At 54.9% G+C, this 57531-nt stretch carries 55 protein-coding genes and 5 pseudogenes (1 of these 60 only partly in view); 35 read left to right on the forward strand and 25 right to left on the reverse strand.

All coding sequences use genetic code 11. The features are described from left to right. Positions 1-204 carry the 5' portion of a TlpA disulfide reductase family protein gene (locus tag D3M70_RS19275; protein ID WP_120127278.1) on the reverse strand. The gene continues 264 nt to the left of window position 1, outside the view, so 204 of the gene's 468 nt are visible here — the first part of the coding sequence; it begins with the start codon at positions 202-204; the stop codon falls past the left edge of the window. Between the two features lie 101 nt (positions 205-305). Between D3M70_RS19275 and arsC the strand changes: the two genes are divergently transcribed. From arsC to D3M70_RS19320, 8 genes and pseudogenes are all read left to right on the forward strand, one after another. Next, positions 306-659 (forward strand): arsenate reductase (glutaredoxin), encoded by a 354-nt coding sequence (gene arsC / locus D3M70_RS19280; RefSeq protein WP_120127279.1) that lies wholly within the window; start codon positions 306-308, stop codon positions 657-659. After that, on the forward strand, positions 656-1261 hold the full coding sequence (wrbA, locus tag D3M70_RS19285) for an NAD(P)H:quinone oxidoreductase (RefSeq protein ID WP_120127280.1): 606 nt from the start codon (positions 656-658) through the stop codon (positions 1259-1261). The genes arsC and wrbA overlap by 4 nt, the downstream gene beginning before the upstream one ends. Beyond that, positions 1254-1673: a DUF2069 domain-containing protein gene (locus tag D3M70_RS19290; RefSeq protein ID WP_120127281.1), complete on the forward strand. Its 420-nt coding sequence runs from the start codon at positions 1254-1256 to the stop codon at positions 1671-1673. Before wrbA ends, D3M70_RS19290 begins: the two co-directional genes overlap by 8 nt. A gap of 118 nt (positions 1674-1791) precedes the next feature. Further along, positions 1792-2283: pseudogene (locus tag D3M70_RS19295) on the forward strand (DNA-3-methyladenine glycosylase I); the annotation flags it as partial. A gap of 502 nt (positions 2284-2785) precedes the next feature. Beyond that, positions 2786-3991, forward strand: coding sequence for a site-specific integrase (locus D3M70_RS31750; protein ID WP_133306494.1), 1206 nt, complete (start codon positions 2786-2788; stop codon positions 3989-3991). Beyond that, positions 3978-5516, forward strand: coding sequence for a site-specific integrase (locus D3M70_RS19305; protein WP_120127284.1), 1539 nt, complete (start codon positions 3978-3980; stop codon positions 5514-5516). The genes D3M70_RS31750 and D3M70_RS19305 overlap by 14 nt, the downstream gene beginning before the upstream one ends. Continuing rightward, a complete protein-coding gene (locus D3M70_RS31755) occupies positions 5497-8427 on the forward strand; it encodes a hypothetical protein (protein ID WP_133306495.1) in 2931 nt (976 codons plus the stop codon). The genes D3M70_RS19305 and D3M70_RS31755 overlap by 20 nt, the downstream gene beginning before the upstream one ends. 1 nt (position 8428) lies before the next feature. Continuing rightward, positions 8429-8815 (forward strand): hypothetical protein, encoded by a 387-nt coding sequence (locus D3M70_RS19320; RefSeq protein ID WP_120127287.1) that lies wholly within the window; start codon positions 8429-8431, stop codon positions 8813-8815. Positions 8816-9009: 194 nt separating this feature from the next. Here the strand turns inward: D3M70_RS19320 and D3M70_RS19325 are convergent, their stop codons facing one another. Continuing rightward, positions 9010-9261, reverse strand: a complete 252-nt coding sequence (locus D3M70_RS19325; RefSeq protein WP_120127288.1) for a helix-turn-helix domain-containing protein — start codon at positions 9259-9261, stop codon at positions 9010-9012. 166 nt (positions 9262-9427) lie between these two features. Between D3M70_RS19325 and D3M70_RS19330 the strand changes: the two genes are divergently transcribed. The 7 genes from D3M70_RS19330 (at position 9428) to D3M70_RS19355 (ending at position 13816) form a co-directional block, all read left to right on the forward strand. Next, entirely contained in the window at positions 9428-9892 is a 465-nt protein-coding gene (locus tag D3M70_RS19330) for a hypothetical protein (RefSeq protein ID WP_120127289.1), read from the forward strand. A gap of 238 nt (positions 9893-10130) precedes the next feature. Next, a complete protein-coding gene (locus D3M70_RS34275; RefSeq protein ID WP_120127290.1) occupies positions 10131-10553 on the forward strand; it encodes a hypothetical protein in 423 nt (140 codons plus the stop codon). Between the two features lie 173 nt (positions 10554-10726). Then, positions 10727-11116, forward strand: a complete 390-nt coding sequence (locus D3M70_RS33970) for a BPSL0761 family protein (RefSeq protein ID WP_305955094.1) — start codon at positions 10727-10729, stop codon at positions 11114-11116. Continuing rightward, positions 11110-11355, forward strand: a complete 246-nt coding sequence (locus D3M70_RS34280) for an antitoxin Xre/MbcA/ParS toxin-binding domain-containing protein (protein WP_375232997.1) — start codon at positions 11110-11112, stop codon at positions 11353-11355. The genes D3M70_RS33970 and D3M70_RS34280 overlap by 7 nt, the downstream gene beginning before the upstream one ends. 188 nt (positions 11356-11543) lie before the next feature. Further along, on the forward strand, positions 11544-12725 hold the full coding sequence (locus D3M70_RS19345) for a Fic family protein (protein WP_120127291.1): 1182 nt from the start codon (positions 11544-11546) through the stop codon (positions 12723-12725). 642 nt (positions 12726-13367) lie between these two features. Next, positions 13368-13562, forward strand: coding sequence for a hypothetical protein (locus D3M70_RS19350; RefSeq protein ID WP_120127292.1), 195 nt, complete (start codon positions 13368-13370; stop codon positions 13560-13562). Positions 13563-13585: 23 nt separating this feature from the next. Further along, complete coding sequence (locus D3M70_RS19355) at positions 13586-13816, forward strand: AbrB/MazE/SpoVT family DNA-binding domain-containing protein (RefSeq protein WP_120127293.1); 231 nt, start codon at positions 13586-13588, stop codon at positions 13814-13816. Positions 13817-14850: 1034 nt separating this feature from the next. Here the strand turns inward: D3M70_RS19355 and D3M70_RS33400 are convergent. From D3M70_RS33400 to D3M70_RS19400, 8 genes and pseudogenes are all read right to left on the reverse strand, one after another. Continuing rightward, a complete protein-coding gene (locus D3M70_RS33400; RefSeq protein ID WP_256659932.1) occupies positions 14851-15069 on the reverse strand; it encodes a DUF1289 domain-containing protein in 219 nt (72 codons plus the stop codon). Between the two features lie 252 nt (positions 15070-15321). After that, positions 15322-15737 (reverse strand): annotated as a pseudogene (locus tag D3M70_RS19370) (ATP-binding protein); the annotation flags it as partial. 1 nt (position 15738) lies between these two features. Further along, a pseudogene (locus D3M70_RS33405) lies at positions 15739-15952 on the reverse strand (ATP-binding protein); the annotation flags it as partial. Beyond that, the gene (gene istA / locus D3M70_RS19375) at positions 15930-17429 is read right to left on the reverse strand and encodes an IS21 family transposase (protein ID WP_165869852.1); all 1500 of its coding nucleotides are present in this window, start codon (positions 17427-17429) and stop codon (positions 15930-15932) included. The pseudogene D3M70_RS33405 and the gene istA, both read right to left, overlap by 23 nt. 527 nt (positions 17430-17956) lie before the next feature. Then, positions 17957-19537, reverse strand: a complete 1581-nt coding sequence (locus tag D3M70_RS19385; RefSeq protein ID WP_120127296.1) for a GMC family oxidoreductase — start codon at positions 19535-19537, stop codon at positions 17957-17959. A 9-nt stretch (positions 19538-19546) separates the two neighbouring features. Then, positions 19547-20350 (reverse strand): ABC transporter ATP-binding protein, encoded by an 804-nt coding sequence (locus D3M70_RS19390; protein WP_120127297.1) that lies wholly within the window; start codon positions 20348-20350, stop codon positions 19547-19549. Further along, positions 20347-21252, reverse strand: a complete 906-nt coding sequence (locus D3M70_RS19395; RefSeq protein ID WP_120127298.1) for an ABC transporter permease — start codon at positions 21250-21252, stop codon at positions 20347-20349. Before D3M70_RS19395 ends, D3M70_RS19390 begins: the two co-directional genes overlap by 4 nt. Next, the gene (locus tag D3M70_RS19400; protein ID WP_120127299.1) at positions 21249-22259 is read right to left on the reverse strand and encodes an ABC transporter substrate-binding protein; all 1011 of its coding nucleotides are present in this window, start codon (positions 22257-22259) and stop codon (positions 21249-21251) included. Before D3M70_RS19400 ends, D3M70_RS19395 begins: the two co-directional genes overlap by 4 nt. A 380-nt stretch (positions 22260-22639) precedes the next feature. On the opposite strand from D3M70_RS19400, the gene D3M70_RS19405 reads away from it, so the two are divergent. Next, positions 22640-24103, forward strand: a complete 1464-nt coding sequence (locus D3M70_RS19405) for an aldehyde dehydrogenase family protein (RefSeq protein WP_120127300.1) — start codon at positions 22640-22642, stop codon at positions 24101-24103. A 56-nt stretch (positions 24104-24159) separates the two neighbouring features. Here D3M70_RS19405 and D3M70_RS19410 read toward each other — a convergent pair whose 3' ends face one another. From D3M70_RS19410 to D3M70_RS19440, 6 genes are all read right to left on the reverse strand, one after another. Beyond that, complete coding sequence (locus D3M70_RS19410; RefSeq protein WP_256659922.1) at positions 24160-25767, reverse strand: gamma-glutamyltransferase family protein; 1608 nt, start codon at positions 25765-25767, stop codon at positions 24160-24162. Then, complete coding sequence (locus D3M70_RS19415; RefSeq protein WP_120127301.1) at positions 25751-26986, reverse strand: amidase; 1236 nt, start codon at positions 26984-26986, stop codon at positions 25751-25753. The genes D3M70_RS19410 and D3M70_RS19415 overlap by 17 nt, the downstream gene beginning before the upstream one ends. After that, complete coding sequence (hpxZ, locus tag D3M70_RS19425) at positions 26983-28563, reverse strand: oxalurate catabolism protein HpxZ (RefSeq protein WP_218568435.1); 1581 nt, start codon at positions 28561-28563, stop codon at positions 26983-26985. Before hpxZ ends, D3M70_RS19415 begins: the two co-directional genes overlap by 4 nt. A 3-nt stretch (positions 28564-28566) precedes the next feature. After that, positions 28567-29832 carry an amidohydrolase/deacetylase family metallohydrolase gene (locus D3M70_RS19430; protein WP_120127391.1) on the reverse strand — a complete coding sequence of 422 codons (1266 nt, stop codon included), beginning with the start codon at positions 29830-29832 and terminating at the stop codon, positions 28567-28569. A 327-nt stretch (positions 29833-30159) separates the two neighbouring features. Next, positions 30160-31125, reverse strand: a complete 966-nt coding sequence (locus tag D3M70_RS19435) for a PDR/VanB family oxidoreductase (protein ID WP_120127302.1) — start codon at positions 31123-31125, stop codon at positions 30160-30162. Continuing rightward, positions 31112-32263 (reverse strand): aromatic ring-hydroxylating dioxygenase subunit alpha, encoded by a 1152-nt coding sequence (locus D3M70_RS19440; RefSeq protein WP_218568436.1) that lies wholly within the window; start codon positions 32261-32263, stop codon positions 31112-31114. Before D3M70_RS19440 ends, D3M70_RS19435 begins: the two co-directional genes overlap by 14 nt. Before the next feature lie 371 nt (positions 32264-32634). On the opposite strand from D3M70_RS19440, the gene D3M70_RS19445 reads away from it, so the two are divergent. Next, the gene (locus D3M70_RS19445) at positions 32635-33150 is read left to right on the forward strand and encodes a MarR family winged helix-turn-helix transcriptional regulator (protein ID WP_120127304.1); all 516 of its coding nucleotides are present in this window, start codon (positions 32635-32637) and stop codon (positions 33148-33150) included. A gap of 55 nt (positions 33151-33205) precedes the next feature. On the opposite strand, the gene D3M70_RS19450 is transcribed toward D3M70_RS19445, so the two are convergent. From D3M70_RS19450 to D3M70_RS19465, 4 genes are read right to left on the reverse strand one after another with little or no spacing between them, the layout of a single operon-like run. After that, a complete protein-coding gene (locus tag D3M70_RS19450; protein ID WP_120127305.1) occupies positions 33206-34018 on the reverse strand; it encodes an amino acid ABC transporter ATP-binding protein in 813 nt (270 codons plus the stop codon). Then, complete coding sequence (locus D3M70_RS19455) at positions 34015-34674, reverse strand: amino acid ABC transporter permease (protein ID WP_120127306.1); 660 nt, start codon at positions 34672-34674, stop codon at positions 34015-34017. The genes D3M70_RS19450 and D3M70_RS19455 overlap by 4 nt, the downstream gene beginning before the upstream one ends. Continuing rightward, the gene (locus D3M70_RS19460; protein ID WP_120127307.1) at positions 34671-35318 is read right to left on the reverse strand and encodes an amino acid ABC transporter permease; all 648 of its coding nucleotides are present in this window, start codon (positions 35316-35318) and stop codon (positions 34671-34673) included. The genes D3M70_RS19455 and D3M70_RS19460 overlap by 4 nt, the downstream gene beginning before the upstream one ends. A 9-nt stretch (positions 35319-35327) precedes the next feature. Next, positions 35328-36185, reverse strand: a complete 858-nt coding sequence (locus tag D3M70_RS19465; RefSeq protein ID WP_120127308.1) for a transporter substrate-binding domain-containing protein — start codon at positions 36183-36185, stop codon at positions 35328-35330. A 799-nt stretch (positions 36186-36984) separates the two neighbouring features. On the opposite strand from D3M70_RS19465, the gene D3M70_RS19470 reads away from it, so the two are divergent. Together D3M70_RS19470 and D3M70_RS19475 are read left to right on the forward strand one after the other, a co-directional pair. Further along, on the forward strand, positions 36985-37437 hold the full coding sequence (locus tag D3M70_RS19470; protein ID WP_120127309.1) for a hypothetical protein: 453 nt from the start codon (positions 36985-36987) through the stop codon (positions 37435-37437). Beyond that, positions 37427-38515 (forward strand): ImmA/IrrE family metallo-endopeptidase, encoded by a 1089-nt coding sequence (locus D3M70_RS19475; protein ID WP_120127310.1) that lies wholly within the window; start codon positions 37427-37429, stop codon positions 38513-38515. The genes D3M70_RS19470 and D3M70_RS19475 overlap by 11 nt, the downstream gene beginning before the upstream one ends. Here the strand turns inward: D3M70_RS19475 and D3M70_RS19480 are convergent, their stop codons facing one another. From D3M70_RS19480 to D3M70_RS19495, 4 genes are read right to left on the reverse strand one after another with little or no spacing between them, the layout of a single operon-like run. Further along, positions 38516-39451, reverse strand: coding sequence for a hypothetical protein (locus D3M70_RS19480; RefSeq protein ID WP_120127311.1), 936 nt, complete (start codon positions 39449-39451; stop codon positions 38516-38518). Continuing rightward, positions 39448-40332, reverse strand: a complete 885-nt coding sequence (locus D3M70_RS19485; protein WP_218568437.1) for a hypothetical protein — start codon at positions 40330-40332, stop codon at positions 39448-39450. The genes D3M70_RS19480 and D3M70_RS19485 overlap by 4 nt, the downstream gene beginning before the upstream one ends. Then, positions 40304-41242 (reverse strand): thymidylate synthase, encoded by a 939-nt coding sequence (locus tag D3M70_RS19490; protein ID WP_120127312.1) that lies wholly within the window; start codon positions 41240-41242, stop codon positions 40304-40306. The genes D3M70_RS19485 and D3M70_RS19490 overlap by 29 nt, the downstream gene beginning before the upstream one ends. 25 nt (positions 41243-41267) lie before the next feature. Then, positions 41268-41570 carry a DUF4031 domain-containing protein gene (locus D3M70_RS19495; protein WP_120127313.1) on the reverse strand — a complete coding sequence of 101 codons (303 nt, stop codon included), beginning with the start codon at positions 41568-41570 and terminating at the stop codon, positions 41268-41270. A gap of 205 nt (positions 41571-41775) precedes the next feature. Between D3M70_RS19495 and D3M70_RS19500 the strand changes: the two genes are divergently transcribed. The 16 genes and pseudogenes from D3M70_RS19500 (at position 41776) to D3M70_RS19570 (ending at position 56254) form a co-directional block, all read left to right on the forward strand. Further along, entirely contained in the window at positions 41776-42756 is a 981-nt protein-coding gene (locus tag D3M70_RS19500; protein ID WP_120127314.1) for an IS5-like element ISPa41 family transposase, read from the forward strand. Positions 42757-43124: 368 nt separating this feature from the next. After that, positions 43125-43304 (forward strand): annotated as a pseudogene (locus tag D3M70_RS19505) (DNA-3-methyladenine glycosylase I); the annotation flags it as partial. Positions 43305-43406: 102 nt separating this feature from the next. Further along, on the forward strand, positions 43407-44081 hold the full coding sequence (locus tag D3M70_RS19510) for a GntR family transcriptional regulator (RefSeq protein WP_120127393.1): 675 nt from the start codon (positions 43407-43409) through the stop codon (positions 44079-44081). Positions 44082-44297: 216 nt separating this feature from the next. Further along, the gene (locus D3M70_RS19515) at positions 44298-45248 is read left to right on the forward strand and encodes a 4-hydroxyproline epimerase (protein WP_120127315.1); all 951 of its coding nucleotides are present in this window, start codon (positions 44298-44300) and stop codon (positions 45246-45248) included. Further along, positions 45245-46381 (forward strand): FAD-binding oxidoreductase, encoded by a 1137-nt coding sequence (locus D3M70_RS19520; RefSeq protein ID WP_305955095.1) that lies wholly within the window; start codon positions 45245-45247, stop codon positions 46379-46381. Before D3M70_RS19515 ends, D3M70_RS19520 begins: the two co-directional genes overlap by 4 nt. Next, positions 46374-46610 (forward strand): (2Fe-2S)-binding protein, encoded by a 237-nt coding sequence (locus D3M70_RS19525; protein WP_120127316.1) that lies wholly within the window; start codon positions 46374-46376, stop codon positions 46608-46610. The genes D3M70_RS19520 and D3M70_RS19525 overlap by 8 nt, the downstream gene beginning before the upstream one ends. Next, positions 46607-47872 (forward strand): FAD/NAD(P)-binding oxidoreductase, encoded by a 1266-nt coding sequence (locus tag D3M70_RS19530; protein WP_120127317.1) that lies wholly within the window; start codon positions 46607-46609, stop codon positions 47870-47872. The genes D3M70_RS19525 and D3M70_RS19530 overlap by 4 nt, the downstream gene beginning before the upstream one ends. A 254-nt stretch (positions 47873-48126) precedes the next feature. Next, positions 48127-48870 (forward strand): AraC family transcriptional regulator, encoded by a 744-nt coding sequence (locus D3M70_RS19535; protein WP_120127318.1) that lies wholly within the window; start codon positions 48127-48129, stop codon positions 48868-48870. A 331-nt stretch (positions 48871-49201) separates the two neighbouring features. Further along, positions 49202-50020: a transporter substrate-binding domain-containing protein gene (locus D3M70_RS19540; protein ID WP_120127319.1), complete on the forward strand. Its 819-nt coding sequence runs from the start codon at positions 49202-49204 to the stop codon at positions 50018-50020. Positions 50021-50267: 247 nt separating this feature from the next. Next, a complete protein-coding gene (locus tag D3M70_RS19545) occupies positions 50268-52037 on the forward strand; it encodes an aconitase X (RefSeq protein ID WP_120127320.1) in 1770 nt (589 codons plus the stop codon). Further along, positions 52030-52695, forward strand: a complete 666-nt coding sequence (locus D3M70_RS19550) for an amino acid ABC transporter permease (RefSeq protein WP_120127321.1) — start codon at positions 52030-52032, stop codon at positions 52693-52695. Before D3M70_RS19545 ends, D3M70_RS19550 begins: the two co-directional genes overlap by 8 nt. 11 nt (positions 52696-52706) lie before the next feature. Beyond that, positions 52707-53357: an amino acid ABC transporter permease gene (locus D3M70_RS19555; protein ID WP_120127322.1), complete on the forward strand. Its 651-nt coding sequence runs from the start codon at positions 52707-52709 to the stop codon at positions 53355-53357. Beyond that, a partial coding sequence (locus tag D3M70_RS19560) for an amino acid ABC transporter ATP-binding protein (protein WP_256659923.1) occupies positions 53350-53904 on the forward strand: 555 nt, incomplete at its 3' end. The genes D3M70_RS19555 and D3M70_RS19560, both read left to right, overlap by 8 nt. A 1-nt stretch (position 53905) precedes the next feature. Beyond that, positions 53906-54028, forward strand: a pseudogene (gene glnQ, locus D3M70_RS33410) (glutamine ABC transporter ATP-binding protein GlnQ); the annotation flags it as partial. Between the two features lie 175 nt (positions 54029-54203). Continuing rightward, positions 54204-55241 (forward strand): proline racemase family protein, encoded by a 1038-nt coding sequence (locus tag D3M70_RS19565; RefSeq protein WP_120127323.1) that lies wholly within the window; start codon positions 54204-54206, stop codon positions 55239-55241. Positions 55242-55336: 95 nt separating this feature from the next. Further along, positions 55337-56254, forward strand: coding sequence for a dihydrodipicolinate synthase family protein (locus D3M70_RS19570; RefSeq protein WP_120127324.1), 918 nt, complete (start codon positions 55337-55339; stop codon positions 56252-56254). Between the two features lie 122 nt (positions 56255-56376). Here the strand turns inward: D3M70_RS19570 and ttcA are convergent, their stop codons facing one another. Further along, positions 56377-57201: a tRNA 2-thiocytidine(32) synthetase TtcA gene (ttcA, locus tag D3M70_RS19575; protein ID WP_120127325.1), complete on the reverse strand. Its 825-nt coding sequence runs from the start codon at positions 57199-57201 to the stop codon at positions 56377-56379. Positions 57202-57531: the final 330 nt, after the last annotated feature.

Below are 57531 nucleotides of genomic sequence, written 5' to 3' on the forward strand. Positions count from 1 at the left end.
CTGATCGGACAGCTTGTTCAGTTCCGGAATTTCAGTACGGCACGGGCCGCACCATTCGGCCCAGTAGTTGACCACCAGCCAGTGTTGGTCGACCCGGTCACTGGCGACCTTCTGCCCGTTCTGGTCAGTCCCCAGATCCACGCCACACCCGCCGAGCAACACACTACCGATAAGCACTACCGCTGCTGCCAACCGCCTTGCCATGATGCTTGTTCCTTCTAGAGATACAAGAAACAGCCCTGATGTTCGACTGCCTCGTCACCTATGTAGAATAGCCGCCACCTCACGCAAGATGCGACCTGCAAATGACCGATCTGACGCTTTATCACAACCCGCGCTGCTCCAAGTCCCGTGGCGCGCTGGAATTGCTTGAAGCCCGTGGCCTGACGCCGACCGTCGTCCGCTATCTCGAAACCCCGCCGGATGCGGCCCAATTGCGCGACCTGCTGAGCAAACTCGGCATCGGTGCCCGCAGCCTGCTGCGCACCGGTGAAGACGAATACAAAGCGTTGAACCTGGCCGATGCCAGCCTGAGCGATGAGCAACTGATCGCCGCCATGGCAGAACACCCCAAACTGATCGAGCGCCCGATCCTCATCGCGGGCGACAAAGCCGTGATCGGTCGCCCACCCGAGAAAATCCTGGAGATCCTGCCGTGAGCACGCCGTACATTCTGGTTCTGTTCTACAGCCGCAATGGCTCAACCAGCGAAATGGCCCGCCAGATCGCGCGCGGCATCGAGATGGGCGGCATGGAAGCGCGTTTGCGCACTGTGCCGGCGATCTCCACCGAGTGTGAAGCGGTGGCCCCGAGCATCCCGGAAGCCGGCGCGCTGTATGCCACCCTCGATGATCTGAAGAACTGCTCGGGTCTGGCGCTGGGCAGTCCGACCCGGTTTGGCAACATGGCCGCGCCGCTCAAATACTTCCTCGACGGCACCAGTAACCTGTGGCTGACCGGTGCGCTGGTGGGTAAACCCGCCAGCGTGTTCACCTCCACCGCGAGCCTGCACGGCGGTCAGGAAACCACCCTGATGTCGATGCTGCTGCCGCTGTTGCACCACGGCATGTTGGTCACCGGACTGCCTTACAGCGAAGCGGCACTGATCGAAACCAGCGGCGGCGGGACGCCCTATGGCGCCAGTCACCACGCCGGTGCCGATGGCAAACGCCCGCTGGATCAGCACGAAACCACCCTGTGCCGCGCGCTGGGTCAACGCCTGGCGAAAACCGCCTTGCTGCTGGAGCCTTCGCGTGGCTAGAAAGCCCAAGGCACTGCCCGCGCTCGAATGGCTGGAACCTCGCGTCCGCTGGAGCCGTGTGGCGGCCTTGTTGTGCTTTTTCGGGCTGGTCGCGTTGCTCGTCGTTTACTACCTGATCTTCGCCGACCTGCACGGCGCGCGGCCCTGGGTGATCCTTTCGATTGAACTGGTGCCGCTGCTGGTGCTCTCACCGGGGATGATCATCGGCAGCGCTCGCGGGCATTCGTGGACCTGTTTCGTGGTCAACCTGTACTTCATCAAAGGCGCGCTGGCGGCCTACGACCCCAGCCGCTCGCTGTTCGGCGTGCTGGAGATGCTCGCCAGTCTGGCGGTGTTCACCAGCGCGCTGCTGTATGTGCGCTGGCGGTATCAACTCAACCGCAAATCATTTGAAACGGCGCAGCCTCTGTAGCAGCACGGCCGGGCGGCGTTCCGTTTGCCGGCGGTGGCGTATTTGAGATCGCCACCGCCGGCAAGCCGGACTGCTACAGGGGGCAAGTGGCGCCTATGAATTCTGTTTTGGAGAGGGCATGCAAGACTACAAATGGCTCAATGAATACTGTCTCAACCGCTTTGGTTCCGCCGCCGCCCTCGAGGCGCACCTGCCGACTCCCGCAACGCCCAGACAACTCAAGGCCATCAGCGACGACCGCTACCTGTCGACCCTCGCGCTGCGGGTGTTCCGCGCGGGCTTGAAGCACAGCCTGGTAGACGCCAAATGGCCGGCCTTCGAGCAGGTTTTCTTTGGCTTCGATCCTGAAAAAGTGGTGCTGATGGGCGCCGATCACCTGGAGCGTCTGATGCAGGATGCGCGGATCATTCGCCATCTGGGCAAACTCAAGAGCGTCCCGCGCAACGCGCAGTTGATCCTCGACATCGCCCACGAGCACGGCAGCTTCGGCAACTTCATCGCCGAGTGGCCGGTGACCGACATCGTCGGTTTGTGGCGCTATCTGTTCAAACACGGCAACCAGATGGGCGGTCTGTCGGCCCCGCGCTTCCTGCGCATGGTCGGCAAGGAGTTATCCGAATATAGGCTGATATGTTGACTCGGAACGGCTGGAGCGCCGTATTCAACGGCTCGCCATATTTTTCGTCAACATAATCAAAATCCACCGCAGTCAACATAGTTTATTATTATTAATCTAATGATTTGTTGACTAGCTGCCCGCGTTATCTGCTTTATGGGAAACTGTTGACGAAACCCCTCAAGCGTGCATAATTCACAGCCTGTGGCAAACCCAGCGATGGTTTGTCCGGTCTATCGGACTAGAACAGACTGTTGCTAAGCAGTACGTTGAGCCTCTCAACGCAGCACAGATGATCAGCGATGACTTTGATTATTCTTTATCAAGGTAAAGCTGGTATGACGTGCACTACACATTCCTATTCCTTCCATTTAAGCTACTTCCCTGGTTGGCTAATCGTTAGATTCAGTCTCGCTTCTGGAACGACACCTGATACTTACCTTGTAGATAATCACATATACGAACCATCTCCCAAGATACCGGGAGAAATAGTGTCGTGAACGTAAGAAAATTTAAATCCCGTGAAGGCACACTAAGCGTACTGATATTTAATAATAACGAACCCGAATACTGGGCAAGCTCCTGGCTAATCAACCACAAACAACATTCAACCGCGAAAACCAGAGAACTTTATGCACACGATTTATGTGCAGCACTTTTATTTCTGCATCACAAAAAACCCAATTACATCAGCCAATTTAAATCTGGGACATTCCTAAGCAAAGGCGATATTGTCAGACTCAAAACTTATCTTTCGGAGCCTATCACCTTTATAAAAAAGAGAATTGACGGACTCGGTATATTAAAGCCTCAAAAGGTTTGCAATACCACGTTTTCTCGGAGATGCAGAGTAGCGAGCGAATATTTATACGATCTCGCACGAGAGCTTTCCAATAGCGCCGAAAATTCATTTAGAGGCCTACAGACATTCAAAGAAATACTTGACGATCTATTAAACATTCCAAACTCAAATAATGGAACCTGCGCGACGCCGTGGAGCATTGACGATTATTTAAACATGAACAATAAGATCAAGTCCCGAGCTCGCAAAAATAGGTTCTTAACGCATAGAGATCTGGTGATTCTAAACCTACTGCGGGAATTAGGCATTCGACACGGTGAACTTTTAGGAATTACTACGGATGCGTTTGAACGTAAAGCCCAAGGTTTCGTTACCGTAAAAATTAGAGACAACCCCGATCCAAGCACCGATACCAGATCAAATTTGGCTACAGTAAAAACAGGAAATCGGGAACTAAAGATTTCGGACCAGACTTGGACTTTAGTTGAACGATACATCAAGACAAGAGCCAACAATCTAAAAGTAAACAAGCATAACTTTCTAATCATTGGACAGTCCGGCAAGCCGTTGTCCAACGATGCTGTCAACAACCTCTTCAACTCACTTAGCAAGTGTCTCGAAAAAAAAATTACGCCGCATAGCTTTAGACACTCTTGGGCGTGCAATTTTATTTTAGAGGAATATGAGAAAGCATCGAAAGCGACCGGCCCTCGAAAGGAACGAATAATATCAGCAGCGCTTAGCACGCTACGAGCACATATGGGGTGGAGCCTTAAATCAAAAATGCCCGAATACTATGGAAACTACGCTTTCCAAAAACTTGGCAACGACAGACTTATATACGAAGACGAATGGCTCACACAATATATTTTAGAAGGAGAGCCAGATGAGACCAAATAAAGTCGAACCTGCCCTAGACTTCTCGGACGATATAATTGAAGCATTCCACCAGAAAAATGGACTACACTTCATTATTGGGGATGAATTCTCCATTGAACATGAATCCCTGGATCGTGCTTACCACGTAGACTTCAAAGCAATGCTGTCTTGCATTGATAACAAGATAGTTAACTCCTTTCGCTACACACTTGCATCATGCATATCAGCGTGCTACGCCATATCTACTATCGCAACCTATTGCGAAAAACTTAAAGAGCTAGCGCGATTAATAGAAAACAACCTCCGCACCAACAGCCACCCTATCTATTATCTCAATGAATGCGAGGAAGTATGGAAGGAATTTGCATCCTGGTTACGCAAGAATGGGAATATGAAGTCATTCCTATGTAAATGCAACACAGAAGACGGCCTGCTCTGGGAAGATGAATATGGCTTGGTGATTGATAGTATCACTATGCCTTCTAGTAGGGGAAAGCAATCTGCGCGCGCATCCGACCCCGTGATGGGGGCTCTTACGAGCAATGAAATACGTGACTTAACTTATGCTATTTGCAACGCCTACAAAGAAGGACTGATCCATCTAGAACACTTAGCCACTTTCTTCCTGGCACTAGTGCTTGGATACCGTAAAAGCCAGATATTAAATATCAAAGTCGAAGACTTAACGTATAGCAACATCCAAAAAGGATGGCTCCTTAAAATTGAAGTGATAAAGCAAAAACTCAAAAGCAAGGCAACTTACCTTACCGTCAAGCTACCACCTTTAGTGAACTCCTTGCTTGATCATCTTGTGCCCATTTGCAAAGAAAGAAATAAGACGTTTTTGATCCACAAATCAACCGGCGGACCCGGGTTGATCATATCTAACGCAGATATTAAAGCGCTGCCTAACAAAAGGTGCAACGCGAGCGTAATCATGGAGCGATTGGAAATTGCAGCATACCAACAAGGTGTCAGAACATCGCGAGTAGCTGGTGGGAAGATTAACCTGAACTTCATCAGATTCAAACATACTTTATTGACACGCGCAGCAGTGCACGGCGCAACCGCTCACGAACTAATGTATCTAGGCCTCCACAGTACTTTGGAGTCTGCGCAGTCCTACATAGATTCGACACCGGAGGCTCAGATTAGGATCAAGGAAGAACTAGGACCAGCACTATCCTCAATCGCTAATTTATTTCTAGGCTCACCGTTTGAAGGTGGCTATGAGCGAGCGATTAAGGAGATGCCTGGTTCGATAAAGCGTCACTACGGTATAGCTGAGGCAAAACCAATAGGGGTTTGCGGCTCAACCAGTAACTGTACTGACCATGCACCAATTGCATGCTTGCTATGCCCAAGCTTCCAGCCATTTCGCGATGCTCCTTTTGGAGAATACAAAGCGTATCTCGCCCATGAAAGGGATAGTCAACCCGACGTAAAAGTTAAAAGCATCATAATAGAGTACATCGCCGCTTGCGACACATGGATAGACAAACTCAATCTTACACCTGGTAACAGTAATGGCACTGACTCCATCTGAAATAAGATTTGAAAAATTCAGGAAAGTTTATACACCTCTGTTTGCTGACTACCTGCATCCCGATGGGGATAATGACTTATCAGTCGTATATAAACTACCAAACATTATGATGTTCAAGGGCAATCCATTATCGAATGGACATGCGCTGCGTTCCTATGGCGATAAAAACCACCCAGTACTTAATGCAATTCTAATCGATCAAGATTGGATCAGCTTCATGAAACTAGCCAATTTGGCACGATCCCTTGAAGGTAAAAAATACAGCAAAGACATACCAACCGCTTTTTATTACTTAGTGACGGCGATGCCATCTTTCAAAAAGCCATGGAACTTAGTAAATTCGGATTTCATTCGAGCTTCCAACACACCAAACTTATCGACCGGAAAACTGCATAGAATTGGTGCAGGGCTAGTCAGTATCGGCAAGCTTATCAACAAACACAAACTTTCGAATGAAAAAATTAAATATGTCAAAAATCCGCATAAACGACCTCCCCGCAGGGATGATTCTTTTCTCCCTAATTTAGAGGCTTGTGAAGTTGTAGCCGGTATCTTCAGGTCACCCATCAATGGATTTGAGATATTAGCTTCATCGGCATTTGCCCTGTTAAACTATGCTCCATCTAGGAGCTCGGAGATTATTACATTAGAAACAACCTGCATATCGACGAATGATGGATTCGGGCTTCGGTTCCCCCAGCCGGCAAAGAAAGGGCAACCAGTCGTTAAACGCTCCGCGTGCCCAGAGTTTGAACAAGTAGTTCGCGACAGCGTTGGAAAACTTGAGGAGCTTGGTCGCGAAGCACGGCTAGCATCAGACTGGTATAAAAATAACCCTGACTCTTTATATATTCCATACCACTTGCTACATCTAGCAGATAAAGCACAGTATACCCCAGAGGAAGCTTTAGATATCATTGGATACGAACGGAACGACTCAACTTACCACGCACCGTGTCATCATAACAGGCCGAATTCACCGCAGGCCTGGTTAATGCCTCCAAATCTTCCGTCATATTTTGAAGAAAGATTTTTGTTCAAACGAGGTAAAGATCGAAAAATCTTGGTCGAGAGCGAGGCTGTTATAACAAAACAAAACTTGCTAGCATGGGTCAAATCTAAATTATCCTCTACCTTCCCGTATGTTGACGGAACATCAGGGGTCTTGTTCAGCAAATGCCTATTTGTATATCCATTTTCCTCATGCACGCCTACTACAAAAATCTACTGGAAGTGCGACTATGTTCCTTTATTCTTTTGCACCAACAAATTACAAATGTGGTTATCACGGCTGCTTTTTAAAGGACGTGGCCGGCCAGACTTAGCACTACAGACTCATGCTATGCGCCATCTGCTTAATACGCTTGCTCAAACCAAGCATATTGATCAACGTATAATCGCCATGTGGTCTGGACGCAAGTCCGTCGAGCAGAATGCGGATTACGACCACCGCGAGCCATTCGAAAAGATTCAAACAGTCGATGTTGATTCGATTAGTAACCGTTTCGAATTTGGCGGATTTCTTGATGAGCTTTATGAAGAGGAATACAAATCGGAAGGCGTCTCTACCGAAGCGTTTTTTAGGAATATTGTAGGATCTCTTCATGTGACAGAGTTGGGATTCTGTCGTCACGACTATAGCTCAGGCCCTTGCCCCAACGTTTTCCAATGTGTGGACTGCACTGAGCACTGCTTCAAAAAAGGTGATGAACGTTCAATAATGGCGGCGCAACGCATGATTGATAAACTGACACCGGTGTTAGACGCTGCCCAGCTAGCAATGCTTAAAGGGGAACCTGGTGCCAAAGAGTTTTTCGAATCCCACAGGCATAAAATCGAAAGATACCAAAAGCAAATAGATTTAAGTTGTTCAGAGGACATTCCTAATGATGCTCTCTGTTCGCTGACTCCTCGCGAACCCGCTGATAACATTGTCTCAAAAGCATTGAAATCACGTGATGATTATTCCATCATGTTAAATGCCGTCGGTTATGGCACAGGACGTATCTTGAGGGTAGCATCCAACAGCGTCGATCCCAACACAGTAAAAAAGTTTGAACTTCTAATGAGCTCTTGGTCAGTTGGCAATGGACTTCCGACGTGGGAAAATATCACTACTACATTGGAACTCACTCACGGGGTCAGACTTACAAGATCCTACATACTTCAAAACCCTTCCCTTTATGAAACTTTTGATAAGCATGCAAATAGGTTACTGACAATAAAATTTTTGAAGCGAGACAGCTCACTTCGTTGGTATTGGAATATAGAGCAAGCTACCAAAGAGGTCTTTGAGAACTGGAATTTTAGTGTAATGGGCTGCCCAAACCATGAAAACATTGCGAGTCAGATAAGTCTTGAACTTCCCTTCATGCAGACATCCGCGGTGGCTTTAGAGAAAAACCGTCGAGTGTCAGAAATGCTCCGCGCCAAAAAGAAAGAGCTACACGATATAGGATGGATTTATTGTTCAAGCGGTGGTTTCGTGTTATCGCAGCGGAAAACCACTCCTAATGGCACTGAGGGCATGAATATCCATGAATGCTTCACCCAGCTTACTGAGCAGTGGCAGATTTCAGATGGACTTCCTACTTACGAGAATATCACTAAAACGTTTGAGGCCACCACCGGCTTTCACATAACCAAGGCTCATATACTCTCTGACTCCAAACTCAAATCTGAATTTTACTCTCTGCTTGCACGAGCAGTAGCGACGGGCTACATCAAAAATATTCAGGGTAGATCACCGTCATGGGATTTCCCCACCATCATCAACTCAATAGTATCGAGCAATTCAACATCTGACTTACCAGAAGTTACATTCAAAAAGCTTCTGTTGGAGTTTCCTAAGATACATTTATCATATTTGGCATTTACGCGATTCTATAATGAAATAAAGAAGGATCACTGAGATGATACGTCGAGCAATCACCGACCACGACATTGCTGCATTCCTTGAGATTCTTAGGAATTGGGACGCTAGGAACAATGGCCCCTTAACATGGAAGACCTTTATCGAAGCTATCAATATAAAAATCACATACCGCTACGATCGAACTGCTTTATACAAAACCCATCGAGGCATCATTCATAAAGAATTTGAAGCAGCCAAATTAAGAGTAAAAGGAGGCTCTGAAAACTTGGGGAGTAGTATGTCTCGGCAAATGTTGCTGCTTGCCTACCAAAAGCAGAAAAAAGAAATAGACAAGCTAACCTTAACCAATAATAACTTATTAATACTTCATGAGCAGTATTTAAAACTACTATTTGAACATGACATCACACCCCGATTTCATTGAGCAATCCAGGGGCGTGACAGGAGGAGATGATACATCTCCCTCTCACTGCTGAGACGTCATGGTGTATGCATCGGCGTACGGAGATACTCATAACAGACAGACTAGGCTTACTCAAACAGCCTTAAACCGCTGTTATCATGCGAGTGCTTACCAGAGCTACACCCTTGGGCAAAGGCTATCGCAATGACTACCAGCTAAATAGGGGGATCAGCGGGCGCTGCCCCCTGGACCGCTGCGAGAGTCTCGGAGAGCAGATCCATCGGCGAACGCTCAAGTGCATTCGAAAGACTGATCAGCGTGGAAAGGGTTGGCTCGTGATGCCCCCTCTCCATGAGACTTATGTAGTTGCGCTGAAGCTCCGCAGCAAAGGCGAGACCCTCTTGGGTGAATCCGGCCTCCAAGCGTGTTCGACGCAAGACCTTCCCAAATGCCTCTGCAGTGTCCACAAATTCATCCAAAAATGAAGACTTTGGAATACGGAGGCTTTTACGTCTTCACAGTATACTGGTAATATCTTCAAGTCCCGTCGTGCGATCGGCAAATGCCTCGGAACGCAGCCACAGGAGATGCAATCGCTACGATGAGTAGGCAGCGTCATGGATTGTGTTCCGGATGAATCTACTACAAGAGGCGCTGAAATTGTTTCTAACCGACCCTCGTGAGGAAATCCTCAGCGACCATGAGAAGGTGTATCGACCGCTGTATGCCTGGCCTCGGATTGATACGAGCGAAACATACTATATAGCTTTTGTAGTTGATAAAAATGTAAGTATTTGCCCTTCTAGCGTCCTTTTCTCAACACAAGAGTCGCTAATCGAATACATTTCGGCCTGCCAAGAAATTGAGAGCCTGACTCTCCAGGAACTCATTGTCGTGATGCCCCCTCACCAGTACAACGGTGAACGCTGGATGAGCACTACTATCATAGAGCTATCTGCATCCTTTGACACCAGCGGGAATCTCCAATTTATTCAATATCAAACAGCCATCGGCGAGTTTGCAGAGTACCTTGCTGAACCTAAATATGAAGACCTATGCAAAACTATCTACACTGCAGAATCTGGTACAAAATCTTGACGTAATAGTCGAAATCATGAGCGAGGCAGTGACCCTTTACTAGACTTGCTGATGACGCTGTACTGAATCGCAACCACTAGCTACGCGATCTATACAACCTCCCGCCGCACGTAATGTAATTTTACAGAAAGTATTACTGGCGGTGCCGACTGATTTGGGAATGGCTTAGCAATTGATATACGTACTTGACCAGGCAGGACGGACAATCTCCACCAGAACGCACTGTGAATTGGAGGGGATGGGGTTTCTCGTGACCATTACCTCAACCCTGACGGGAATGCGCGATCGCGCAGCTATGGTCAGCTGTGCGTACGAGCTACAGCACTTCTTGAACATCGCCACAGATGTGGAGATCAGTGGAGTACAGATGATGTGCCCACCGACCCTGTCGCGATCAGGTCAATGGACCTTAGAGGATCTAATCCAAATCACCTGCTTCGAAGGCCTTTATACCGACGAGACTGCTGTGGTGTACCGCACGTCACAGGATGTTTACAAAATCGGAGAGTTGGATCTTCGCAAAAAGAAAACGTCCAGGGTGTGGTTTTCAAAAAAACGCGTGGAGAATCACCGACCGCGAATTTCAGAGTCCCCCCCTAAGCCCGACCCTCATCGGATGTACGCCCCCCTCTACATGAAGTCAGAGTCCGCGCTTAAATAGGGGATCACCTGTAGCTCCCAAATCGGATTGCCTATTTGGGCCCAATTTCTGAGGATCGTTCTCATGTTTGATATCGAAATTGCTGCGGAGCAGAATGAACAGGTGCTAATCGGGAAAGCGACCGAGGTCCTCACGAAGCTGTGTGCCCTGTTACCGATTAAGGTACAAGTATAATGACCTCTAGCTATGAGAGAACACGCAGCGTAATCGAAACGGGCTCATTTCTAGCGGCGCTTTCCCGAGATACCTCCCTACCTGACGACGTTCGAGAGCAAGCCAGGCAGCTACTCCGGCACTACCCTACCGCAGAATCTGTAAGGCTAGCTGGGCGGTGCGAAGAGATCAGGCAGGCTGAAGTTTTGAAGCTTCCTGGAAGCCCTGGCACTCTGCATCCAGCTCTTGCGACCTGGCCTCTTCTTGATACTTTTTTCTGCGATTCTGCGATTCTGCGAACTGGGATGCGCCTAGACCCAGCGCTCCACCGACTTTCAATGCCTTGCCTAAACTGCAATCCATCCCTGGCACAGTGGGCAAAACTCTGGCCGCCGGCTTTCAGGTGCTGAAGTCGGCCACCCCTGCCAGGATCGGGTGCTTGAGCAATGAGTATCGCTGTTTCACATCTGCGCAAATACAGGTTCTCTCACGCGCCACTTTGATCTTAGGGCCTCCAAGAGCAAGCAAGTGGTTTGTGAGTCGAATCCGAAGCCTGGATAGGAGGCAGCCATGCACGCTGATTCACAACGCCCTCGGATTCGCTCTGGTCATGGACGTTCTGACTCAACTCGAGCACGGAATCTTCTGAGAAATCTCTAGCTGACGATGTTCAAGCAGATTAGCGATATTCAGAGAGGCTGAAATCGAATGGATCATTCAGGGTTAGCGGACAGGGGATTGAACAACCTCAGGCACCCAGCTCGCTACCGCATTGATTGTCCTCAAATGAACGCTTCCAAATAGTACAAGATTAATCTCAGAGCACGTAGACGACGAATGGCATTAACACCCTACATCACACAGGATAAAGCTCCTGATGTCCTCAAGAACGCCGCCATCGAGCTTATAGAGCTCGACGCTGCGCTGGACGCGAATATCCTCGAATCTCTGCGATCCCCAATGATTCACCTCCAACGTCAGGTGAATGCGTATTACAGCAACAAAATCGAAGGAAACTCGGCGTCCGCCGCCGATGTGCTTCGTGCTGATAAAAGTCCATCTGGCGCTGAAGTAGCACTGGATTTGGTGGAAATAGAACATCACATCGAAGCCCAGATCCGTCTGTCTATCGATCCAGTTGGTGCGGCCGCAATCAGCAGGCGCGAATCGATTGCACGCTTGCATTGCGAGATTTACAGCGGACTACCCGAGCAATACCTGCGCGTTGACGTCGAGGGTTGTGGGGAAGCCATACGGCTCACGCCGGGCGAGATTCGAACAAGAGGCGTACGGGTGGGATATCACATTCCGCCGCCCGCCGAAGACATCGGCTCTTACCTTACATGGTTTGAAAATGCTTACCGATTGAACCGACTACATGGGCTGGCGCCGCTATTGGCTGCCGCGGGTGCTCACCACCGCCTCCTCTGGTTGCACCCATTTTTCGATGGAAACGGAAGGATGGGCCGCCTGTTCACCGATGAATATCTAAAAGCTGGCGGCATGAAGGGATACGGGTTGTGGTCAATGAATCGCGGATTCGGCCGGAATGTTGATGCCTATTACACCGCCCTGAGAGCAGCCGACCATCCCCGTAAAGGAGATCTAGATGGCCGTGGTAGGCTCTCGGATAGCGGCCTGCTCGACTTCACCGAATACTTCATCACGACGGCACTAGCGCAGGTGCGTTTTGTCAGCGCACTTTTGGAACCGCGCGCGCTTAACCGCCGTATCGATCATTACTTTCAGATGCGTCATTACACCGAGGGAATGATCGCAACCGGAAAAGTACAGCCTAGGCTACGCATTGAAGCCCTTCACGTCTTTCGAAACTTGCTTGTGCTCGGCCCGATGCAGTGTTCAGAAATCGAAACCGGATTAGGTCTTGGCCAGCCCACAACGCGCGACTTACTCGACCAGATGGCCTGCGAGGGATTAATCGCCATAGGTGACGACATGCGGGTCTCGATGAGGCTGTCTGAGCACGCCATCATGACCCTGTTTCCTGATCTGTTCTGATCCTCGCAAGCTACAAAGGCGGCTTAAGCGTTGATTAACTAGCCTTCCTATCCCAGGCCTTATCTTTCGGGGTCGTGAGCAATTGAGCTGTTCGACTCACCATCAGTTTGATAGCCTGAACAGCTCTGCAGTTCAGGGCAAGCACGCAATCGCGTGCTTCATCAGCCCAAAGCCTTATCATGAGCAGAAGCCAACGCAAGACACCAGTCTGTGGTATCACCACCGCAACTAGCGAACATCTCGACAAGCAAGCCTGGCACAGGCGCTACCGTAAAGCCGTACGCCAGCGGCTCGTCAAAGACCCAGATGCAGAACCTCCTCACCTGCGCGAATTCTTCGATCCCTGGTGCATGCGGAAGGACGGGAAACGCTACTACGGGGTGGACAGGCTCAACGAGAGGTTTCTGAGAAAGTGATTCCTTGATCGATCACGCCAGCTGCCTGACCACACTGACTTTCCCACCTACTTGCCTCCAGCTTGGCCAGAAGGTGATTTCGGTTTGACCAGCATGCTCAAAATAACTAGGTTTCCTCTGAGGGACATCCCTAAATTGTCTCGTGCCCAACCGGTCTCAATGCAGCAGATTCGTGTCATCAACGCAGGCCGTTTACACTTCACGTCCGATTCCATCAGGTGTTTTCATGAGCCTCACAGATGCGGTTCTGATCCTGCTGCTTGCTGCACGCATTCATGGTACTGATGAGGGCGTTCGTGCAGCTGCCAAGAGCGTGGTGAAGAAGCTACCTCGCAGCAAGCGGGATGGAGTCTATAAAGTGATAGACAGCAAAAGCCCGCTTCAAATGGTGGGGCTAATCGCTCAAAATCTTGAACCTTAATCTAGGTTCTAGGGCAGGAAAGAATGAACAGCTCATTTAAAGTGGTAATTGAGGATTGGGACGGTGATGGCGCGATTCGCATCCCCGACGAAGCCCTCCAAGAAATGGGGCTGGACGCAGGAGACTCGCTGTATCTGCTCGAAGAGTTCATAGGCAATACGCGGTGCGTAGTCCTTTCGAAGACTCCGAAGCTGCCAGATAGGATTGATGAGTTGGTAGAAGCTTGGGACGGCAACTTATCAAAATCGGGGTAACCTTTCAGCAACTCCCAGCCGGGAGAGCAGCACCTGATCTCATAAATGGACGATGGCCTTCGGTAAAACTTGGTCTTGCGCGGTTAAACATCGACCTCGCTGTCTGACGAACCACCGCTCCGCGTTGACAGCTGACGCGTCGAATCTGGATTGGCTCCATCTCGAAATTTGGTCAGTGAGCTATCATCGATTCCACCTGTGCTTAACGTTAGCCGGGGCTATCGGCCCTGGAAGGATGTGAAATGACCAACAATTCCGGGCCTATGTTTTCTGCAAAGGAAATGGGCCCATGTTTGATTCCAAGATATGCAGCGCCTACGCAATCGAGTCGAATAGAATGTTTGACATGTAGATCTATTCAGACTGAACGCGCGCTGGAGCTCTATCACGCTAGATGCGTCGAGGCAAAGAAACGTGGATGAGTCCAAATCAGTTGAGTAGCATTTGTGACAGTGCACACCTGCCCAGGTCGGTCATGATGGTCTTACGACACTTGCCCAGGCATCAAACGGACTCCAGCGAGCATCCCTACAGGCTCCTCAAGGTTCGCTTGTATCGCAGTACGTATCAAACGGCCAGGATCAGACCTGGAAGCTAGTATCGCGCGGGCTTCTCGAATGAACTGATCTTGAAGCATCCACTTATCGGTTTTGAGCTTTCGGCGTCCCTTCATTTATCACCTCATAGGGCCTCCGGCACTGAGACCTTGTACAAAATTGGTTAAGCTGCGCATGCCAACCGTCAACGGCCAGATTCTATAAAAATGTCGCCCTGAAATAAGAGCCCGAGGTCACAAAGTCGCCAGCTCTCGCTACATCAAGCTGCAGCACGGCCATATGTTGCTCAGAGACCAGCATGCCAACCAGCACAGCCCCGGACTGAAGCGTAGCGGCACCAAATGCCAGTACAGACAATCCCGGATAACTCGTCAGTTTAGACCCCTCAGTGGCTCAGGAGTGTGGGCGAATCCAGCCAGGGGCATCTGCGTATAAGACCGAGCCAATAACCAGCAGGATAGATAAAAGCCTCAGCTTTTATTTTTTCTTTTTGGCAATGCTCTTCACGCGGATCGCCGCCTTCTGGACCGTCGCCATCTTTTCAGGCCGCTTCATTCCCCGCCATTTTCGTATCTCTTCCCTAGTGCGGCCACAGCTTACACACATCTCGCTATTTAACTGGCAAAGAGAAATGCAGGGTGTCGGCGCTGATTGAAAACTGACCCACCCTGCCGATTGAAAATTGACCCAGGGCAGATTGCCGATTTGTCATCAGCAATTGTGGATTAACGTAGCAGTCCTGTCCGACCTCAAATGATCGAAAGCCCCACCACATGATGCGTGTGACAGGGCATTTCCCGATCTGGACTAAAATGGCTCATCGTCCTCAACAACATCACCTTCCTTGCGCTTTCGCTCACGTGTCTTGATCTTTGTCTGGACAGCCAGAGTGCTGTGTTGCAGGCGATAGGACTCGTTACCTGTTTCAACGATGTGGCAGTGGTGCGTCAGTCGATCCAGCAGTGCAGTAGTCATTTTCGCGTCGCCAAAAACGCTCGACCATTCCGAGAAGCTCAGGTTGGTCGTGATGATCACGCTGGTGTGCTCGTAGAGCTTGGACAAGAGATGAAACAGCAGCGCACCACCGCTTTGGCTGAAGGGCAAATAGCCCAGCTCATCCAGGATGACGAGGTCGGTGCGGAGCAGCCCCTGTGTAATCCGGCCCGTTTTTCCATCGTACTTTTCCCGCTCCAACAGATTGACCAGGTCTACCGTGGAGAAGAAGCGGACTCGCTTGTTGTGAACGGTGATCCCGGCCACAGCCAGTGCGCTGGCCAAGTGTGTTTTGCCGGTACCGGGCCCGCCGATGAACACCACGTTTTGGGCCGTCTCTGTGAACTCCCGACTGGATAATTCTTTGACCANGGTGCATGGGGAGCTTGGCCATGTTCATCTGATGATTCACGGAGCGCACGGCGCGATCTGCCTGCTCCTGCTGGAGCAGATGCTCCAGCAACCATTTTGATGATGCTGTCGACGCTTCACCTTGGGCCGCCAGTTCTTCCCAGGCGTGCGCCATGCCATGCAAGCGAAGCTCTTTGAGTTCTGCCATCAAGTCACGCATTTCGGCTCTCCTCATCTTTCGCACGCAGTTGGTCGTATCGGGCCGTGTTGGCTGCTGGAGCGACCTTGAGCTGTAGGCTTGTTTCTACGGAAGGCGGCGGCGCCGTGGACGTCAGTCGAGCCAGGACATTCAGGATGTGATCAGCGCTCAAGCTGCCAGACTCGAGCACCAGCTCCACAGCTACCAGAACAGAGTCGAGACCGCTGATGGGCACCGCAGCCAACACTTGGGTCATGACGCGATCACCGTTAGCGTGACGCCGTAGGCCACGCTTGAGCAGGCGTAATGGCTTGGGTAAATCAGCAAATGGGGCGCCGTTGCGAAGTGCGCCAGGCTTGCGCTCGATCAACGGGATGTAGTGCTGCCAGTCGTAGCTGACTTGGTCTCGATCAAACAGTCGCTCATGACTGGCGATAGTTGTTTCATCAGCAACGACCACAACCCGCGAGGGATATAAACGGCTGCTGACCCACTGACCGACGCGCTCGCAAGGCACTGAGTAACGATTACGCGCGACGCTGATCAGGCAGGTACTGGAGACACGCACTGTGCGTTCGACATAGCCGTCGAAAGCGCTGGGCATCGGCATCATTTCCATCCGTTCCAGCTCCAGAACATCTGCCACTGTAAGCCCCTTATATTGCGGGTGCGGCAGCTCACTCCAGAGAGTACGGCAGCGTTGGCCGAGCCAGACATTCAGCTCATCGAAGGTATGAAACAGGCAGTCTTGAGCATCAAGCCAGATGCGCCGCCGACTGTCCTGGACGTTCTTCTCAACGATTCCTTTTTCCCAGCCCGAAGCCACGTTGCAGAAGTCTGGGTCGAACAGATAGTGCGCGCACATCACCGAAAACCGGGCATTGACCGTCCGGCCTTTCCCCTTGCTGACCTTGTCGACCGCTGTCTTCATGTTGTCGTAAATTCCGCGACGCGGCACGCCACCCAATGCTCCAAACGAGCGAGTGTGGGCATCAAACAACATCTCGTGACCTTGGCTGGGATAGGCCACCAGCCAAAATGCGCGGCTGGCACAGAGCTTCATGTGGGAGACCTGGATCCGCCTGAACAGCCCGCCGATCAGCAGACCTTCTTCACTCCAGTCGAACTGGAAAGCCTCGCCCAGCGCGAACGTCAACGGCACAAAGGCTCGCAAGGATTTTCCTTGTTCGCCGCGCCACGCGCGGATGAAGGCGGTCAGTTGGCTGTAGCCGCCATCGTACCCCTCAGCTTTGATCTGCTCGAAGAGCGCCTTGGCGGTTCTGCGGTTATGTTTTGCCCGAAGCGAATCGGCTTTGAGCGCCTGCTCCAGTGTTTTGTGGAAAGGACTGAGCTTGTTGAAAGCGGCTTGCCGTTGGTACACCGGTTGTTTGGTTTCGGGGGCCTTGATCCACTTCCGGATCGTGTTCCTGGACAGGCCAGTACGCTTGGCTATCTGATGCAGCGACAGTTTGTCGCGAAAGTACATCCGCCGAATTTTTCCCATCATTTCCATGCTGATCACCCTGTGTTCTCCTGCTCGGAAAGTGAGCAGAAGCAGTTGAACACCTGGGTCAGTTTTCAGTCGGCAGAACAGCCTTTAATGGGTCAGTTTTCGGTCAGCGGCAACACCGTATGCAGTGATGGTGCTAAAAGGGAATATTGGGGCCGCTTCTATCGTGCAAGCGGCTACCCGGGACCAGACTGCATTTATACCGGCGGCGCGAGACTCAGCGAGATCCCTCTGACCGCTCCCTCGCAGTCCGAGATTTCGATAGCTGTAGATTGTCCGGATTGATGGCAGACACTGGTAGATTTCACCCTGGGGGCGGACTGCGAAGGTGGCGTGGTGCGAAGAGCATTCCAGGGAATGGGTTTCGCTAAGACCACTGCGGCCAGGCCAAGTGCTTAGGGTCTTGCGGACGATGTGCGAAGGAGACCATCTTGAGACTGTGACCACCTCAAGAGCTGATAGTAAGCTGCAGGCCAGATAAGGCCTGCGAGCTATGGCTCTCAAATGTCAAAGCCAGTGCGTTGCTCTTCTCACCAGTGAGTTTCGATGAGCATCTGTGCGGCACGCTCTCCGATCATCACACACGGAGCCATGGTATTCCCGGTCGTGATGTCTGGCATGACCGATCCATCAGCGATTCTCAACCTGTCGATTCCATAGACCTTCAACTGACCGTCGACAACTGACATCTCGTCACGGCCCATTTTGGCCGTACAGGTCTGGTGAAAATAGGTTCCCGCCGCATCGCGTAAAAAGCGGACCAGCGCTTCACCCTTCAGCGGCCCAGGCATAAGCTCACGCTTAACGAACGGCGCAAGCGTCGAACTGTTCCCCAGATCCCGGCAGATCTCAATCGCCCGAAGCAGCGCGGTCACATCGCGCTCATCACTCAGAAAGTTAGCTTCAATGCGCAATGGCTCACTCATGCTACGGCCGCCTAGTAGCAACTGCCCTCGACTATGAGGCCGGACTAACCCGGGGGCCAAAGTCCAGGCGAGGGATGGGTCAGCGGGCAGAGCATATTGAGCACGAGTTACTTCACTGCCAAAGGCACACTCTTCGAGAACCGGCTGCAAGTCAGGTGCAGGAAGATGTGCTGCGCTTTTCCAGAAAAAGGTGAACTCTGCCGAATTGTTCCGCGGTGCTTGAGGCACCTGGTATTCCCATACGCACCCTGCCACAAGGATGTGATCCTGGAAGTTTTGCCCAATACCAGGCAGATGCTGAACGCACTCAATATCATGTGCCGCAAGTTGGGTGCTTGGGCCTATCCCCGACACCATCAGCAACTTGGGCGTATTGATCGCACCCAGCGACAGCACGACCTCGAGACTGGCGTACGCATTCCAGTGCTGGCCGTCACTATGAATTCGCACGCCAACAGCTTTACGATCTTCAAGAATCACTTGTTCGACCATGGCTCCAAGCACTACGGTCAGGTTGGGCTGGTCGATTGCAGGTCGCAGATAAGCGCTGGCAACCGATACGCGCTGGGAACCGCCAGTCACAGCAACGTTTGGAATACCGCTCGCTCCCTCTCCTTCCATGGCGGCACCGTTGAGGTCTTCGACTCGTTCGATTCCGTATGCCTGAGCTGCCTCGGCTAACGCGATTGCGACTGGATTGGGATCCGTAGGCAAGTTGATTTCAAACGGACCATCGGTGCCGCGCCGTTGCGGATCTGCCGGCCCTTGCCACCGTTCAATTCGTTGGTAGGCCTGTAGCACTGACGCGTAGTTCCAGCCATCATCGCCGGTGGCTTCAGCCCAGTTGTCAAAATCAGAACGATGGCCACGAGCCCAAATCAACCCATTGGTGCTGCTACCGCCGCCAAGAACTTTACCCATCGGCAAAGGCGGTGTGCGCCCATTCAGAGCGGCACAGGGTTGCGAGCGAAACTGCCAGTCGCGTTCCCCACCGATGTTCTTCATCCAAAGTCGTGAATCGGTAACGACTTCAACACGCTCGTCCCCGCCCGCCTCCAACAGCAGGACTTGCACATCCGGGTTGGCTGCAAGCCGGGCAGCGACTACTCCCCCGGCAGTGCCGCCACCACACACAATAAAATCAAAATTGCGGTTAACAGGCAGATCGTTGTGATACACCGTCATGATTCTTCCTCAACCCAAAACCGAGTCCAGTGGCTGCAGTTTGGCAATGCGCTGTGCTTCTTCACGGATACTGCCCAGGACATGGCGATATAGCTCCCGATAGCCAGGAGCAGTCATGTCATCGCCCCGCGGCCTTGGCAGGTCTATGTCGACGTGTTCTTTGATTCGGCCTGGCTGCGCCGCCATCACGACTACGCGATCCGACAGGTAAATGGCCTCCTCTACATCGTGAGTGACGAACAGCACGGTAAGCTTGTAGCGTGTCCAGATGCTGGTGAGGAGTTCTTGCATATGCCGACGAGTCAACGCATCGAGCGCACCAAATGGCTCATCCATCAGTAGAATTTTTGGGCGATATGAGAGGGCTCTTGCGATCGCAACACGCTGTTTCATACCACCCGACAACTGCGCGGGATAGCGATCGGCGAACTTCTCGAGACCCACTAATGCGATATGTTCCGCAGCAATCCGTCGGATTTCAGATCCTTTGACGCCAGTGGCACGCAGAGCGAACTCGATGTTCTGCTGTGCGGTCAGCCACGGCATCAAGGTGTAGTTCTGAAAAACCACACCGCGATCGCGTCCAGGTGCATCCACCTGTTTATCATCCACCAAGATGACGCCAAGATCGGCTGGTTGTAGCCCGGCGATTATGGAAAGCAGCGTGCTCTTACCACAGCCAGATGCACCAACCAGCGATACAAACTCATTTTCGCGAATGCTTAGGTTGATATCGTTCAAGGCGGTCCAGGCAGAGGGACCTTCACCGAACACTCTGCACAGCCCCTCAACCTTCAATTTTGCCTTGGTCATTTCTGGCCACCTTCAGTGTGTTTGAACAGTCTGCTACCGATCCACTTCATGATTTGATCGGTAATCAAACCCAGCACCCCCAACAAAAGCACATAGGCAATGATCGTATCGGTCTGAAAGTACCGTTGTGCCACTGTGATCCGATAGCCCAGTCCAGAGGTCGCCGCGACTAGCTCGGCAACCACCAGCCAAGACCACGACCAGCCAATGCAGATTCGCATGGCATCCCAAATTCCCGGACGCGCCGAGGGCAGCACAATCCGCCACAAGATCGCCGCTCCAGACATTTCCAAGGTCCGCCCCACATCAATAAAGTCTTTAGGGACGCGCTTAACGTTGTCCTGAACCATCAACACCATCTGGAAAAACGTTCCGATCCAAATGATCAAATACTTTTGTAGCTCTCCAGTGCCGGTCCACAGGATTGTCAGCGGGACGAATGCAACAACGGGCATGTAGCGGATGAAGTTAACCAGCGGCTCGAGAAGCGCTTGCATTGAGCGGTACCGACCAATCAGAACTCCTATAGGTAGCGCCAATGCGGCAGACGCACCGAATGCCACCAGGATTCTCCCAGTACTCACCAGCAAGTCATCCAGCAACTCGCCGCCGATGGCCAGCCGCGTGAGGCGCTCGATCACTTTATCGGGGCTTGGCAAGAACAATGGCTTGACCACACCGCTACGGCTGATCAGCAGCCACAGCAGAGCGATACCCAAAAAGCCAAGAGTTCCAATCGCAAGGATGCGGATCCGCTCACAGCGAGCCTTGCCAAGCGTTACGCTAGCGAACTTGTTCGCCGCAAGCAGCGTGGACTGGTCACCAGTGGATACCGGTGCTTTAGGCTGGTCCGCCAGAGTGGCCGGACCTGTCGGCGACGGCCGGGAATGAACTACGTTCATGGCACTGCCCTTACAAAACGGTCATCGACAATGCCTTGCGTGGGAACGTTGGCCTGCAGAATCTTCGACAGCACGGCCGCCTGGGAGACTTCAGGCAGCACCTTGGCTCCGAAATCACTGGCCAGCGATGTTTTGTTTTCTGCAACGTCATAAAATTGCACGCCGTTGAACGCAGTCTCCAGTTCTTCGACTGGACTTCCTACACCCGATGCGATCACTTCCCTACCCGCCTTCACATCCTGTTTGTAAACGCTCATGGCGTCCTTCCACGATTTGATGAGGGCCATGATCTGTCCCGGCTTTTCTTTGAGCGCCTTGTCGCTGACAACCAAAACGTCGCTGATTAGTCCCGGCGCCTCACCGGCGGTGTAGATAAGTTTGGCATTCTTGTTCTGCGCCATAGCGGCGCTCAGGTACGGTTCGTACGTCACAGCCACCGGTACTCGGCCTGCGACCAGTGCAGAACCCGCCTGCGCAGCGGGCATTGGAACTCGCTCTATGTCAGCCAGAGAAAGACCGTTTTTCGCTAGAGCGTGGTTGAGCAAAATGTCGCTGGTCGAACTTTCTTCGTAAGCTACCTGCTTACCTTTGAGGTCGGCGACAGACTTGACGTTATCCGCAACGATGGCGTCGGCCGCAAGGCTGTAGTCGAGTAGCAGTACGATCTTGAGTCCAATGCCGTTCTCGATCAGTTGCAACGCTGTATGCGCTGGAATGTTCATAAAATCGATTCGGCCGCTGGCAAACGCCGCCATCCGGTCCTTGTCTTCGGTGAAGCTAACAAGCTTGACGTTTTGCAGACCGTTCTTTTTATACAACCCTTTTTTCTCGGCGATGATCCAAGGGCCGTATCCAATCCAGGGATTCATCCCAAGATCTATCGCGCCCGGCTCAACAGCTTGACTCGCCAGATCATTGGCCCAAGTTGTTGCTGGAGACAGCACGCAAGCCAGCGCTGAAAACGCGCAAAACATCAGTCGATTACGCAGAACGGACACTACGGACATAGCAAATTCCTCATCGGGGATTGGGTTGCCTGGCTCAAACCAGGCAGGCTAATGACTCGTTTCACTCGTCGCACGGTTACGACCACAGCAAAGCAAGTGGTATGCCACATTTTTCTGCAGGGTCTACTTACCCTCGGAAAAATGCCTCATCCGACCTGAGAGTCCACACACGCGCGCATTCCATTCATTGAGCGGAACCATAGCGGGATCCAGACGTGCAGATGCATGCAACATCTCGGCGCACAATAAATGTGGCATGCCTCTTATTAGCTCATCGATACTTGGATTGAATCCACCAGATAGCCCGCAGTTAAAGGCCTTTTGGCATAGGTACGGTTTGTGCATTGACCCCCATCTCAATTCACATATGAGTCTGAACCATGAACTCTCCAGATCACGCCGCTACAACCCACCCTTTCTATATCAACGGTCAGTGGCGTCTTGGCTCCAGCAACGAAGTGGATCAGGACTTCAACCCTGCAACATTGGAATGCATCGGTCTGATTGCTCAAGCAAGCCCTGCAGATGTGGAAGATGCCATTTCTGCTGCTTATGCAGCTCGGCTGGCCTGGGCAGACGTTTTGGTCGGTGATCGTGAGGCTCTGCTGCTGAAGGCCGCGGATATTTTTCTTGCACGAGCCGATGAACTGCGGGACTTGCTGATCGCTGAAACCGGCTCAACTTTTCTGAAAGCACCTTGGGAGATTTCCTACGCCGTAGCGTGTCTCCGCAGTGCGGCTGCCTGCACCCGCCAGGCATATGGCCAGACCTTCCCGGCGTGCTCGCCGGGCCAAATCGGTATGACTACCCGCTCCCCTCTCGGAGTCATTGCCGGTATTGCACCGTTCAACTCCCCTCTACTGTTGTCGATGAAAAAAATCGCCTTCGCGCTGGCTGCCGGAAACACTTTCATCCTCAAGCCCTCAGAACTGGCGCCTTTGATTTGCTTGAAGATCGCTGAGGTTTTCGAAGAGGCAGGGTTGCCGGCTGGAGTGTTCAGCGTCTTGCCGGGTTCGGCGTCAATTGTCGGAGAGCGTCTGGTGAGCGATCCGCGCATTCGCATGGTCACGTTTACCGGCTCCAACAAAGTAGGTCGCTTGATTGCCGCGGAAGCCGGCAAACACATGAAGAAAGTGTGTCTTGAGATGGGGGGCAAGAGCCCATTGGTAGTATTGGCCGATGCTGATCTGGACTATGCGGTGGATGCAGCGGCTTTTGGGGTGTTCTTTCACCAAGGCCAGGTATGCATGGCGAACTCGCGGATCATCGTCGAAGATTCGCTCTACGAGACCTTCTGCAAGGCATTCGCCGCCAAAGCAAAAACCATCAAAGTTGGCGACCCGCGCGATCCCGCGACGGTCATCGGGCCTTTGATCAGACCGCAACAATGCACCTTCATCAAAGGCCAACTTGAGGATGCGTTAGGCAAAGGTGCTCGTCTATTAGCAGGCGGCAGCCACGAAGGCCCCTATTTTCAGGCGACTGTCCTGGCGGATGTTGATCCGACTATGGCCATCTACGATGAAGAGTCGTTCGGTCCCGTAACTACGATCTATCGCGCCGACAGCTTCGAGCATGCAGTCGCGCTGGCCAACGACACGCAATACGGCTTGAGCGCAGCAATCATCACTAATGACTTGCAGAAAGCTATGGCGTTCTCTCAGCGTTCACACGCAGGCATGGTTCATATCAATGACACGACGATTTCTGACGAGCCGCACATCGCGTTCGGCGGTACTCAAGCCAGTGGGTTTGGTCGCGAGGGAGGAATGGCGTCCATGGACGAGATGAGCGAGGTGAAATGGATCACAGTGCAAATGGGTAAACGCGAGTTTCCGTTCTAAACCTGATCAAGCGGCGAACATCAGTGGTTGTTGCTCGCCGCTTGGCCTGGATGAGATTACCAGCCAGCTACGCTTCCATCGCTGCGAGGATCCGATCCTCCTTCCAGCATACCGTTGGCATGACGCACGATCGCACCAGCGTGCCCCATGGTTTCGTCATAGGCCGCAAACATTTCGACCTCATGCCCCATTGCGGCGAGCGCCTGTTGGCAATCTGAAGAAAACCGCGATTCCAGTTTAAGGTTCTCGGTGGATTTACCCCATGTGCGCCCCAGTAACCAACGTGGTGCGTCGATCGCTGCTTGCGGGTTCATCCCGAAATGAACAATACGGCTGAACACTGCGCTCTGGGACTGAGGCTGCCCATCACCACCCATGTTGCCGTACACCAGAGTCCTGCCGTCACTGAGATGAGCCAGGGCCGGGTTCAAGGTATGGAAGGGTTTGCGACCTGGTGTCAGTGGGTTACGGGCGTTTGCGTCGAGTGAGAAGCTGCAACCACGGTTTTGCCAATTGACCCCAGATTGTGGAAGCACGATGCCGCTACCGAACTCGTGATAGAGACTTTGAATGAAGCTGACGGCTACACCATCGTTATCCACCACTCCCATCCAAACCGTATCGGCTGGTCCCACTCCAGCACCCCAAGGCGCGGCTACCTGCGTGCTATGGGAGCTAACCATCTGATCCAGGCTTTCGCTAGTCAGTAATGACTGAGGGTCGATACTCATGTGAAGTGGATCGGTGATTTCTCTATCACGAATTGCGAAGGCTCTCTTAGTTGATTCCACGCAAGCGTGGACAAATGAAGCGCCACATGGGTCCATGCCTGGCTCGAGCAATCGATCCAGTTGCCCCAGAATCAGCAACGAAACCAAGCCCTGAGTCGGCGGCGGGAAATTAAAAACCTTGCCTCGTGAGTGCTGGAGCACCAGCGGCGTACGCCATGTTGCCCGATGGCGTTGCAGGTCCTGAAGGCGCAATGGGCTACCGGCCAACTCAAGATCCTCAGCCACGCTGCATGCCAGCTCTCCACGGTAGAAATCGTCAATACCCACCTTCGCGAGATGCTCCAACGTGGCGGCAAGACGTGGCTGACAGAAACGTTCGCCAATTTGGGGCACCCGCCCCTGCGAAAGAAATGTATTGGCAAAGCCGCTAACACCCTCAAGCTCATTCTGCTTGGCTGCCGTGCACCGATGCTGGCTCATGGTCACGGGAATTCCGCGCCGAGCGTAGTCCACCGCGTCAGCGAGCAGTCGGGTCATCGGCAACCGGCCATTCAAGTTCTGACGTTGCCAGACATCGGCTGCATGCCAACCTGACAACGTACCGGCCACTGTATTGGCGGCCATACCGCCGCGAAATGGAATACTTGTCAGACCCTGCTCACGATAGTGGGCAAGCGAAGCGCCAAGGGCACTGGCCCCACAGGCGTCCAGCGCGACTGGCTCCTGACCCGGTCGGGAAATAAGCCAAAAGCCGTCTCCACCGATACTGTTCATGTGGGGGTAAACAACCGCGATACTGGCTGCGGCCGCAATCATGGCTTCGACCGCGTTGCCGCCTTCCCGCATTACCGCCATGGCGCTTTGCGCTGCCAGGGCGTGGGGTGCAACAGCCATCGCGCGGCTACCGCGCATTGCATTAGGAACATGGGACATAGGAGTTTTCCGCCTTAGCAGCAGTGCTCTGATGATGAAGAGTGAGTGCACAAGCCAGCACCTGCTCGTCGGCGAACCGCTGGCCAATCAATGAAAGGCCGACAGGAGCCGCGTCGACGGTGCACCATGGCATGACCACCTGTGGCAGGCCGCATAATCCGGCAATACACAGCAAGCGCTGCGAACGCTCGCGAGCATCCTGAACGATGGCCGGTGGATCGCCGAGTAACGGCGCCACACCGGGAACAGGTGGCATCACGAGTAAGCGACCTCTGCAGAGAAGGCGGCTCATGTAGGCACAGGCTGCGCTTCGAGTGGTTGCGGCAGCAGCCACCATTGAAGGCTGGATATGAGCAGCGGCTTCAAAACGCTGCGCTACATCTATGCCAAATTTAGGGTCGTGGGTGCTGACCCAGCTCCGATGCTGCTGCCACACCTCGGCGCCCTGGATGACGCGAAATGCATGCGCCCACTCCTCGAGTGCGAATGTCCCTAACGGCAACCTCTCGATAGGCAGATCGCACTGCTCCAACCACCGTTCAAATAACTCACGTACTGGAGGATCCAACTGCTCAAGAACGTCAACGCTCACGAGTAGCGTGATACCAGGATCTGCATCGGCTTTTTCGCTGTGGCTTAGCAGACCGAACGTCTGTTCAAGTAGCTCGCCGTGCTCGGCGAACCAGCCGACCGTATCCAAGCTGTGCGCCAAGGTGAAGCAACCACTGGTAGCAATACGCCCGTGAGTTGGACGCATTCCCCAGATGCCACAATAACTGGCAGGAAGACGTACGGAACCTCCGCAGTCAGTGCCGAGGGCCAACTGCGCATGGCCTGCCGCGACGGCGACAGCTGAACCTGATGAGGACCCCCCGGGTAACCTGTCCGGTGCTCGCGGGTTGACAGGGGTGCCGTAATGGACGTTGGCACCCGCTAGGCTATAGGTCAGCTCATCGGTGACGGTTTTTCCTATCCATTTGCATCCCGCCTCCAGCAATTGCTCTACAACGGAAGCGTTATATCGGGCGATTGGCTGTGAACTGGCCCAACAGGGATTGCCGACTGCGCTGACTAGACCAACGACATCAAACACATCCTTGACCGCCAGGTGAACTCCCTGCAGCAACTTGGTCTCACTCCGAGAAACAGAGCCAGGCTGAGCCGCAAAACCGTCGGCCACAAACGCGTTGTGCAAACCTGGTTGCAACAAGGGGTTCATAGGTCACCCCAACTGACATGCGCCGAAACGATGCGCCATTGCCCATCAAGACGCATCCACGTCTGCGTCTGACGCCCTGCGCGCTGAACACCATCGCGGTGAAACACCATGTGAGCGACAGCAGCGTCCGTCCCGAAACTTGTCAGTGAGCGCTCACAGATTCTGCGCTGCAAACCTGTAGAGGGGCGTTGCTGCCTAAAGACCTGTATTTGTTGCGTTCCGTATAAGTGCTCTGTCGGCCCGTACCTGACAGTGTGCGGGCTTTGCCAGAAGAGTTCGTCGAGCACTGCCAGATCATTGCTAACCAACGCGGCTTCGTAGCGCTCAAATGCCTGATTCAGGCTAGCCCAAGCATCGGCCTGGTTTACTTGCAGATCTGCTGGCGCAACGAGGCCGAACTGCGCGGGAGTAGAACCACAAATCCCACGCCCGAGCAGCCCCTGCTGGCCGTCCACGTCGATCAGGGCAATAGCAACACGCGGAGCCGGCGTATTGGCACTGACCTCAGCAGCGTCGATTGCACTGGCCAGCCCAAGTTGTGAGAAGACGGGATGGCTACCTATCGACCAAGGTTGTGCCGCGTACGGCGAGCCAGGTAACCAACCCTTCAAGTCGGCCGCCACGTCCTCCGCAAACGCCCAAGCTTGGGCGCCGAAGCCTGCCGCGTCGATCACACCGCTATCGCCAAGCATCGGGCTTGCGGTTCCCGGCTTGAAACGGGGGCCCTGGGGTGTCTGGGCAGCGCTGGTAAGCCAATGGTCAGGAGCACCCGCAAGACGAATACCCGCTTCCTGACCGTTACCGGATAAACCAACCACCAGGCTTGCAGCCTTGTCTTCGCCACCAGCCGCGGCTGCATCTAGCATCAGATGACAGGCAGCCATCCAAAGGGTCAGAAAAAATAGAGGAGTTTGCTCAAGCATCTGCCTGACGTCGTCGGCATGAGCCAACGAGGGTGCTATCCGTGTGACCAGCGCACGGGTCGCACCGGAGGTTCTCGCATGCAGATCATCACCGCCCTGCAATCCTGCCAATGCCAGCGAAAACAGATCGATGGGGCCTGCCGCCAAAACATTTTCCAGCACCCCCGCCAATCGGTTATCCCGCCACTCTAAACGTGGAAGGACGGCAAGATCCTGCGTGCCGAACCGCAATTGCGGTCCCTGCCCGCTCCCCAGTAACGACCATGCGCGCCGCCCAGAGCCGTCACCATCGGTCACCTCAACCAAAGTGGTGTTTGGAGAGATCACCGCAGCCAAGGGTGTGACCACGTTGAAATCCTGAGCGGGCAGCAGGCGCACTCGACCATCTGCAATCATGGCTTTCGCCTGTTCGATCGTTTGTGCCCACCCTTCATGGATGCAGCACAGAACAGCCGATGACAGCACCGGTGCGCTCGGCAGACGAGGATCACGATAGGCTGGACCGGCGTGCAGCAAGGTCATGACTGGTAACCCGATCGCGGCTGCCGCCTTGCTAACACCACTCCATACCGGACGTACCTGATGCAGCCTCAGCAGCGCTCGCTCATTCGCCGCACCACGCTCAATGCTGTCAGCAAAAAGGGGGCTGACCATGGCTTAAGCAACCTCAGGTACAGGGAGAATTGACGCAGTCGCGTTGAACCGCTGACCGGCGCGCAGACAGAAGACGGGCTGCAGCATGCGTTTGGCGATGACTTCAGTGCCTTCATTGTCACGCAACAGCCATTCCCCGGAGGCGTCGGAAAGAACAGTGATGTCAGCTTCTCGACCCACGCCAAGTGTGCCGAGCTCATCGCTCATATCCAACATGCGTGCCGCATGGGTCGTGACCATAGGTACAACTTCCTCAAGGCTCATACCAAGCGCCATCATGCTCACCATCGCTGACACGAGGCTAAAGCGGGACGTCCCCTTGAACAGGTGTTCTTCGTCTGGGTGCTCATCTGGCGTCCCTGCAGGAGCAGGCACTTCGGTGTTGTATCCGTGCATGTCCGAACCCAGCGTATCGGGCATGATCCCGGCCTCCAGGACTTTGGCCGCCATCTTGTAGCTGAAGTGGGAACCATGACCCACGTCGACCTTGAGTCCTCTCTGTACCGCTTCGGCCACAAGCCCGTGAACTTCACCACTCTGAGCGACGAAACCACCAGGATGCCGGCTGAATGGGTGGGCCAGCACGTCACCTGCTTTCAACAACTCCAGTACCTTCGGGAAAATTTCGTCAGGATCCACCTCGTGGCCCCCTTCTTCAGGCATTGGCCACAATTGCCCGAAGTGAATGTAGACGGGCAGTCCGGCCTGTTCACCGATCTGCGCCGCCTTCTTCATCACGTCCACGCCCCAGCGCGCGAAGCCACCCAGCTCAGCGTGTGCCTTAATCCCCTTGACGATGTCTTTATTCGCGACTGCCGCTTTTACAGTTGCCTCGACATCCGCACATTCTGGACGGTACAACTCCGCGTAGAAATGACCTTCGAGTCCGCCAACCAGGTAGGCGGAGAGAAACGATAGAACACGCGAGTGGGACGGTTCAGCAATGAATTTGCGGAATCCAGGAAGCGTCATGCAACTAGCACCGCCCTGATCAACTAGAGTCGTGACACCTGAATGGACGCCACACATATCAGCATTCAGGCCAAAGCGTCCCGAGACGTACTGATAGACGTGGCTGTGAGTGTCAATCAGACCTGGCAGCACCAGTTGCCCAGTGCAATCGATTAACTCGGCTCCCGCGGCGGCATCGGTAAAGCGCAGTTGCCCTACCGCTACAATTCTTGAATCTTCCACCAGAACGTCGTTGATGGAGTCGATGTTGTTGGCTGGATCGATGACTCGGCCGCCGTGTAGAAGGATCTTTTTCATAATGGTCTTCGGAATGGTGGTTACGGTATCAATAGCAAGGCACATTGCATGCCATCACAAAACCAGCTCAATCTGAATTCATACTAACTATATGATTTATAACGATTATATTTTTGATAAATGTATGTGGTATACCTTCTATATTACTCATCGAGAATGATACAGGTTGAACGACTTCGCCCCGATTGAAGGCGTCACGCATCATTAGGGGGCATGCCACATAAATGACTCTAGGCACGCTCAATGCCGAGAACAAATCAAGACGAAAAAAAGCGGGCTTCCGAAGAGAGCCCGCGATGATGTGACAGCTCGAAGCTAGATCAGCATTCAGATATCCAGCACCAATCGATTAGATGCGCTGCTTGAGCAGCAGATCATCATAGTCCTACGCCTCGTATGCTCGTCGGCAGGTAATACGCTGTCGCAATGAATAGGCGTGCCGTCGACGACCTTGACCTCACAGGCACCGCATATGCCCTGCTCACACGAATACATAACGTCCTCACCTGCATCGAGTAGCACCTGGAGAATGGTTTCGCCAGCTGGCACCTCTACTTCTCGACCTGAACGAGCCAATACAACGGTGAACGCCTCTCGCGAGGTCGCTACTGGTTGTTCAGCCTGGAAGCGCTCGACATGAATACGCTGGGCACCGCACATCGGCGAAAGGGCTTCCAACTCAGAAATCATGCGCTGAGGACCACAGCAGTAGATCTGTGTGGTGGGGCCAGCGCGATTAACAACCTCACTGAACGCTAATACCGCCGCACCGGGGATCTCGGAGTAGTGCAAAGTGACGTCAGCGCACCCCTCCAGCTCTTTAACAAACAGAGCGTGATCCGGGGAGCGGCACCAGTAATGTAGATGCACTTGCCGACCACTGTCTTGCAGCGACTTGAGCATCGAGTACAAAGGCGTGATGCCGATACCGCCAGCGAGCAAGAGCACTGGTTCATCACCAGGCTCGATGCCAAACAGATTCCGGGGGGCACTGACCTCCAGCATTTGCCCAATACGTGCGCTGTCGTGAAGCCAGCGCGAGCCGCCGCGGCCGAGCTCATCCCGCTTAACCCCAACAACGTATCGTTGTCCGTCGCACAAGGTTGTCAGCAATGAATACTGACGGGTCAATCCTGTGGGCAAGAACAGGTCCAAATGAGCGCCAGCCGTTACCGGCGGCAGTATTTCTCCACTTTTCGGTTGCAGCTCGAACAGAACGATGTCCTGCGCGCCGTATTGCATACCGGTCAAACGCATGGTCAAGCGGGCTGAGGGAACGTCAGAGAGTGCCATAGTTGACACCCATGTTATGCAGCCATGCGCGGTACTTCATTCCTAGCAAATCAGTACGGTGATGGAGTTCTTGACGCAAATCGGTCGGGATGCGCTCTGGACGCTGTGTATCGACGATATCAGCATCCTGGGCGTAGACCAGATCCTGACGACGACGCACGTCTTCGTCCGAAGGCTGGGGATCAAAATTCATCGCACAGCAAATCCGCACGATACTCTCGGTCTCACTCACCTGTTGCATGGTGAAGAAGGTACAGAAGCGATCCGCCTCATTCCCGAGATGCGCACGCTCAGGATCAGAAATCACCAGGCGCTTCTTGAAATAAGCCACACCGGGACGCAAAAGTTTGTATGCGTAGTACGCGATCACTGGCACTTGACGAGGATCGCCGTAAGGCTGGGTTACCCGGACTTCTGATGACGCGAGGCCACCGTCCTCCTCCCACACATCATAGGCACCGATGGGATCGGGGTTATCCAACAAACCATTGACACCGGCGTGCACGAACGGGAAGTGGGTCGGATCGATAAAGTTCTCCAGTGCCCGATAACCAGACTTGAAGCGGTAAGGGCCGCACACAACTTTTTTGTAGCCATCGTCATCCCATTCCGGAAATTTCGGGATATCGAACGCTGGTTCACCGATGCACGCCCACAGTAGACCATAAGCCTCCTTGACATGATGCGGGATGGCCTTCGCCTTTTTCATCGGCGTCTCGTCGGGGGAAGCAGGCATCAGTGTGCATTGAGCAGTGCCATCGTAATTCCATCCGTGATAAGGGCAGACGACCTTGTCACTTACGATGAACCCTTTAGACAGACGAGCACCACGGTGAATACAGAGGTCCTCCCATACATAGGCTTGCCCCTTGGAGTCGCGCCAGATCACAAGATCACGGCCGAAGAGAGTTGCAGGTATCAGTTTGCCTTCGACGACTTCTTCGCTTGTTGCTACCACATGCCAGTCGTTCAGCAAAGCAGGGGCCAGAGGCTCGTCCAGCTTGTTCAGATGATCTCTGCAGTTCATAGTAGGTTTCCTTTTAGCATCAGATGATTCGATCACGGTGTCGAGCAGTCCCGTAATCAAAAGCAAGTGGTATGCCACATTTATCAAGAGATTGCTGATCACCTTATTCACTAGGGTTTACGTGGCTCTCATGAGCTTGTGAGATCTAGAGATAAGCGCTCTGGGGGGGCTCGCTCCTCGCGAGGATGGCGACCCGGCTGGACAACGCGACAAATGGGGGCATGATTGCGTGGCATGCCCCGTGATTGGGCGGACAGTTCTCTGTATAGGCTGGTGAAACGCTGGATAATCGTGCTTGGTACTCGGGTACAATTTATGCAGTGGACCAAGGCTCAGCGGGATAACTGCACCAACATTGGATTCCTATCATGCTGGTTTTTTCGCTGGTGCCCGCAGCGTGTGCATCAGCAAACTCGATACGCTGATAACACCAATCAGGCACTTCCTTAAAAGCACTAACTTATGAAAGCGATTGTACTGCCATGACCCACCCACACCACGATGAAATCCATCTCGAATTACAGTCAGCTATCCAACGCTCAGCATTGCTTGGCCGACCTGGTTTCTTGATTCGCCGGCTGCACCAAATTCATTGCGGCCTTTTTCTCGACGAGACTCGCGAATACAACATCACACCCGTGCAGTACAGCCTGATGACTGCACTTGGCACCCACGGAGAAATGGATCAGAACACTCTGGCGAAAGAGATTGGGATGGAGCGAACGACGGTCGCAGAGGTTATTCCCAGACTGGAGGCTCGCGAGTTATTACTTCGGCGGCAGAGCACTCAAGACAAGCGGGTCAAACTGGTCAAACTCAGCCGAAAAGGTCTGTACCTGCTCAAGAAGATGGATGCCAGCGTCCAACGAGCCCATGACCGGACACTGGAGGGAATTGCACCCGAGTACCGTGATCAGTTCCTACTGCAACTTATAAAGTTGGTCGAGGCGAATAACGACCAAAGCAGTGCGCCGTTTCGCCTGACCAGAGATGAGTAGGTTAGCCTCGCCTGAACCTGAGCACAGTCTTGACCAAGCGGGCTCCTGGTAGTGACTATCGTCCGGATTGAGTGAATCGTGCCAGAAATTGCTGTGCACGCGCAGTTGTCGGGGCAGAGAAGAAGTCACGGGGCGTTGCTGTCTCAACAATATCCCCGCCATCCATGAAAACGATACGGGAGGCCACTTGGCGGGCGAATTCCATTTCATGCGTCACGATCACCATGGTTGCTCCATCAGCGACAAGTCCGCGCATGACCTCGAGTACCTCTCCAACAAGCATAGGATCTAGGGCACTGGTTGGCTCATCGAAAAGCAGGATGTCCGGCTTCATGGCCAAAGCACGGGCGATGCCGACCCGTTGTTTTTGACCGCCTGACAGCCTCGCTGGGAACATATCTGCCTTGGCGGAAAGCCCTACCCTTTCCAGTAGCAAGATGGACTCCTTACGCACTTCTTCACGATCACGCTTGAGTACGTGGACTGGCGCCTCCATCACGTTCTCCAATACCGTGAGATGTGGCCACAACGCAAAGTGCTGAAACACCATTCCAATGCGAGAGCGTAGCTGTGCTAGTTCTGCATCGCGCATCTTGACCCCGCCCTTGTGTACACCAAGACGCTGACCATTGAGCAGAACAGAACCCGCACCAGGCTCTTCCAACCAATTGCTGCAGCGCAACAGCGTTGATTTACCGCAACCCGAAGGCCCAAGAAGGCAAACGACTTCACCTTTGCTGACGTCTAGGGAAACATCGCGCAGAACCTGATTATCGCCAAACCACTTGGAAATCCCCTGCAACTGCAGCACCTTTTTGGAGTGGTTGATGACGGACTGCGGGGTGTAATTATCTGCGACAGCATTCATGAGCGGCGCTCCTGGGCATAACGGGTCAGTAGGCTGGTGACAACTTCAATGCACAGGCATAACAGCCAGTACAGCAACACTGCGGCACCGAACGCAGCGAAAGGTATGAAATACGTCGACTGAATTGCGTTCATCACACTCGTCAGCTCTGTCACAGCAATGATCGTGAGAAACGCACTGTCCTTGACGATCTGGATCAACTGGTTGCCGATCATAGGAATGGCGCGCATTAGGACTGGTGGCATGACGATTCGCCGCGCCAAGCCAAAGCCGTGATAACCGAATGCTCGCGCAGCCTCGATGTTTTCCTTTGGAAGATCATTCCATGCGCCCTGCAGCAGCAAAGCCATGTAAGCGGCGTTGTAGATCACAAGCGCCAATAGCCCGGTTGTCCAGTTCGACATCCGCAAGCCCAGAGAGGGCAAGCCGAAATACAGCAGATAGACGAACAGCAGAAACGGCACGCAGCGCATCACCTCACAGTACACACTGATAGCTCGTGCGATGCCTTTGCGTTCCGACATCAACAATGGTGTGAGCACGATCCCAACCAGCAATGAGCCAGTTGCAGCCACCATTACCAAGATGATCGTATTGATGAATCCAGCCGCAATATCAGGTAGTTGCCCCCAGATTGTGAGTATGTCCGCCATCATGTGCGCGACTCCCGTCCTGGGGCCGTCCGAGCGAGATGACGCTGCAGAACAACCAGCAGATAAACCAGGGCACTGTAGATCACCAGTGCAAAGATGAATGGCGGTAGCGGCTCGTAGGTTCGAGAACCAATTCGTTGGGCGGCACGCGTGATCTCGACCATTCCGATAACCGCAATCGCGGGGCTCGACTTAAGCAGCATGGTCATCTCGTTGACCAACCCGGGCAGGCTGGAGCGAAACACCTGGGGCAGGACAATTCGGAGCAGCCGGAGGCGTCGAGGCATACCGAAGGCGAGCGCGGCATCGAATTGCTGTCGCTCGAAAGACAACAACGCCGTACGCCATATCTCGCAGTTGAAGGCGGCAGTCGAAAGTGTAAGTGCCAAGATCCCCGCCGTGACGGGTTCCAGAGAGATACCCAGTTGAGGTACTGCGAAGAAAATCAAAAGAATCAAGGTTACCGCCGGGCACGCACGAACAACGCTCACATAGACCACAACCAATCTCTGAGCAACGGGAACTGTGCCCCAACGTATCAGCGCTAATGCCAACCCAAGCGGAACCCCTAGGGCAATGCTTGCGAGCGAGACGCCGACCGTAGCCAGCGCCCCCTGCAGAATGCTCCAGTAATCGTATGCATTCATGATAATTAATCAGTTAATCGAAACAGGCATGTCTTCATGGCTGCCACCCAGCCACTTCTTTTGGAGCCGATACATCTCGCCATTCGCTCGCAGCTTCATCAATGCATCGTCGACCAGCTTGAGCACGTCCGAGTTGCCCTTGTTGACCGCCCACGCCAAGTACGTTGGCTGGCCAATCGGCTGACCAATGACGAACATGTCGCCCCGCTCTTTGATCAAAGTGCTCAGAGTGAGGTCGGTATTGGCGACAGCGTCAAGACGACCGATCGCGAGGTCCTGGTACGCCTCCGGATAGCCGTGGTACTCGACAATTTCTTTCAGCCCTTTGCCCTTGGTGGCCTTGAGTTGCGCGTCGAAGGCGTGCAAATCCGTCAGCATTGCGCTGCCTGTCTCAGCTCCGACGGTTTTGCCGATCAGGTCATCGGCGCTGTGAATGGCACTGCCCTTCTTCGTCGCGTAGAAAGTGGTGGTTTGTGCGGTCGGAGACGTGAAATCGAAGGTCTTTTTCCGGGCGTCAGTTACCAGAACCGCAGAGAGCGCCATGTCATATTTGCCAGTGGTTACCCCGGGCAGAATTCCTGACCAAGGCATCACCTGCTGACGTAACTTGATCCCAGCTGTCTGCTCCACCAAGGTGAGCAGCTCGTTGTCGTAACCAACGGCCTTGCCCTGATCCATAAACTCGAAAGGTCGATAGTCGTCCTCAGTCGCGACGGTGAGGTAGCCCCGAGCCTTGATATCATCGAGGGTCGCCGCATGACTCATAGCGGTGCTTGCCAAGGCGCAGACAACTGCAAGAACCCAGGTACGGAGTGGATGCGGGCGCAACACACGGTCGCTGCTTGTATGCGCGATACTGAATGACATGGGCAAGATCCTCTGAGTAGGAGGTCCCTAAGAGATGGAGACCTTGCAGCCAACAAAGCAAGTGGCATGCCACATATATTTTGATGGATCGGTTGCTCATACCATCTGAACTCTCATACTTACACCCCAAGCCCTGCTCTGCTCCCTGGGGCGCGTGTAGACGTCGAGTTCGACGCGAGTTGGCTACTCTCAGAGGATTCACTGTTGCTTCGCTAAAGGCTGTAGGTAAAAAAAAACAAGACGACCATAATGCCCCAATAAAGGTGGCATACCTCATATATGGCTCGTTTTGGTGCGTAGACATCGCTCGTTGCAGAACCATTTTGAAATAGGGTGTCCAGCCAAGTGCACTCGAAGACGTCGCTAGCAATGGGTTGCGTAGGCTCACCAGGGATGGTGGTCGACTGCTCGCGACAGCTGCATCTAACGGGTCCACGGAAGACTGATAGGGCGGCGTTAACTATGAGTGGGGTGTGTAACCCGCGCCTGGATACCTTCCCTATAGGTCGTAAGAACTGAACGCCAACTGGCAGTCACTGTCCTTCCCCGGCCAAAAGCAGGCGCCCATCGCCAGGCCTGCCCTCATTGGGACCTCGCAGTCCGGAACAGACAGGGTATCGCCCTCTATATGTGGACCGCTGCTTTAGAATCATGGTCTCTACTGGAGATTGGCGAGATGTCTGGGGGGTTGCTATACCCTAGGTGCGACGGTGAGAAAGCCTGCGGATGCTGATCACCATGAGTAGGAGCAAGGGGCTGCAGCCTAGGGCAAGCGAAAATCTCAGGAGCGAGAGCCAGGATGATGGACACCGCTTTATTTGCGACGCAACGCGCGATAAGCAATGTGTTTTCACCGAACGAAGAGGTATCATTACGCCACTGTTGCCTTCACATCATGGACGAACTGGACAGAATGGCTTTGAAATTGGCGTTTGATACGGAGGAACTTCGAGACCTTTGCACCAGCGAAGTGATCGCCTATCAGGAATTGCCGGCAGAGGTGGCACGGAGCCTTATTAGAAGGCTTGCGGATATCCGAGCGACGTCGAACATCCTATATCTCCCCGTTGGCAAACCAGCCGAGCTGGAGGCAGCGCCACCAGGGCTCGTGGTGGTAAAACTCCATCAAAACCATCATCTTTTGTTCAGTGCCGCTCATCAACAAGTCCCTATCTTGTCGTCAGGCAATGTAAACTGGGAATCTGTAACTTCTGTAAAATTGTTGAAGATTGGTAACGATAATGATGAATAGTCCTGTATTTCAGCCAACTTGGGTCTCCCCCCCCGGTGAAACAATCCTAGATATTCTTTCTGATCGAGAGATTAGCCCGGAATGCTTGGCGAAAGATATTGGATTTGATGTGAACAACATAAGCGCGCTTTTCAATGGCAAACAGGAAATATGCGAGAAGCTTGCTCACCGACTAGCAGATGCCATTGGTCCTGATGCGCAGTTCTGGCTGACTCGAGAGCAGCAATACCGCGAAGACGTGTCTCGAATATTTCGACATACCAGCAAAGCTGAAGATAGCTGGCTCGCCGAACTGCCAATTAAAAGCATGCAAGCGTTTGGGTGGATTTCCAACTCAAGCAGCAAATCCAAGAAGGTCATTGACTGCCTAGATTACTTTGGGATTCCGAACATTGATGCCTGGAAAGATGTTAGTGGAGAGTTTGTTAGTCAGGCACGATTCAGAACGAGCCAGACATTTGACCAAGCGGTGGGAGCAACCGCTGCGTGGGTAAGGTTCGGGGAAACTCGATCGTCCAAATTAGTATGTAAGCCGTGGAACAAGCAAAAACTTCTACGGAGCCTCGACACAATCAGGGCGTTCACACTCATATCTGAGCCTAAAGAATTCATTCCTAAACTTCAGGAAGTTTTAAATAACTGCGGCGTAGCCCTTATCATAGCTAAAACACCAGAGGGATGTCCTACGAGCGGGGTGGCCAAGTTCACCTCGAAGACTAAGGCACTCATAATGCTTAGCTTTCGTTATTTATCCGACGATCATTTTTGGTTTTCATTATTCCACGAAATCGGTCACTTGGTCCTTCATGAGCAAAATTCGCTCTTTATAGATGGGGAAGATTTCGAAAATACGAAAGAAGAGGAAGAGGCTAACAACTTTTCGGCTCTCACGCTTATCCCAGAAAACTTCCGTAAAAATATGGGAGCCCATGCCACCAACTACAGATCTATTCTCAAATTCTCCAAAGCTGTGGGCATTGCTCCCGGCATTGTCGTGGGACAAATGCAACATGAAGGCATTGTAAAATCAGGACACATGAATAAGCTGAAAGTGCGATATTCATGGTCCCTCATCTAATCAGCCCCTGAAACGCACAAAATTACCTGGTGATTTCTGCCAGTTGCAGAGGGCATCTTCAATGACCTGCATGCCGACTCCCAGTGCCGCGTCCAGTGTTTGAATTTTTTGCTCCAATATGACCGCAGACATGTTGGCTGTCGTTGTTCCGCCGAAGAGCAAACGGGCACCTTTGATCGGGCCTGTTGCCTCCGCCATGTAGGTTGAATCTGCCACAAGAGGGGCGATCCCCACTTTCGCAATCATAGTAAGATAATCAAACTTCCCAGTTCGGCCAAAGCGCTTAACTGCATCCATGGACTTATACAGCTTCGCAAACGCAGCTCTTGAATTACCATCCGATTGCACCAGCGCGTGATTAAACAGCCCTGAGTGCGAGCCATACTCCATTACCCAATTTACGTAGCTCTCGATGATTTCACCTGTTGAGTTTGACTTCGTGGGATCCAGAGTCTCGTACTTACGGTGATTGCCAAATTTTCGGCCACCACTCCTAAGAGTTGTAAGATTGTCGGCGATCCAATCGCTCATACCTACGGCATTGGTGCTTACCAAAGGCCAAGTCCAGTTATAACCTGCGCCGAGAGCGCCGTATACGTCCTTTGCCAGAAGCCAGCCCGTCTTGCTGGCCTTACCAAAATGCGTAGCCAAGAATATTAGCCAGCATGCCTCCTCCACATTTCCAGTCTGGGTGTTCAACACCGCAGCACGGATGGGATCGAAGTAATCGCTGCTAGGATCAGCACGGTGGATACTGATCGGTCTCGATGCAATTGCAGACACATAGTCAACTCGCCGGACGCTTTCCACTAATTGTTCCAGGAGTGCAGATCTATTCTCCACTGCCCCTGCCCCGGGCAGCTGTAGGCCAGTTTCTACTATGGTGTCGAGCTTAGCACTCAGTGCTAGTTTCAGTGCTTGTCTGGATACGATCAATTTTCAATCCCCTTGGCTTTCTCTGAGATCCATTCTTGAATGGAGGTGCGAACGGCAGAGGTCACTCCAAAACTGCTTTGGATATTATGGTTGTATCCTAATATAGAAATATCTCTTCCAAGGTCGACATCCGCCATTCGTGAAATTTTGCCTTCATAGCTAAACCCCTTGATGTGGTTACCATTTTTACGAGGTAAGCACCAAGAATCTACAAGTTCCTTATGAAATATTACACCAGCGGCACGTTCAAAATTTTCTACCACGGTTTTCCCATTCAATACCAATATCTTGATGGGTGAGTATTTCAAAACTTGAGCTAGGAAGCTTGCAGATATGCGCAGCAGAGATTCACGTTGCGAGGGTTTTAAAGAAGCCCACTTCACAGCGGTTGCATACGGGATAAGATCCAGATGACAAGCATGAAACAAGGAGCTATAAAACGAATCATTAGTCCCCTTCAATAACAGATCTAAAGGTCTGAACCAGGCGTCATATGGATTCCTTGAAAAATACTCCGTGCAGGAGGTATGAATTGACTCCAGTTGTCCTATCGTGAGATCCGCCCAACCGCTGAGCTCGAGAGATGCTAAGGTATGGAATCGGCGTGACGCGTCTGTCAGCTCTCGCCCCTCGGAGGAGAGAAATTCCCTATCGCTTGGATTCAACCCAACAGTAGCAATGGTCGCTCTGCACGGGTCTCCAAAATACGGGATAGGCGCTGCCCAGCTAATTACATCTAATTTACTAAGGAGCTGATCTGAAATGAGACCAACCATTTTCTTTAAGATGATGAGTTGAGCAGCTGCAATCGAATTTAGATCATCGGGCGCTTGCAATTTTGCACTCCACTCCTTAGGAAACCTTAATTTTTCGTAAGACATAGCTTCTCAACTCGACATCCGTTATTGCCTGAGCAACAGCATCGACCTCAGAGAACTTTTGTCTCTTTATAAGATTAAACGCCTCGAGAAGAAAGGATAAATCCCTCCAATAGTTATCGGTGTGCATATCAGAGATTCTAGTATTGTGTTTTCTCAGTTCCCTTTCATGTTTGAGTAGCTGAAATACATTACTCTTCTGGTCACCGTCTGGCATTTTAGGCATCCAGACCTTTTCCTGCCAGCCCTCTCGCTGAAAGCGATCAACTTTTTCCATATCGTCCACATATACATGTAGGCTGGTGACATAGTGCCCATACTCTCCCATAGAAAGGCCTAGTTTGCGTGCGAGCAATTCTTGGAGCATTGTGAACGCAAAGATGTCATGGGGAAGCCCTTTAAATGCGTCATTGGAACGCATGGATGTGTAAAGGCTGAGTTTTCCATCCCTGACTAAAAATTGAAGCGTGCAGGTGCAAGGTATATCTTTATGAAATGCTTTGATGTCTGAGCTAGAAAAAAGCTGAACAACTGCTTTTCTGGTGGAATTTTGATTCTCTAAAGCGCGGATTATCGCCGGAATCTGGCCCTCTGCGCCGAATAACTTTGGCCCGTATGCACCAAAAATTGTCCTACCATCATCGGAGTACTTAGGATAATCTGGAATATAGTATCGAATTTGCTCCAACTGATTAGAACCAGACAGGTACCAAAGCAGCTCTCCCAGACAACTAAAAATCGTCCCCTTTCCTTCTGTACGACTTAATCTACCAAGCGGGTTGCGCAGTTTCAGCAGAACACCGGACAGCTCTCTGGTCTTACCCTTTGTCGGCACGACCTCTATTCCATTTTCCAAAATACCTTTAAGGACTTTCTTCAAAAGATCATCAACGGTATCGCCTTGAATAAACATTGGCAGCTCCGATCGATATCAATCCTTAAAACAGAAGGTCCATCTGTACCGTTGTATCAGTTTTCGACAACTGGTGCTCAACCTTAAGTTTTTTGGCACATTCTATGATTTGCTTTCTTGTTCCTGGCACGGCCCCGAGCTGAATAGCTCTCGAACGGACTGCGAGCTTAATATCGTAGTGCGGGTAGGAGGCAGAGCTTTGGAACCATTGACGGCGAAGTCCAATTTTCAAAGCAAAACTATGCAATTCGTCTAATGTGTCGGCAACCATATGACACCATTCGCTGCCCGCCCATTTCACTTTGACGTTATCGACATATATGGTCATCTAGCAAACGCCAAAAGGGGTGAATCTGCATGCGTTAATAAGAGAAATGGCATATTTCCATCCTTGGTAGAGTCTGCTCGGACTGTAGCATGGGTGAGTAATGTGCGGAATAGTCAATGCAGTTCAAAAACCTACGCAGCTAGGGAATCTCCGAACAAGCCTTCAGTTATGCGAGAATCCCCGCAACACCTGATCCGAGCCGCCCATGAGCCAGATGAGCTTTTCCGACTTTGAGTACGCCGGCAAGCGCAAGCAAACCCGCCGAGAGCGCTTCCTCGCCGAAATGGATCAGGTGGTGCCCTGGGCAGGCCTGCTGGAGCTGATCGAACCGTTCTACCCCAAGGCCGGCGGCGGTAGAAAACCCTATCCTCTGGAAACCATGCTGCGCATCCATCTGTTGCAGAACTGGTTCTCCCTGAGCGACCCGGCCATGGAAGAAGCGCTCTACGAAATCACGCCCATGCGCCAGTTCGCACGCCTGACGCTGAGCGCGCCAATCCCCGAAGACACCACGATCATGAACTTCCGGCACTTGCTGGAGAAGCATCAGCTCGCACCGGCAATCCTTGCGGTCATCAATGGTTATCTGCAGGAAAAAGGCCTGTCGCTGCGCCAAGGCACCATCGTCGATGCCACCATTATTCATGCCCCCAGCTCGACCAAGAATAAAGAAGGCAAGCGTGATCCCGAGATGCACCAGACCAAGAAAGGCGGTCAGTATTTCTTCGGGATGAAGGCGCACATCGGTGCCGATGTCGAGTCCGGCCTGGTGCATCACGTCCATGGCACCGCTGCCAATATGGCCGATGTCACGCAGGTGGCTGAACTGCTGCATGGCGAAGAAAACGCCGTGTATGCAGATGCCGGTTACACCGGTGTCGAAAGGCGCGAAGAGCATGAAAATCGGGGGGTGATCTGGCAGATTGCAGCGCGTCGCAGCACCTATTCCAAGCTGAACCAGCGCAGCGTACTGTACAAAGCCAAGCGCAAGATCGAGTTCTGCAAGGCTCAGACACGGGCCAAGGTCGAGCATCCGTTTCGCGTGATCAAGCGGCAGTTTGGTTACGTGAAAGTACGTTTTCGTGGGCTGATGAAAAACACGGCTCAGTTGACCACGCTGTTCGCCCTGGCAAACCTGTGGAGGGTTCGAAAACAGCTCATGGGTATGGGTGAGGTTCGCGTTTAACACGGAGAACCGGTCGAAAAAGCTCTCCGTACATGATTTTTCGGTCACTTTTCGTCCAATGACGCTGTAGGTGCCTGGAAAATTGCAACTTGCCGCGGCTGCACGACAAGTTGATCGGAGCATCCCTAGGGAGCGATCAGCCAGGAAGCACTAGACTTTTGACATAGCGATTACCTTTTGACAATCGTTCTGATCGTGCAGAGATTCGCCTCACACCCTTCGGTTTTGGGCCTTAATTTTGCTGAGCATAGAGAAGGCAGACCCAGGGAGCGGTTCGATCATATGAGCGAAGTGCGGGTGATAACCCCTCAAATGCTCATGTTGACTATAGAGTTAGTCAACAGAGCCCTTGTCGGATAACCTGGTCCACGTTCATCCCGAGCTATGACGTGGTCGCCGCGCTCAACGCTCAGAAAATCGTCGACAAGGTGCCCAGCAGCCAACGCGATCAGGCAGCGGTGCAGGCGGCGTTCAACCAGTGGCACGCCGAAAGTGGCCGGCCGCTGTGTCAGATTTCGATGATGCTGGCGTACACCGTCAACCACTGATCTTTTTTTCGATTCGGCCGTGACGCAACGAGATGTAACAAATCGAAGGTCGTATACAATATCCGCCATTCGCCCATTGCCTGAGTCGCTCGCGTGCCTTTCATTGTTCCTGACGCCCCTAACCTCGGTGTCGCGCCGTCTGCGTCCGAGGTGATTTCCAAGTACCTGCGCGAGTCGATCATCTCCGGCCAGTTCGCCGAAGATGAGCCTATTCGCCAGGACGACATCGCCCGTGTCTTCAATGTCAGCAAGATCCCCGTTCGAGAGGCATTGAAGCGGCTGGAGGCCGAAGGCCTGGTGCAATTCCAGCGCAACAAGGGCGCCGTGGTGACGCGAATTTCCGAGCCGGAACTGGCGCAGATTTTCGAGGTGCGGGTGCTGCTGGAGGTTCAGGCCATACGGCTGGCGGTGCCGCGAATGACCCAGGCACAGGTCGATCAGGCCACGGCCATCTGCGACGAGTTCATCGGCGATGACGATATCGGCCGCTGGGCCGAGCTGAACTGGGCCTTTCATACCTGTCTGTATGAAGCTGCGCAACGGCCGTTTCTGTTGAACATGATTCGCTCGATCCACGACAAGGTCGAGCGTTACCTGCGGGTGCAGATGAGTTTCGACGAAGGCAAGGAACGGGCGGATCAAGAGCACCGCGAGATCCTCAAGGCCTGTGCCGATCGTGACGTAGACAAAGCCGCCGAACTGATCGAGCACCACATCATCGGCGTCTGCCGCGCGCTCTACGCGCATCTTCCCAACGCTGCCATCAGCGAAATCTGACCCCTGCGCGGCTGTGCCGATTTCGTCATTCCCCAAGGCGAAATCGGTCAAGACCCTGCCCGGCATTCCCGCCACTCTGACGCAACGGCTGTACCCCCCTGTAGCAGCACGGCTTGCCGGCGGCAGCGATCTCAAAGCCCCCACCGCCGGCAAGCCGGACTGCTACAGAGTCAGTGGCGCGCCGGATAACTGTTTCAATCAACCTGGGGGTAAACCATGAAACGCATCCAGATCCTCGATTCCCATACCGGCGGCGAACCTACGCGGCTGGTGCTCGACGGTTTTCCCGATCTCGGGGGCGGCAGCATGGCGCACCGTCGCCAGCGTCTTGCCGAAGCATTCGATAACTGGCGTGCGGCCACGGTGCTGGAACCTCGTGGCAGCGACGTGCTGGTCGGCGCCCTGCTCTGCGCTCCTGTGGACCCACAAGCCTGCGCCGGGGTGATCTTCTTCAACAACACCGGTTATCTGGGCATGTGCGGCCACGGCACTATCGGGCTGGTGGTGTCGCTGGCGCATCTGGGCCGGATCGGCCCCGGCGTGCATCGCATCGAAACGCCGGTCGGCACGGTACAAGCCACGCTGCATGAAGATCGCTCGGTCAGCGTCAACAACGTGCCGTCCTACCGCTATCGCAAGAACTTCATCGTCGAAGTACCGGGGCTCGGCAACGTCACCGGTGACATCGCCTGGGGCGGCAACTGGTTTTTCCTGATCGCCGATCACGGTCTGAGCGTGACCGGCGACAACCTTGACGCCCTCACCGATTACACCTGGAAAGTCCGCCAGGCCCTGGACAATCAAGGCATTCGCGGCGAAGACGGCGGCCTCATCGATCACATCGAATTGTTCGCTGACGACGAGCAGGCAGACAGCCGCAACTTCGTGCTGTGCCCCGGCAAAGCCTACGACCGCTCGCCGTGCGGCACGGGGACCAGCGCCAAGCTGGCGTGTCTGGCGGCCGACGGCAAACTCGAAGCCGGCGCGATCTGGCGCCAGGCCAGCGTGATCGGCAGCGAGTTCGAGGGCAGCTTTGAGTGGCAACATGGCGAGCGGCAGATGGGCGACCGCATCGTGCCGACCATTCGTGGGCGCGCCTACATCAGTGCCGAAGCGACGTTATTGCTGGACGAGGAAGACCCGTTCGCCTGGGGCATCCGTCCTTGATCAAGGACGTCGATACCCAAGGCAATGCCGCTGACGTGATCATCATCGGTGGCGGTATCATCGGCGCGGCCTGTGCGGACGAGCTGGCAAGTCAGGGCGTGGATGTGTTGGTGCTCGATTGCCAACGCCCGGCGGCCACGGCGGCGGGCATGGGCCATCTGGTCGTTCTCGATCACAGCCCGGCTGAACTCGCACTGGGCGAATACTCGGTGCGGCTGTGGCGCGAACTGGCGCCGCAGATGCCCGACAATTGCGCCATGCGCAACAACGGCACGCTGTGGCTGGCCTGCAACGAAGAAGAAATGGCCGAGGCCGAGCGCAAGCATGCGGCGTTGGGCGAGTTCGGACTAGCCTGTGAGTTGCTGTCTGGTGCGGCGTTGGCCAATGCAGAGCCGTCGCTGCGTCCGGGGTTGTTCGGTGCATTGAGCGTCAGCGGCGACGGCATTCTCTACGCGCCCAATGCCGCACGATGGTTGTTGCAACGCCAGCCCGAACGGGTTCGCCAGCAATGGGCCGAGGTGGTCGAAATCCAGGGCAATCGGGTGCGTCTGGCCGAGGGCCAATGGTTGCAGGCCAACGCAGTGGTCCTCGCCAACGGCATCCATGCCCGCGAGCTGTGCCCGGATTTGCCGCTGCAAGCCAAGAAAGGCCATCTGCTGATCACCGACCGCTATCCGGCCCAGATCACGCACACGCTGGTGGAGTTGGGTTATGTCACCAACGCTCACAAGAGCGACGGGCCGTCGGTGGCGTTCAACGTGCAGCAGCGACCGACCGGGCAGTTGTTCATCGGCTCGTCCCGGCAGTTCGACAACGAAGACCCGGCCATCGACGGCGCCATGCTTGGCCGCATGCTGCGCCGGGCGATGGAGTTTCTCCCCGACCTTGGGCAGATGAACGGCATTCGCAGCTGGACCGGCTTTCGCTCGGCGAGCCCCGACGGTCAGCCGCTGATCGGCGAACACCCCGAACAACCGGGGCTGTGGCTGGCCGTGGGTCATGAAGGCCTGGGCGTGACCACCGCCACCGGCACCGCCAGGCTGTTGGCCGCACAAATGCTGCACACGCCGTCGCCGCTGGACCTGGACGCCTACCTGCCACAACGTTTTATCGGAGCCCGTGCCCATGCCTGAATTGAGCATTGATGGTCAGTCTGTGCGGGTCGCCCAAGGCACTACCGTAGCGGCGGCGTTGATGTCCTGCGGCGATCATTGCAGCCGTACCTCGGTCGGTGGCCAGCGACGGGCGCCGCTGTGCGGCATGGGGATCTGTCAGGAGTGTCGCGTGAGCATTAATGGACGCCGCCGCCTGGCGTGCCAGACGATCTGCCAGAACGGTATGCAAGTGGAGACGCACTCATGAGTCGGCCTGTCGACCTGTTGATCATCGGCGCAGGCCCTGCCGGCATGGCGGCTGCGCTGACGGCGGCGCCCAGCGGCATCAGCATCGCGATACTCGACGATAACCCGCTGCCCGGCGGGCAGATCTGGCGCGACGGCCCCCAGGCGCAATTGCCCGGGCAAGCCACCGAAATGCGCGCGCAATTGCAGCGCTACAGCAACATTCATCTGCACAGCGCCTGCAAAGTGGTCGCCCTGGCGGGACCTAAAAAACTGCTGCTCGAAGACGCCGAACGGGGCTACGTGCTGGAGTATCGCCAGCTGATTCTGTGCACCGGTGCGAGGGAATTGCTCTTGCCCTTCCCCGGCTGGACCTTGCCCGGCGTCACCGGCGCGGGCGGCTTGCAGGCGCTGATAAAAGGCGGCTTGCCGGTGAGTGGCGAGCGAATCGTCGTCGCCGGAACCGGGCCGTTGCTGCTGGCGTCCGCCGCCACGGCGAAGAAGAACGGCGCCAATGTCGTGCGTGTCGCCGAGCAGGCGGCATTCGATGCGGTCAGTCGGTTTGCGATGGGGTTGTGGCAGTGGCCGAACAAGGCGGTTCAAGCCGTGACACTGGCCAGCAGGGCCTATCGAACGTCGGCGTATGTGCTGGAGGCGCTAGGCTCCGATCGGCTTGAAGCCGTGCGGGTTCAGGTGGGCTCGCGCATCGAAGAAATGGCCTGCGACCGTCTGGCCTGCGGTTTCAGTCTGGTGCCGAATACCGAGATCGGTAAAGCCCTGGGGTGTGAGATTCGCGACAGCGCGATTGCCGTCAACGAGTGGCAAGCGAGCACTCTGGCCGACCATTACGCGGCAGGTGAATGCACCGGTTTCGGCGGCAGCGAGCTGGCGCTGGTGGAAGGTCGGATTGCCGGGTTTGCCGCGAGTGGGCAACAGGAAAAAGCGCGAGAACTGTGGCCGGAACGCCAGCGCTGGCAGCGGTTTGCCAAGCGGTTGAATCAGGCCTTCGCGCTCGATCCTGCCATCAGGAAACTGGCGAAACCGGACACGCTGGTCTGCCGTTGTGAAGATGTTGCTTACGCCGAACTCGCCGAACACACCAGCTGGAACGCCGCCAAACTCAACACCCGCTGCGGCATGGGCGCGTGCCAGGGCCGCATCTGCTCGACCGCCGCACACACCCTGTTCGGCTGGGAACCGCCCCACCTGCGCCCGACGTTCAGCCCGGCGCGCATCGCGACACTGGCGTGTCTGGATGAGGCAGAACCTTCATCCTGGAGCTGATTCTGCTTTTGATTCTGCCCGGAGGGCGTGGGAGCTCAGCTTGCTGACGATTGAGTGCGCAGCGCTCACAAAACCAGACGCCTTGGGCTGAGCCAGACCTGACTCATCTAAAGGTTTTGCTGCCGGTTCCCGGCAGATCGTCAGCAAGTTGGACTCCCACGCCCTCCGGGCAGAAGCTGATCGCGGCTAGGCGTTGAAGCGAGGATGCATCATCATCCATCTCGTCCTCCCATGTGGTCGCCTCGCCCGTGAACATGATCGACCTGCTCCCCGCCTCGCCTCTGCGCGATCTGGATCAACTGCTTACCAGCCTTGAGACGGTGGCGCCGCTGTTCGACGCGATTCCCGGCGTGGTGTTTTTCGTCAAGGACGCTCAGGCGCGGTATGCGCTGGTCAATCAGACGCTGGTCCAGCGTTGCGGCTTCAAGGAGAAAAGCCAGATCGTCGGGCGCACGGCAGAGGATGTCTTCCCGGCACGCTTCGGGCCGCTGTACACCGCGCAGGATCGGCGGGTGCTGGCCGATGGCAGGCAACTGAGCGACCAACTGGAGCTGCATCTTTATTACGGCAATCAGCCGATCTGGTGCCTGACCCACAAGATTGCGCTGCGTGATTGCCACGGCGCGATCATCGGCCTGGCAGGCATCTCGCGGGACCTGCAAATCCTGCAATCGCACCCCGCCTATCAAAAACTTGCAGAAGTCGACGCCTACATCCGCCAACACTTCGCCCGCCCCATCACCCTGGAAGAACTGACCGCCATTGCCGGGCTGTCGATTGCCCAGCTCGAACGCCACTGCAAACGTATCTTCCAGCTCACGCCGCGACAGATGATTCACAAGGCGCGATTGGGCGAGGCGTCAAGGCTGCTGCGTGAAGACGTGTCGATCACTGAGGTTGCGCTGCGTTGCGGTTACACGGATCACAGCGCGTTCAGTCGGCAGTTCAAGGCACTGACCGGGGTGTCGCCGAGCGAGTACCGGGAATCGCAGAACTAGAGGCTTGACCCTGGCCGCTGTAGGAGCGCGCTTGCCCGCGATGGCGGTCCGTCAGCCGAAGCAGTTGTCACAGGCCCAACGCCATCGCGGACAAGCGCGCTTCTACAGGGGGAGATTGCATGAGTGAACGTGCATGTATGAAGCACCACCCTGGTTTTTGCTCCTTTATGTAACACCGCCGCCGTCCCGCAAACACGTACGAAACCCACAGGCCGCCGATCCAAGGCGCTGCAGCCCATAGTGGCAAAACGGGCACGGCCCATGCATATAAAATATCGTATACGAAATTACTTATCCGACTGTTCCATTACTTGCATCCTTCGAGGCTTCCATGAAAAAGCATGCTGTTGCCGTAGCCCTCCTCGCTGTAATGAGCTCCTCGTTTATCAATGTGGCTTTAGCCGACAAGCTCGATGACATCATCGACTCCGGCAAACTGCGTTGTGCCGTGACCCTGGACTTCCCGCCCATGGGATCGCGCGATGACAAGAACAACCCGGTCGGATTCGACGTCGATTATTGCAACGATCTGGCGAAGGTGCTGGGCGTCACCGCCGAAGTGGTCGAGACGCCATTCCCGGATCGTATCCCCGCGCTGGTTTCGGGACGTGCCGACGTGATCGTTGCGTCCACCTCCGACACCCTCGAACGCGCAAAAACCGTCGCGATGACCATCCCCTACTTCGCCTTCCAGATGGTGGTACTGACCCGCGACAACACTGGCATCAGCAAATACGACGACCTCAAGGGCAAGAACGTCGGCAACACCAGTGGGACCTATGAAGCCATCGCCCTGGAAAAAGACCAGAAGGCCTGGGGCAGCGGCAGTTTCCGCGCCTACCAGACCCAGAACGACACCATCCTTGCCGTCGCCCAGGGCCATATCGATGCGACCGTCGTCACCAACACCGTGGCCGCCGCGACGCTCAAGTCCGGCAAATACAAAGGCCTGAAAGTCGCGGGCAACGCGCCGTATGTCATCGATTACGTGTCGCTGGCCGCCAAGCGCAATGAATACGGCCTGATTCACTACCTGAACCTGTTCGTCAACCAACAGGTGCGTACTGGTCGCTACGACGAACTGTGGAAGAAGTGGGTCGGCGACGAGATCAAGCCAGCGAACCTGACCGTGCCGGGCGTTTATTACTGACACAGGCTGTTCGTTGTAGCAGTAAGGCCGGGCGGCGTTCCGTTCCGGCGGCAGCGCGATTGCGAATGTCACCGCCGGCAAGCCGGACTGCTACAGAGTGGCGTGCAAGATGCTGATCGTTCCCACGCTCTGCGTGGGAATGGAGCGCCTGACGCTCCGCGTCAGAAAGGATCGACGCGGAATGTGGGGACGATCAGGAAGAATGGTGAACGCCGAAGTACCGAGGCCCTCAATCAAGGAGCCCCCGATGTCTGAAGTTTCGTTGAACGGGCGGTGTCTGGTCGCAGGCAGCGCTCAGGGTGAGTTGCTGTATGCCGATGTCGGCCTGAGTTTCTGGGGTGGGGTCGAGCCGTTCACCGGTGAGGTCATCGACCGCCATCATCCACTCAGCGGCCAGATCATCACGGGGCGAGTGCTGGCGATTCCCAGCGGACGTGGCTCGTGTACCGGCAGCAGCGTGTTGCTGGAGCTGATCCTCAACGGTCATGCGCCCGCCGCGCTGGTGTTCGAACGGGTCGAAGACATTCTGACCCTCGGCGTGCTGGTGGCCGAGCAGATGTTCGGCCACTCCATCCCGGTGATCAGCCTCGGCGAAGCGGGTTTCGCTGCCTTGCGCGAGGTGAAATTCGTCAGAGTCGAAGACGCCCGCGTCAGCTGTTTCGAGCAGATGCCACCTGCCCTTGCTGCGCCGTCGAAACACATTGCCAGTCACCTGCACAGCAAAATCACCCTCACCGAAATGGACCAAGGCTTTCTTGACGGCGCCTACGGCAAGGCCGCACAAGTGGCGATGGGCATCATTCTGCGCATGGCCGAACTGCAAGGCGCAACCGAGCTGCTGGACATCACTCAGGCGCACATCGACGGCTGCATCTACACGGGTCCCGCGAGCCTTCGCTTCGCCCGGCAGCTGGTGGACTGGAACGCCAAGGTTCGCGTGCCCACCACGCTCAACTCTATTTCCGTGGACAAACGCCGCTGGCGCGAACTGGGGATAGACCCGGCGCTCGGCGAACCCGCCAGCAATCTCGGCGATGCCTATCTGGACATGGGTGCGCGGGTCAGTTTCACCTGCGCGCCGTACTTGCTCGACAGTGCGCCAGAGCTGGGCGAGCAGATCGTCTGGGCCGAATCCAACGCGGTGGTCTACGCCAACAGCGTGATCGGCGCTCGCACCTTGAAATACCCCGATTACCTCGATATCTGCATCGCCCTCACCGGCCGCGCGCCGAAGATCGGCTGTCACCTGACGCAACAACGCCTGGCAACACTGCGCATCGACATTCCTGAGCTGCACGCTCCGGACGACAGCTTCTACCCCCTGCTGGGTTATCACGTCGGCCTGCTGTGCGGCGCCGATATCCCGGTGATCTGCGGACTGGAGCACAAGGCGCCGACACTGGATGACTTGAAAGCCTTCGGCGCGGCATTCGCCACCACCTCTGCCGCGCCGATGTTTCATATCGCCGGCGTGACGCCTGAAGCCACCACCGCAGAACTGGCCATGGGCGGACATCCGCCAGCGAAACATCTGACTGTCAGCGCCCTCGACCTGCTGCACAGCTGGCGCGAACTGAACAGCGCTCAGAGTTCCGACGTCGATGCCGTGACGCTGGGCAATCCGCATTTCTCGTACAGCGAATGCGCCACCCTCGCCCGCCTCTGTCACGGCCTGCGCAAGCTCGATAGCGTAGCCATCGTCGTCACCTGCGGCCGCGCCACCCTTGAACGCGCTCAACAATCCGGTTACGTCGCGACGCTGGAAACCTTCGGCGTGCAGTTCGTCACCGACACCTGCTGGTGCATGCTCGGCGAGCCTGTGATCCCGCCGACTGCGCGCAACCTGATGACCAACTCCGGCAAATACGCGCATTACGCGCCGGGGCTGGTGGGCCGTCGCGTGCATTTCGCAAGCCTGGCCGAGTGCGTCGAAAGCGCCTGCACCGGCCACGCCAGCGGGCGTCTGCCGGTCTGGCTGCAAGCGGCCGACCAAGCGGAGGCGGTCTCGCATGTTTGATTACAACTTCCACTGGCGCGCCGCGTTCAAGGCGCTGCCGGACATGCTCAACGGCGCCATCGTCACCTTCGAAACCGCAGCCCTCTCGATGATCCTCGGGGTCATCATCGCGCTGTTTCTGGTGTTCATGCGTCAGGGCAAGAACCGGCTGTTTCGTGGCTTTGCCGCCACCTGGATCTCCATTGCCCGCAACACGCCGTCGCTGTTTCAGGTCTACATCCTGTATTTCGGCCTGGGCTCGTTTGGCTTGCACATCAGTTCGTGGGCCGCGCTGCTGGCGGGCATCACCATCAACAACGCCGGTTATCTGGCCGAGAACTTTCGCGGCGGTCTCAAGGCCGTGCCCGACACCCAACTGCGCGCCGCCCGCTCGCTAGGCATGAGCGCGCCGCAGGCCTATCGGCTGATCGTCATCCCGCAGCTGTTGCGTATCGTGTTCTATCCGCTGACCAATCAAATGGTCTGGGCCGTGCTGATGACGTCGATGGGCGTGATCGTCGGCCTCAACAACGACCTGACCGGCGTGACCCAGGATTACAACGTCAAGACGTTCCGCACCTTCGAGTTCTTCGCCATCGCGGCGGTGCTTTATTACCTGATCGCCAAACTGATCGTGGCCGTGGCACGGCTGCTGTCGTGGCGCCTGTTCCGGTATTGAGGGAATTGACGATGTTCAATAGCAGTTTCAGCTGGAACGACCTGCAATTCATGCTCGAAGGCGCATGGGTAACCATTCTGCTGACGATCATTTCGATGCTCATCGGTACGCTGGCCGGGGTGGTGTGCGGCATGGCACGCGCCCTGTTGCCGCGCAGCACCATTCCGCTGGCGTGGCTGCTGGATGTGTTCCGCAGTGTGCCGTTGCTGATCCAGTTCGTGTTGTTCAACGCGTTGAAAAGCATCGCCGGGCTGAACTGGAGCGCCTTCGCCGTGGCCTGCGTGGTACTCGGCTTGTACGTCACCGCGTATTGCACCGAGATCGTTCGCAGCGGCGTGCTGTCGGTGCCGCTCACCCTGCGCCGCGCCAGCCGCTCACTTGGGCTGACGTATTGGCAGGACCTGCGCCAGATCGTCATGCCGATGGCGACCCGCGTGGCCTTCCCCGGCTGGGTCAACCTGTTGCTGTCGGTGATGAAAGACACTGCGCTGGTGATGTGGATCGGCATCGTCGAACTGCTGCGCGCTTCGCAGACCATCGTCACGCGCATTCAGGAACCGCTGCTGGTGCTGTGCATCGCAGGCCTCATTTACTACGTCATGAGTCTGGTGATCGCCCGCCTGGGTGCGCGCCTGGAAACGAGGTGGCAGGAAAATGATTGAGATCGACAACGTACACAAATCATTCGGCGAGCTTGAGGTGATCAAGGGCGTGAGCCTGCAAGTGCAGAAAGGCGAAGTGGTGTCGATCATCGGCGGCTCGGGGTCGGGCAAATCGACGCTGCTGATGTGCATCAACGGCCTGGAATCGATCAAGAGCGGCAGCATTCGCGTGGACGGCACCGAGGTTCACGCCAGAAGCACCGACATCAACAAACTGCGGCGGAAGATCGGCATCGTCTTTCAGCAATGGAATGCCTTCCCGCACCTGACCGTACTGGAAAACGTGATGCTCGCCCCGCGTACCGTGCTGGGAAAAAGCAAGGCTGAAGCCGAAGCGCTGGCGGTCAAGCAACTGACCCATGTGGGCCTGGGCGACAAGCTCAAGGTGTTCCCCGGCAAGCTTTCGGGCGGCCAGCAACAGCGCATGGCGATTGCCCGGGCGCTGGCGATGTCCCCGGATTACATGCTGTTCGACGAAGCGACTTCGGCCTTGGACCCGCAACTGGTGGGCGAGGTGCTGGACACCATGCGCATGCTTGCCGAAGACNGATGTGTCGGACCGCGTGGCGTTCTTTCGTAACGGCCTGGTGCATGAGATCGGCACGCCGGACCAGGTCATCGGCAACCCGCAGCGACCCGAGACCGCGGACTTTTTGCGCTCGATTAATTAAGTCCCTGTAGCAGCACGGCTTGCCGGCGGCAGCGCCCAGAAGATCGCTACAGGGAATCGGTTCAACGCCTCTGTAGCAGCACGGCTTGCCGGCGGTGACGTCCGCAAGATCGCTACCGCCGGCAAGCCGGACTGCTACAGGTTCAGTTCCACACTTAACAGGAGGGCCTTGCGTCATGCGCTCATCGAAAGTGATTCATGTAGTCAGTTGCCACGCCGAGGGTGAAGTCGGCGATGTGATCGTCGGCGGCGTCGCGCCGCCACCGGGCGACACGATCTGGGAGCAGTCGCGCTGGATCGAGAAGGACAACGTGCTGCGTAACTTCATGCTCAACGAGCCGCGCGGCGGGGTGTTCCGCCACGTCAATCTGCTGGTGCCGCCGAAGAACCCGAAAGCGCAGATGGGCTGGATCATCATGGAACCGGCGGACGTGCCGCCGATGTCCGGCTCCAACTCGCTGTGCGTGGCGACCGTCTTGCTGGACAGCGGAATCCTGCCGATGACCGAGCCGCAAACCCGACTGGTGCTCGAAGCGCCGGGCGGCCTGATCGAAGCCATCGCGCAATGCCGCGACGGCAAGGTGCAGAGCGTCGAGGTGCACAACCACCCCTCCTTCGCCGATCAACTGGACGTGTGGATCGAAGTGCCGGGGCTGGGTTCGATTCAGGTGGACACCGCGTACGGTGGCGACAGTTTTGCCATGGTCGACTCAGTGAAACTGGGTTTCTCGCTCACCGCCGACGAGGCCAAGGACCTGGTGGAAACCGGCCTGAAGATCACCCAGGCCGCCAACGAACAACTGGGTTTTACCCACCCGTTGAACAAAGACTGGAACCACATTTCGTTTTGCCAGATCGCAGCCCCCGTCAATTACGACGGCGGCGTGGCGAATGCAGCCAACGCGGTGGTCATCCGCCCCGGCAAGATCGACCGCTCGCCGTGCGGCACCGGTTGCTCGGCGCGCCTGGCGGTACTGCATGCAAAAGGTCAGTTGAAGGTGGGCGAGCGGTTCATCGGACGCTCGATCATTGGCTCGGAGTTTCACTGCAAGATCCAGAGCGAAACCGAAGTGGCCGGTCGGCCTGCCATCGTGCCGAGCCTCTCCGGGCGGGCGTGGATCACCGGGACACACCAGCACATGCTCGACCCCAGCGACCCGTGGCCGGAAGGCTACAAGTTGACGGATACCTGGCCGATTGGGTTGAAGCTTTAACGCTCGATTCGCCCGACTGCATTATTGATTTACCGGGCGTTTTACGTCCAAAACAGAACGTATACGAAATACCTTCCATACATAAGGAGTCACTCATGAGCCAGTCCGTATCCTGGAGCGGTGTTTTCCCTGCCGTTACCACGCAATTCAACGAAGATTTCTCTCTCAACCTTGAGGCTACCCATAAGGTCATTTCCAATCTGGTGCGCGATGGCGTATCCGGTCTGGTGATCTGCGGCACTGTAGGTGAAAACACGTCGCTGAGCGTGGCCGAGAAAATCAGTCTGGTGGAAGTTGCCAAGGACGCCTCGGCCGGGCGCGTCCCTGTCATTTCAGGGATTGCCGAATTCACCAGCGCCAACGCCAGCGCGGTGGCAAAGGACGTGCAAAAGGCCGGCGCTGACGGGATCATGCTGATGCCCGCGCTGGTTTACTCGTCCAAACCCTTCGAGACCGCCGCGCACTTTCGCACGGTCGCTGCCGCCACCGATCTGCCGATGATGGTTTACAACAACCCCCCTATCTACAAGAACGACGTGACCCCGGACATCCTGATTTCCCTGGCGGATTGCGACAACATCGTCTGCTTCAAGGACTCCTCGGGGAACACCAACCGCTTCATCGACGTGCGCAACGAAGTGGGCGACCGTTTCGTGTTGTTCGCAGGACTCGATGACGTGTTGGTGGAAAGCGTGGCCGTGGGCGCGGTGGGCTGGGTGTCGGGGATGTCCAACGCTTTCCCGAAAGAGGGCGAAACCCTGTTCCGCCTGGCCAAGGCCGGACGTTTCGCGGAAGCGATGGCGCTTTATGAGTGGTTCATGCCGCTGCTGCACCTGGATGCGCGTCCGGATCTGGTGCAGTGCATCAAGCTGTGCGAAGCGATCATGGAACGCGGCAGCGCCCTGACCCGCCCACCGCGTCTGGCGCTGCCGGACAGTGACCGGGAATATGTCGAGGGGCTGATGAAGACGGCGCTGGCGAACAAGCCGGTGTTGCCGGATGTGGGGCTTTAACGAACCGAGTGGTTCCTTTGTAGGAGCGCGCTTGCCCGCGATAGCGTTGTGTCAGTGCCTGCATGTGTGTCTGCAAGCATGCAATCGCGGGCAAGCGCGCTCCTACAGAATCCGTGCAGGGCTTAAATATTCACCACATTCACGAACCGCGACGCCGCGGTTTCGTCGATTTTCAGGCTGGTGAAATCGAACAGGTTGCGGTCCGCCAGTTGCGACGGCACGACATTCTGCAGGCTGCGGAAAATCATCTCGGAGCGGCCGGGCGTCTTGCGATCCCACTCCTGGAGCATGTCCTTGACCACCTGACGCTGCAGGTTTTCCTGCGAGCCGCACAGGTTGCACGGAATGATCGGGAATTGCTTCATGTCCGAATAGGCCTGAATGTCCTTCTCGGCGCAGTACGCCAGCGGGCGAATCACCACGTTGCGACCATCGTCGGCACGCAGCTTGGGCGGCATGGCCTTGATGGTGCCGTTGAAGAACATGTTCAGGAAAAAGGTTTCGACGATGTCGTCCCGGTGGTGACCGAGGGCCATCTTGGTTGCGCCGATCTCGTCGGCGAAGGTGTACAGCGTGCCGCGACGCAGGCGTGAACACAGCGAGCAGGTGGTCTTGCCTTCCGGGATCAACTCCTTGACCACCGAGTAGGTGTCCTTCTCGACGATGTGATATTCGACGCCCAGCTCTTTCAGATACGCCGGCAACACGTGCTCGGGGAAACCCGGTTGCTTCTGATCCATGTTCACCGCAACGATCTCGAATTTGATCGGCGCGACCTTCTGCAGGTGGATCAGCACGTCGAGCATTGTGTAGCTGTCCTTGCCGCCGGACAGGCAGACCATGACCTTGTCGCCCTCTTCAATCATGTTGAAATCGGCCACTGCTTCGCCCGCAAGCCGACGCAGACGCTTTTGCAGTTTGTTCTGATTGACTGAAAGGGTGCCCATGGCGCTGATATCCGCTCGCTGTGACTCTGGAAAAGGTCGGCATTTTACGCATAAACGTTGAGGCTGGTAATGCCTCGCTGTCGCGAATATGCAGCCCTGCAGCAGTCCGACTTGCCGGCGGTGGCACCGGTAAAATCGCGACCGTCGGCAAGCCGGACTGCTACGGACGGGGCAAGTGATACCTTTCTCGCATTCGGCGCAAATCCTTCTGCCCTGCCGTTCATCTGCCCATATCCAGCTGCTGATCACCATAGGCTATTAACAGCCCCGGGATAGTCCCAATTACTCTAAAGCCCCCGATTTTAGCGGCCTCCAGCTTTCTATACTGGC

Origin of the sequence: Pseudomonas sp. LS-2, from assembly GCF_003605735.1 — a bacterium.
Lineage (GTDB): Bacteria > Pseudomonadota > Gammaproteobacteria > Pseudomonadales > Pseudomonadaceae > Aquipseudomonas.

Coding starts and splice junctions, on each gene's coding strand:
- arsC (WP_120127279.1), top strand. CDS start 306: ATGACCGATCTGACGCTTTATCACAACCCGCGCTGCTCCAAGTCCCGT.
- D3M70_RS19305 (WP_120127284.1), top strand. CDS start 3,978: ATGAGACCAAATAAAGTCGAACCTGCCCTAGACTTCTCGGACGATATA.
- D3M70_RS31755 (WP_133306495.1), top strand. CDS start 5,497: ATGGCACTGACTCCATCTGAAATAAGATTTGAAAAATTCAGGAAAGTT.
- D3M70_RS19320 (WP_120127287.1), top strand. CDS start 8,429: ATGATACGTCGAGCAATCACCGACCACGACATTGCTGCATTCCTTGAG.
- D3M70_RS19330 (WP_120127289.1), top strand. CDS start 9,428: ATGAATCTACTACAAGAGGCGCTGAAATTGTTTCTAACCGACCCTCGT.
- D3M70_RS34275 (WP_120127290.1), top strand. CDS start 10,131: ATGGGGTTTCTCGTGACCATTACCTCAACCCTGACGGGAATGCGCGAT.
- D3M70_RS33970 (WP_305955094.1), top strand. CDS start 10,727: ATGACCTCTAGCTATGAGAGAACACGCAGCGTAATCGAAACGGGCTCA.
- D3M70_RS19345 (WP_120127291.1), top strand. CDS start 11,544: ATGGCATTAACACCCTACATCACACAGGATAAAGCTCCTGATGTCCTC.
- D3M70_RS19350 (WP_120127292.1), top strand. CDS start 13,368: ATGAGCCTCACAGATGCGGTTCTGATCCTGCTGCTTGCTGCACGCATT.
- D3M70_RS19355 (WP_120127293.1), top strand. CDS start 13,586: ATGAACAGCTCATTTAAAGTGGTAATTGAGGATTGGGACGGTGATGGC.
- istA (WP_165869852.1), bottom strand. CDS start 17,429: ATGGAAATGATGGGAAAAATTCGGCGGATGTACTTTCGCGACAAACTG.
- D3M70_RS19385 (WP_120127296.1), bottom strand. CDS start 19,537: ATGACGGTGTATCACAACGATCTGCCTGTTAACCGCAATTTTGATTTT.
- D3M70_RS19390 (WP_120127297.1), bottom strand. CDS start 20,350: ATGACCAAGGCAAAATTGAAGGTTGAGGGGCTGTGCAGAGTGTTCGGT.
- D3M70_RS19395 (WP_120127298.1), bottom strand. CDS start 21,252: ATGAACGTAGTTCATTCCCGGCCGTCGCCGACAGGTCCGGCCACTCTG.
- D3M70_RS19400 (WP_120127299.1), bottom strand. CDS start 22,259: ATGTCCGTAGTGTCCGTTCTGCGTAATCGACTGATGTTTTGCGCGTTT.
- D3M70_RS19405 (WP_120127300.1), top strand. CDS start 22,640: ATGAACTCTCCAGATCACGCCGCTACAACCCACCCTTTCTATATCAAC.
- D3M70_RS19410 (WP_256659922.1), bottom strand. CDS start 25,767: ATGTCCCATGTTCCTAATGCAATGCGCGGTAGCCGCGCGATGGCTGTT.
- D3M70_RS19415 (WP_120127301.1), bottom strand. CDS start 26,986: ATGAACCCCTTGTTGCAACCAGGTTTGCACAACGCGTTTGTGGCCGAC.
- hpxZ (WP_218568435.1), bottom strand. CDS start 28,563: ATGGTCAGCCCCCTTTTTGCTGACAGCATTGAGCGTGGTGCGGCGAAT.
- D3M70_RS19430 (WP_120127391.1), bottom strand. CDS start 29,832: ATGAAAAAGATCCTTCTACACGGCGGCCGAGTCATCGATCCAGCCAAC.
- D3M70_RS19435 (WP_120127302.1), bottom strand. CDS start 31,125: ATGGCACTCTCTGACGTTCCCTCAGCCCGCTTGACCATGCGTTTGACC.
- D3M70_RS19445 (WP_120127304.1), top strand. CDS start 32,635: ATGACCCACCCACACCACGATGAAATCCATCTCGAATTACAGTCAGCT.
- D3M70_RS19450 (WP_120127305.1), bottom strand. CDS start 34,018: ATGAATGCTGTCGCAGATAATTACACCCCGCAGTCCGTCATCAACCAC.
- D3M70_RS19455 (WP_120127306.1), bottom strand. CDS start 34,674: ATGATGGCGGACATACTCACAATCTGGGGGCAACTACCTGATATTGCG.
- D3M70_RS19460 (WP_120127307.1), bottom strand. CDS start 35,318: ATGAATGCATACGATTACTGGAGCATTCTGCAGGGGGCGCTGGCTACG.
- D3M70_RS19465 (WP_120127308.1), bottom strand. CDS start 36,185: ATGTCATTCAGTATCGCGCATACAAGCAGCGACCGTGTGTTGCGCCCG.
- D3M70_RS19470 (WP_120127309.1), top strand. CDS start 36,985: ATGATGGACACCGCTTTATTTGCGACGCAACGCGCGATAAGCAATGTG.
- D3M70_RS19475 (WP_120127310.1), top strand. CDS start 37,427: ATGATGAATAGTCCTGTATTTCAGCCAACTTGGGTCTCCCCCCCCGGT.
- D3M70_RS19485 (WP_218568437.1), bottom strand. CDS start 40,332: ATGTCTTACGAAAAATTAAGGTTTCCTAAGGAGTGGAGTGCAAAATTG.
- D3M70_RS19490 (WP_120127312.1), bottom strand. CDS start 41,242: ATGTTTATTCAAGGCGATACCGTTGATGATCTTTTGAAGAAAGTCCTT.
- D3M70_RS19495 (WP_120127313.1), bottom strand. CDS start 41,570: ATGACCATATATGTCGATAACGTCAAAGTGAAATGGGCGGGCAGCGAA.
- D3M70_RS19500 (WP_120127314.1), top strand. CDS start 41,776: ATGAGCCAGATGAGCTTTTCCGACTTTGAGTACGCCGGCAAGCGCAAG.
- D3M70_RS19515 (WP_120127315.1), top strand. CDS start 44,298: ATGAAACGCATCCAGATCCTCGATTCCCATACCGGCGGCGAACCTACG.
- D3M70_RS19525 (WP_120127316.1), top strand. CDS start 46,374: ATGCCTGAATTGAGCATTGATGGTCAGTCTGTGCGGGTCGCCCAAGGC.
- D3M70_RS19530 (WP_120127317.1), top strand. CDS start 46,607: ATGAGTCGGCCTGTCGACCTGTTGATCATCGGCGCAGGCCCTGCCGGC.
- D3M70_RS19535 (WP_120127318.1), top strand. CDS start 48,127: ATGATCGACCTGCTCCCCGCCTCGCCTCTGCGCGATCTGGATCAACTG.
- D3M70_RS19540 (WP_120127319.1), top strand. CDS start 49,202: ATGAAAAAGCATGCTGTTGCCGTAGCCCTCCTCGCTGTAATGAGCTCC.
- D3M70_RS19545 (WP_120127320.1), top strand. CDS start 50,268: ATGTCTGAAGTTTCGTTGAACGGGCGGTGTCTGGTCGCAGGCAGCGCT.
- D3M70_RS19550 (WP_120127321.1), top strand. CDS start 52,030: ATGTTTGATTACAACTTCCACTGGCGCGCCGCGTTCAAGGCGCTGCCG.
- D3M70_RS19555 (WP_120127322.1), top strand. CDS start 52,707: ATGTTCAATAGCAGTTTCAGCTGGAACGACCTGCAATTCATGCTCGAA.
- D3M70_RS19565 (WP_120127323.1), top strand. CDS start 54,204: ATGCGCTCATCGAAAGTGATTCATGTAGTCAGTTGCCACGCCGAGGGT.
- D3M70_RS19570 (WP_120127324.1), top strand. CDS start 55,337: ATGAGCCAGTCCGTATCCTGGAGCGGTGTTTTCCCTGCCGTTACCACG.
- ttcA (WP_120127325.1), bottom strand. CDS start 57,201: ATGGGCACCCTTTCAGTCAATCAGAACAAACTGCAAAAGCGTCTGCGT.